46 protein-coding genes and 2 tRNA genes (2 of these 48 running past the window's edge) are annotated in these 57,671 nt (G+C 33.4%); 17 read left to right on the top strand and 31 right to left on the bottom strand.

Going from position 1 to position 57,671, the window contains the following annotated elements:
* The 3 genes in view from Q0X14_RS00900 to Q0X14_RS00890 are tightly spaced (at most 3 nt apart) and all read left to right on the top strand, a layout consistent with a single transcriptional unit that may run on beyond the window.
* Positions 1-904, top strand: the 3' portion of a protein-coding gene (locus Q0X14_RS00900) for a carboxylate-amine ligase (RefSeq protein WP_297841174.1). 212 nt of this gene lie to the left of the window's left edge; the window shows 904 of its 1,116 coding nt (coding positions 213-1,116); its start codon lies off the left edge, out of view; the stop codon is at positions 902-904.
* A 3-nt stretch (positions 905-907) separates the two neighbouring features.
* Positions 908-1,738 carry a hypothetical protein gene (locus tag Q0X14_RS00895; RefSeq protein WP_297841171.1) on the top strand — a complete coding sequence of 277 codons (831 nt, stop codon included), beginning with the start codon at positions 908-910 and terminating at the stop codon, positions 1,736-1,738.
* A 1-nt stretch (position 1,739) separates the two neighbouring features.
* Positions 1,740-2,921, top strand: coding sequence for a hypothetical protein (locus Q0X14_RS00890; protein ID WP_297841167.1), 1,182 nt, complete (start codon positions 1,740-1,742; stop codon positions 2,919-2,921).
* Here the strand turns inward: Q0X14_RS00890 and Q0X14_RS00885 are convergent, their stop codons facing one another.
* Together Q0X14_RS00885 and Q0X14_RS00880 are read right to left on the bottom strand one after the other, a co-directional pair.
* The gene (locus Q0X14_RS00885) at positions 2,922-3,650 is read right to left on the bottom strand and encodes a hypothetical protein (protein WP_297841163.1); all 729 of its coding nucleotides are present in this window, start codon (positions 3,648-3,650) and stop codon (positions 2,922-2,924) included.
* A 105-nt stretch (positions 3,651-3,755) separates the two neighbouring features.
* Positions 3,756-4,103 carry a hypothetical protein gene (locus tag Q0X14_RS00880; RefSeq protein ID WP_297841161.1) on the bottom strand — a complete coding sequence of 116 codons (348 nt, stop codon included), beginning with the start codon at positions 4,101-4,103 and terminating at the stop codon, positions 3,756-3,758.
* Positions 4,104-4,314: 211 nt separating this feature from the next.
* Between Q0X14_RS00880 and Q0X14_RS00875 the strand changes: the two genes are divergently transcribed.
* Both Q0X14_RS00875 and Q0X14_RS00870 read left to right on the top strand, forming a co-directional pair.
* Positions 4,315-7,941 carry an alpha-amylase family glycosyl hydrolase gene (locus Q0X14_RS00875; protein ID WP_297841158.1) on the top strand — a complete coding sequence of 1,209 codons (3,627 nt, stop codon included), beginning with the start codon at positions 4,315-4,317 and terminating at the stop codon, positions 7,939-7,941.
* A 141-nt stretch (positions 7,942-8,082) separates the two neighbouring features.
* Positions 8,083-9,777, top strand: a complete 1,695-nt coding sequence (locus tag Q0X14_RS00870; RefSeq protein WP_297841155.1) for a PQQ-dependent sugar dehydrogenase — start codon at positions 8,083-8,085, stop codon at positions 9,775-9,777.
* A gap of 60 nt (positions 9,778-9,837) precedes the next feature.
* On the opposite strand, the gene Q0X14_RS00865 is transcribed toward Q0X14_RS00870, so the two are convergent.
* The 5 genes from Q0X14_RS00865 to Q0X14_RS00845 form a co-directional block, all read right to left on the bottom strand.
* Positions 9,838-11,391: an FAD-dependent protein gene (locus Q0X14_RS00865; RefSeq protein WP_297841153.1), complete on the bottom strand. Its 1,554-nt coding sequence runs from the start codon at positions 11,389-11,391 to the stop codon at positions 9,838-9,840.
* Positions 11,392-11,425: 34 nt separating this feature from the next.
* A complete protein-coding gene (locus tag Q0X14_RS00860) occupies positions 11,426-12,217 on the bottom strand; it encodes an SDR family oxidoreductase (protein ID WP_297841150.1) in 792 nt (263 codons plus the stop codon).
* A gap of 38 nt (positions 12,218-12,255) precedes the next feature.
* Positions 12,256-13,452, bottom strand: a complete 1,197-nt coding sequence (locus Q0X14_RS00855) for an acetate kinase (protein ID WP_297841147.1) — start codon at positions 13,450-13,452, stop codon at positions 12,256-12,258.
* 30 nt (positions 13,453-13,482) lie between these two features.
* Positions 13,483-14,421, bottom strand: a complete 939-nt coding sequence (locus Q0X14_RS00850) for a 3-hydroxyacyl-CoA dehydrogenase NAD-binding domain-containing protein (RefSeq protein WP_297841144.1) — start codon at positions 14,419-14,421, stop codon at positions 13,483-13,485.
* Positions 14,422-14,718: 297 nt separating this feature from the next.
* A complete protein-coding gene (locus tag Q0X14_RS00845) occupies positions 14,719-17,508 on the bottom strand; it encodes a T9SS type A sorting domain-containing protein (RefSeq protein WP_297841142.1) in 2,790 nt (929 codons plus the stop codon).
* Between the two features lie 141 nt (positions 17,509-17,649).
* On the opposite strand from Q0X14_RS00845, the gene Q0X14_RS00840 reads away from it, so the two are divergent.
* Entirely contained in the window at positions 17,650-19,998 is a 2,349-nt protein-coding gene (locus Q0X14_RS00840; protein WP_297841140.1) for a RecQ family ATP-dependent DNA helicase, read from the top strand.
* Here Q0X14_RS00840 and Q0X14_RS00835 read toward each other — a convergent pair.
* From Q0X14_RS00835 to gap, 4 genes are all read right to left on the bottom strand, one after another.
* On the bottom strand, positions 19,988-20,284 hold the full coding sequence (locus Q0X14_RS00835; RefSeq protein WP_297841139.1) for a DUF4296 domain-containing protein: 297 nt from the start codon (positions 20,282-20,284) through the stop codon (positions 19,988-19,990). The genes Q0X14_RS00840 and Q0X14_RS00835 overlap by 11 nt on opposite strands.
* Position 20,285: 1 nt before the next feature.
* Entirely contained in the window at positions 20,286-21,209 is a 924-nt protein-coding gene (locus Q0X14_RS00830) for a rhomboid family intramembrane serine protease (RefSeq protein WP_297841137.1), read from the bottom strand.
* Between the two features lie 12 nt (positions 21,210-21,221).
* Positions 21,222-22,421 carry a phosphoglycerate kinase gene (locus Q0X14_RS00825; protein ID WP_297841134.1) on the bottom strand — a complete coding sequence of 400 codons (1,200 nt, stop codon included), beginning with the start codon at positions 22,419-22,421 and terminating at the stop codon, positions 21,222-21,224.
* Positions 22,422-22,516: 95 nt separating this feature from the next.
* Positions 22,517-23,575 carry a type I glyceraldehyde-3-phosphate dehydrogenase gene (gap, locus tag Q0X14_RS00820; RefSeq protein WP_297841131.1) on the bottom strand — a complete coding sequence of 353 codons (1,059 nt, stop codon included), beginning with the start codon at positions 23,573-23,575 and terminating at the stop codon, positions 22,517-22,519.
* A gap of 219 nt (positions 23,576-23,794) precedes the next feature.
* On the opposite strand from gap, the gene Q0X14_RS00815 reads away from it, so the two are divergent.
* Positions 23,795-24,295 carry a ferritin gene (locus Q0X14_RS00815; protein WP_297841128.1) on the top strand — a complete coding sequence of 167 codons (501 nt, stop codon included), beginning with the start codon at positions 23,795-23,797 and terminating at the stop codon, positions 24,293-24,295.
* Positions 24,296-24,337: 42 nt separating this feature from the next.
* Here Q0X14_RS00815 and Q0X14_RS00810 read toward each other — a convergent pair whose 3' ends face one another.
* Genes Q0X14_RS00810 through Q0X14_RS00800 form a run of 3 tightly spaced genes read right to left on the bottom strand, consistent with a single transcriptional unit; the run spans position 24,338 to position 27,299 of the window.
* Entirely contained in the window at positions 24,338-25,543 is a 1,206-nt protein-coding gene (locus Q0X14_RS00810; RefSeq protein ID WP_297841125.1) for a glycerate kinase, read from the bottom strand.
* Positions 25,543-26,583, bottom strand: a complete 1,041-nt coding sequence (locus tag Q0X14_RS00805; RefSeq protein WP_297841123.1) for a glycosyltransferase family 9 protein — start codon at positions 26,581-26,583, stop codon at positions 25,543-25,545. The genes Q0X14_RS00810 and Q0X14_RS00805 overlap by 1 nt, the downstream gene beginning before the upstream one ends.
* On the bottom strand, positions 26,541-27,299 hold the full coding sequence (locus Q0X14_RS00800; protein WP_297841118.1) for a glycosyltransferase family 2 protein: 759 nt from the start codon (positions 27,297-27,299) through the stop codon (positions 26,541-26,543). The genes Q0X14_RS00805 and Q0X14_RS00800 overlap by 43 nt, the downstream gene beginning before the upstream one ends.
* A gap of 102 nt (positions 27,300-27,401) precedes the next feature.
* On the opposite strand from Q0X14_RS00800, the gene Q0X14_RS00795 reads away from it, so the two are divergent.
* Together Q0X14_RS00795 and Q0X14_RS00790 are read left to right on the top strand one after the other, a co-directional pair.
* On the top strand, positions 27,402-28,364 hold the full coding sequence (locus Q0X14_RS00795; RefSeq protein WP_297841115.1) for a GNAT family N-acetyltransferase: 963 nt from the start codon (positions 27,402-27,404) through the stop codon (positions 28,362-28,364).
* A gap of 8 nt (positions 28,365-28,372) precedes the next feature.
* Positions 28,373-29,527 carry a glycosyltransferase gene (locus Q0X14_RS00790; protein WP_297841112.1) on the top strand — a complete coding sequence of 385 codons (1,155 nt, stop codon included), beginning with the start codon at positions 28,373-28,375 and terminating at the stop codon, positions 29,525-29,527.
* Here the strand turns inward: Q0X14_RS00790 and Q0X14_RS00785 are convergent.
* From Q0X14_RS00785 to Q0X14_RS00725, 13 genes are all read right to left on the bottom strand, one after another.
* On the bottom strand, positions 29,489-30,223 hold the full coding sequence (locus tag Q0X14_RS00785; protein ID WP_297841111.1) for a class I SAM-dependent methyltransferase: 735 nt from the start codon (positions 30,221-30,223) through the stop codon (positions 29,489-29,491). The two genes, Q0X14_RS00790 and Q0X14_RS00785, sit on opposite strands and share 39 nt — an antisense overlap.
* A gap of 8 nt (positions 30,224-30,231) precedes the next feature.
* A complete protein-coding gene (locus Q0X14_RS00780) occupies positions 30,232-31,128 on the bottom strand; it encodes a PorV/PorQ family protein (RefSeq protein WP_297841107.1) in 897 nt (298 codons plus the stop codon).
* Between the two features lie 17 nt (positions 31,129-31,145).
* Positions 31,146-32,369 (bottom strand): hypothetical protein, encoded by a 1,224-nt coding sequence (locus Q0X14_RS00775; protein WP_297841105.1) that lies wholly within the window; start codon positions 32,367-32,369, stop codon positions 31,146-31,148.
* 8 nt (positions 32,370-32,377) lie between these two features.
* A complete protein-coding gene (locus Q0X14_RS00770; protein WP_297841102.1) occupies positions 32,378-33,946 on the bottom strand; it encodes a hypothetical protein in 1,569 nt (522 codons plus the stop codon).
* Positions 33,943-34,761: a hypothetical protein gene (locus tag Q0X14_RS00765; RefSeq protein WP_297841100.1), complete on the bottom strand. Its 819-nt coding sequence runs from the start codon at positions 34,759-34,761 to the stop codon at positions 33,943-33,945. Before Q0X14_RS00765 ends, Q0X14_RS00770 begins: the two co-directional genes overlap by 4 nt.
* Positions 34,762-34,849: 88 nt before the next feature.
* A complete protein-coding gene (locus tag Q0X14_RS00760) occupies positions 34,850-35,887 on the bottom strand; it encodes a site-2 protease family protein (protein WP_297841097.1) in 1,038 nt (345 codons plus the stop codon).
* Entirely contained in the window at positions 35,887-37,119 is a 1,233-nt protein-coding gene (locus Q0X14_RS00755; RefSeq protein ID WP_297841094.1) for a DUF1207 domain-containing protein, read from the bottom strand. The genes Q0X14_RS00760 and Q0X14_RS00755 overlap by 1 nt, the downstream gene beginning before the upstream one ends.
* Before the next feature lie 11 nt (positions 37,120-37,130).
* On the bottom strand, positions 37,131-38,105 hold the full coding sequence (locus Q0X14_RS00750) for a radical SAM protein (RefSeq protein WP_297841090.1): 975 nt from the start codon (positions 38,103-38,105) through the stop codon (positions 37,131-37,133).
* Positions 38,106-38,110: 5 nt separating this feature from the next.
* On the bottom strand, positions 38,111-39,202 hold the full coding sequence (locus Q0X14_RS00745; RefSeq protein ID WP_297841086.1) for a glycosyltransferase: 1,092 nt from the start codon (positions 39,200-39,202) through the stop codon (positions 38,111-38,113).
* Positions 39,190-39,825 (bottom strand): polysaccharide deacetylase family protein, encoded by a 636-nt coding sequence (locus tag Q0X14_RS00740; RefSeq protein ID WP_297841082.1) that lies wholly within the window; start codon positions 39,823-39,825, stop codon positions 39,190-39,192. The genes Q0X14_RS00745 and Q0X14_RS00740 overlap by 13 nt, the downstream gene beginning before the upstream one ends.
* A gap of 160 nt (positions 39,826-39,985) precedes the next feature.
* Positions 39,986-41,440 (bottom strand): RtcB family protein, encoded by a 1,455-nt coding sequence (locus Q0X14_RS00735; protein ID WP_297841079.1) that lies wholly within the window; start codon positions 41,438-41,440, stop codon positions 39,986-39,988.
* A 529-nt stretch (positions 41,441-41,969) separates the two neighbouring features.
* Positions 41,970-42,431 (bottom strand): IS200/IS605 family transposase, encoded by a 462-nt coding sequence (gene tnpA / locus Q0X14_RS00730; RefSeq protein ID WP_297841077.1) that lies wholly within the window; start codon positions 42,429-42,431, stop codon positions 41,970-41,972.
* Between the two features lie 424 nt (positions 42,432-42,855).
* Positions 42,856-43,278: an archease gene (locus tag Q0X14_RS00725; protein ID WP_297841075.1), complete on the bottom strand. Its 423-nt coding sequence runs from the start codon at positions 43,276-43,278 to the stop codon at positions 42,856-42,858.
* A gap of 81 nt (positions 43,279-43,359) precedes the next feature.
* Between Q0X14_RS00725 and Q0X14_RS00720 the strand changes: the two genes are divergently transcribed.
* Positions 43,360-44,220 (top strand): EamA family transporter, encoded by an 861-nt coding sequence (locus tag Q0X14_RS00720; protein WP_297841074.1) that lies wholly within the window; start codon positions 43,360-43,362, stop codon positions 44,218-44,220.
* Between the two features lie 97 nt (positions 44,221-44,317).
* Here Q0X14_RS00720 and Q0X14_RS00715 read toward each other — a convergent pair whose 3' ends face one another.
* Positions 44,318-46,468 (bottom strand): T9SS type A sorting domain-containing protein, encoded by a 2,151-nt coding sequence (locus Q0X14_RS00715; protein WP_297841070.1) that lies wholly within the window; start codon positions 46,466-46,468, stop codon positions 44,318-44,320.
* A gap of 65 nt (positions 46,469-46,533) precedes the next feature.
* Positions 46,534-47,172 (bottom strand): pyridoxamine 5'-phosphate oxidase, encoded by a 639-nt coding sequence (gene pdxH, locus Q0X14_RS00710; RefSeq protein WP_297841066.1) that lies wholly within the window; start codon positions 47,170-47,172, stop codon positions 46,534-46,536.
* A 102-nt stretch (positions 47,173-47,274) separates the two neighbouring features.
* Between pdxH and Q0X14_RS00705 the strand changes: the two genes are divergently transcribed.
* The 7 genes from Q0X14_RS00705 to Q0X14_RS15570 all read left to right on the top strand — a co-directional run bounded on the left by Q0X14_RS00705 (position 47,275) and on the right by Q0X14_RS15570 (position 53,060).
* Positions 47,275-50,892, top strand: coding sequence for a multifunctional oxoglutarate decarboxylase/oxoglutarate dehydrogenase thiamine pyrophosphate-binding subunit/dihydrolipoyllysine-residue succinyltransferase subunit (locus Q0X14_RS00705; RefSeq protein WP_297841064.1), 3,618 nt, complete (start codon positions 47,275-47,277; stop codon positions 50,890-50,892).
* Between the two features lie 174 nt (positions 50,893-51,066).
* Positions 51,067-51,441 carry an STAS domain-containing protein gene (locus Q0X14_RS00700; protein ID WP_297841062.1) on the top strand — a complete coding sequence of 125 codons (375 nt, stop codon included), beginning with the start codon at positions 51,067-51,069 and terminating at the stop codon, positions 51,439-51,441.
* A gap of 283 nt (positions 51,442-51,724) precedes the next feature.
* Positions 51,725-51,796, top strand: a tRNA-Gly gene (locus Q0X14_RS00695).
* A 173-nt stretch (positions 51,797-51,969) separates the two neighbouring features.
* Positions 51,970-52,044, top strand: a tRNA-Val gene (locus tag Q0X14_RS00690).
* Positions 52,045-52,400: 356 nt separating this feature from the next.
* Complete coding sequence (locus Q0X14_RS00685) at positions 52,401-52,556, top strand: hypothetical protein (protein ID WP_297841060.1); 156 nt, start codon at positions 52,401-52,403, stop codon at positions 52,554-52,556.
* A gap of 31 nt (positions 52,557-52,587) precedes the next feature.
* A complete protein-coding gene (locus Q0X14_RS00680; protein WP_297841058.1) occupies positions 52,588-52,740 on the top strand; it encodes a hypothetical protein in 153 nt (50 codons plus the stop codon).
* A gap of 29 nt (positions 52,741-52,769) precedes the next feature.
* Positions 52,770-53,060 (top strand): HNH endonuclease, encoded by a 291-nt coding sequence (locus Q0X14_RS15570; RefSeq protein ID WP_366522786.1) that lies wholly within the window; start codon positions 52,770-52,772, stop codon positions 53,058-53,060.
* Positions 53,061-53,334: 274 nt separating this feature from the next.
* Here Q0X14_RS15570 and Q0X14_RS00675 read toward each other — a convergent pair whose 3' ends face one another.
* Both Q0X14_RS00675 and Q0X14_RS00670 read right to left on the bottom strand, forming a co-directional pair.
* The gene (locus tag Q0X14_RS00675) at positions 53,335-54,132 is read right to left on the bottom strand and encodes a hypothetical protein (RefSeq protein WP_297841055.1); all 798 of its coding nucleotides are present in this window, start codon (positions 54,130-54,132) and stop codon (positions 53,335-53,337) included.
* 11 nt (positions 54,133-54,143) lie between these two features.
* Positions 54,144-57,671: the 3' portion of an AAA domain-containing protein gene (locus Q0X14_RS00670; RefSeq protein ID WP_297841054.1), read on the bottom strand. 1,236 nt of this gene lie beyond the right edge of the window; 3,528 of the gene's 4,764 nt are visible here — the last part of the coding sequence; its start codon lies off the right edge, out of view; the stop codon is at positions 54,144-54,146.

The following is a 57,671-nucleotide window of genomic DNA, read 5'->3' as shown; positions in this document are numbered from 1 at the left end:
AAAACTTCGTACAGATTTAGCAAAGCTTGCAATCAAAACAAACTTAAGAATTGCCGCAGCTGGAACGCATCCGTTTTCACATTGGAAAGATCAGAAAATTACTTCGCATCCAAGATATAAGAATATAATTGATGACTTCCAGCAGGTTGCCAGAGCAAATCTTATTTTTGGTTTGCATGTTCATGTTGGTGTTGATAGTCGTGAAACAGCCATTCACATTATGAATGCAGCAAGATATTTTCTGCCACACATTTTTGCTCTTTCAACTAATTCTCCATTCTGGATTGGAAGAAATACCGGATTCAAATCATACAGAAGCAAAGTATTCGACCGTTTTCCAAGAACCGGAATCCCTGATTTTTTTATGAGTCTTTCCGAATATGATAACTATGTTAAACTACTGATTAAAACTAACTGTATTGATGATGCGAAGAAAATTTGGTGGGACATCAGAGTTCACCCACATTTTCAAACTCTTGAATATCGTGTCTGCGATATTCCGATGCGTGTTGATGAAACTATTTGTCTGGCTGCACTTATTCAGGCAATAACTGCAAAGTTGTATAAACTTATTAAACAAAATCTTGGTTTCAGACTTTACAGACGAGCTTTAATTGCTGAAAATAAATGGCGTGCAGCCCGATATGGGATTCACGGTAAACTTATTGATTTTGGTAAACAGGAAGAAGTAGAATTCAAAAAGCTAGCTGATGAACTTCTAGAATTTATTGATGATGTGGTGGATGATTTGAAATGCAGAGAAGAAGCACATTATCTTAAAAAGATTCTGGAAATGGGAACAGGCGCCGACCGCCAGCTTGATGTTTTTAATCAGGCATCGGATTTGAAAAATGTTGTTGATTACATTATTGAAGAAACTCATATTGGATTGGATGTTAATTAAACTATGAAACAAAAAATAAAAATTGCAACAATTGATCTTTACAATAACGAACCGAACGAAGGGTTACGATGCATTCGGGATATCGTGTCAGAAATTTCTAATTCGAATGCACATATAGATGTTCAGTACAATGTTTTTGAAACACGTTACAAAGGCGTTACTCCGGATTTGAATTATAATATTTTCATTTCATCTGGTGGTCCCGGAAGTCCATTCGAAGGAGAAGGCACACAGTGGGAAAAAGATTATTTTAATCTTCTCGAAAAAATCTGGAATCACAATCAAAACAATGATGAGAAGAAATATATTTTCTTCATCTGCCACTCATTCCAGATGATGACAAGATTTTTCCAAATAGGTGAAGTGAATAAAAGATTTCTGAACTCATTCGGCGTAAAACAATTTTCAAAAACCGAAGATGGTAATAAAGATTTAATTCTTTCTGAACTTACTAATCCTCTTTATGCAGCAGATATCAGACAATGGCAGGTAGTAAATCCTGATTATAAACATCTGGAAGAACTTGGAGCAAAAATATTATCGTGGGAAGTTCCCGAAGAAGAAAACAGAAATAATCCTGCGCTTGGCGCCGTAAGAATCTCAAATGAAATTGTTGGAACGCAATTTCATCCTGAAGCTGATCCTGCAAGTATGCTATATCATTTCAGACAAAAGGAACGAAAAGAATACATCATCAACAGATACGGAGAAGCAATTTATCATCAGATGATCGAATGGTTGGAAGATGATGATAAAATTAAACTTACACGAAAAACAGTGCTTCCATCATTTTTAAATAATGCAATAAATGAACTTATAACATTAAAAGTTTAGCATGATTCCAAAATTAAGAGAACAATTTAACGCTCAGTTTTCTGAAGTAAGATATAACGCATTTCTTGATGAATTAAATTCGATACTCAAATATCCAACTGATTTCAGAGTTTGTGAGACTCCTCTTTTTCTATCTGATGAATTTAATCAGGAATTATTAAAAGCTTGTGATGAAATTACAGCTCAGTTAATCACAAAGGAATTCAAAGAAAAATCGGTTAACGCAATTCCAAAACATTTGATTGTTCCGAACGATACAAATCATCCAATCTTTCTTTCACTCGATTTTGCAATTACTAAAAATGAAAGTGGCTTCGTTCCAAAACTTATTGAGCTTCAGGGTTTTCCAACATTATATGGATATCAGTATTTTCTTAACAGAGTTGTAAGAAAGTATTTTGATATTCCGGATGATTTCACCTGCTATTATAGCGGCTATGATGAAGATGAATATGTTGATTTTCTTGAAAAAATAATTCTTGCAAATGAAGATCCCGAACAGGTGATTTTATTGGAAATTGAGCCACACAAACAAAAAACAAGAATTGATTTTGCTGCAATGGAAAAACTTATTGGTATTCCGGAAGTATGCATTACTGATTTGATTAAAAAAGGCAAAAAACTTTTTTACAAAAAAGATGGAAGAGAAATTGAGATTAAAAGGATTTATAACCGGGTAATATTTGATGAACTTGAGCGCAAACAAGTTGAATCATCTTTTAATTTTTTTGATGAAGTAGATGTTTATTGGGTTGGTCATCCAAATTGGTTTTTTAGAATCAGTAAGTTTTCTCTGCCACAATTAAAAGGCAAATATGTTCCTGAATGTTATTATCTAGATGAGTTAGAAAAATACCCTGATGATTTATCGCAATTCGTATTAAAGCCACTCTTCTCGTTTGCCGGACTTGGCGTTGATGTAGATGTAACTAAAGAAAAGCTCGATAAAATTACTGACAGAAAAAATTATATTCTTCAGCAGAAAGTTGAGTACACTCCTGTTATTAAAACTCCGGATGATTACTCCAAAGTTGAAATAAGAATGATGTATCTATGGGAAGAAGACTCCCCAAAACCAGAGTTAGTTCTTAATCTCATAAGAACAAGCAAAGGAAAAATGATGGGAGTAGATTTTAATAAAAATAAAACCTGGGTTGGTTCAAGTCTGGCGTATCACCAATAATTATCTACTGACAGTAATTGTATCTGTTTGTCTGTGCAAATTTGAATATGTCAGAACATCAACTGTATCCATAATATCCGCAGTAATAATCGTTGTTCGAACTGCTTTATCCCAAATTCGTGAAGGATCAACTCCGCACTCACCCATTAAATAAAATGATATCTTTCTTGGGTAATTAATTGATTCTAAAGTAATTCCCGTTCCTACTCTTCCCCAACCTACTGCCTCAATTTCAAATAAGTAAGGATGGATTTTCCTTCCTCTGAAGGAAATATACGATGAATCCGAATCAGAACCTTTCTCAATAAAGAAATTTGGGAAAGTGATATCATAACTTCCAGCGAATGCAATTGTAGTATCTTTATAAAGAGAATCACTTTGCCAGAATTTTAATCTTTTAAATCCCGGAGTATTCAAATAAATAGTGTCTTCGTGTGTAATTGAGCTTATGATTTCATAACAATTATCTCTGTTGTCCCTTCCGTAAATTTTCAAAGTTATGATGGTATCATTGCTTACAATTTCACTTTTATAAAAATCATAGCATGTATTTGGTGTGGTATATGTTGCAGTGATGACAATATAATTTTCTGTTGCGTTTATACTTAGAATACTTTCCAAAGGAAGCGGTCTGATTTCCGAGTACCTGACCGGCACCTCAGAATCGCATCTATAGAAGGTTAATAATACAACGATACTTGAAATTGCTAATAAGAATTTGCTTCTCATTTTGCTCCTCAATTTTTGATCGACTTTCGTCAATGACAAAAAGCATATCAAGTTATAACAACGAGCTGCATCAAATGAGGATTAAAAAGTATGTCTTGAATTTACTTATTTCTTGTGAGTGCGAACTTTAATTTTCAAATCTGCTAACATCTCTTTGAATCTGAAATACTTTTCTTTTCCATAAACAGGAAGAACAAATTGATTAAACTTATCAAAAGGTTTTCCCGCTTCTAAACCTGCTTCCTTAAGAAGTGATTTCATTTCACTTAATTCTTTTCTGTCTTTTGCTACAAATCTTATTTCGTAACCTTTCTTGGCAACTACTTTTTTCTTCTTAGCTGGTTTTTCATCAGGTATGCGGAAATAACCATTTCTAACGAAGTACTCAGCTATTTTTTTCGCAACTGCTTTTTTAACCTTTGAATGTTCTGCATTTTTTTTTGATTGTGCCATAATTCTCCTCAGATATTTGTTGATGATATAAAAAGCTCCTACATGCTAATAAGATTAGAATTTCCTGAGCAACATTAATTTTTAATTTTGAAATTGTCAAATGTTTTTAGCTTTTTATTAGTATTTCGTCGGGGGTTTTTTGCAAAAAATATTCAACTCAACCAATGTTTTATTATATTAGCTCACAAAATCAATATCATATCAGAAAATTATGATTACTTACTACTTTCATGTTTCCGCTCATTCCAGAAAAAAATATCAGTTTGAAGATCATCTTTTTTCACTTCAGGGCGACTTAATTGTTGCTGATTTCAAAACTGCCAGATTGCTTTCAGATAAAATAAATAAAGTTCGGAAAGAAGAAGGAAGACATTATGAACTTGTTACTGCAGGACAGATTAATGCACTCGGATTGCTTCACGAAATTTTTCATTTATTAATCAGACGATATGAAGAAAATGAAAATCCTGGTGTAATACAACGAAGCATTGATTATCTGAAAGAGTCTTTAAGTGAAGCAGAGCTTGAAAATACAATGTTAAAATTTGTTGAAGAGTTCCCTCCTCTTCCGGTTTATCAGAATAAAATTTCTGCAAAAGAATTTCTGAACGGTAAAACTGAAAATAAATTAAATCGTGAAATCGTTCTTGAGGAAATTATCCTATTAAATATCGAAAACATTAATCCTGCTACAAGACAACTGAATGAATTATACTCGGATGAAAAACTTGCAGAAGAAACTTCTTATAAAACTTTAATTGAATACACCGAAAAATTTTTTGAAAGTGAAAAACCAGTTGGTGGTGGCGGACTTAATCTGATTTCTTTTCTCAAAAAACCTGTCGTTTCAAATCCATTTGATATAGCTTTACAACTTGAGTTTATTAAAGAGAATTGGAAAAGTTATATCGGTGATTACTTTATCAAAAAAATTCTTACAGGAAAAGACTTAATTAGTGAAGATTACAAACTATTCGTTAAACACGGCGGAGGAGAAAAAGGAACTCCACCTGTACCAAAGTATGATTATAATTTTGATTATCTGAAATCGCTTCGTGAGAAAGTTGCTGCCGGTAAAAAACTATCGCCGGAAGAATATGAATATTATCAGCTCGAAATAAAAAAGTTTACACAGGATGTTGATTGGATGCCAAAGGTGGTAATGATTGCTAAAAACACTTTTGTATGGCTTGATCAATTATCAAAAAAATATCAGAGAGAAATAAAACATCTTGATCAGATTCCTGATGAAGAGCTTGATCAGCTTGCAAGATGGAATTTTAATGCGCTTTGGTTAATTGGAATTTGGGAAAGAAGCAGTGCATCGCAAAAAATTAAACAGATGATGGGAAATCCCGATGCTGCAGCTTCAGCTTACTCATTATTCGATTATGTCATTGCAAAAGAACTTGGTGGTGAACAAGCATTCGAAAATCTGAAACAACGCTGCTGGCAAAGAGGAATAAGACTTTCAAGTGATATGGTACCTAATCACACAGGTATCTATTCAAAGTGGGTAATAGAAAAACCCGACTACTTTATTCAATCATCGACTCCACCGTTTCCTGCTTATAAATTTTCAGGACCAAATTTATCCGAAGATGAAAGAGTCGAAATCAGAATTGAAGATCAATATTACACAAGGACTGATGCAGCTGTAGTATTTGAAAGATTAGATCGATTCACCGGCCAGAAAAGATATATTTATCACGGTAATGACGGTACAAATATGCCTTGGAATGACACTGCTCAGTTGAATTTATTGTTGCCAGAAGTTCGTGAATCATTGATTCAAACCATTATGCATGTTGCCCGCAAAACCCCAATCATTCGTTTTGATGCTGCAATGACTTTAACGAAAAAACATTATCAGCGATTATGGTTTCCTATTCCCGGAACCGGGGGGGCAATTCCTTCTCGCGCAGATTATGCTATGACCAGGTCTGAGTTTGACGAAGCAATGCCTAACGAATTCTGGCGCGAAGTTGTTGACAGAATAAATTCTGAAATGCCTGATACTTTATTGCTTGCGGAAGCTTTCTGGCTGATGGAAGGATATTTTGTTCGTTCACTTGGAATGCATCGGGTTTATAACTCTGCTTTTATGCACATGTTTATGAAAGAAGAGAATAGCAAATACCGCGAACTTATGAAAAACACTCTTTCGTATGATCCCGAAATTCTTAAACGTTATGTAAATTTTATGAGTAATCCTGATGAAGAAACAGCTATCAATCAGTTTGGTAAAGGAGATAAGTATTTTGGAGTTGCTACAATGCTTGTAACTTTGCCGGGATTGCCGATGTTTGCTCACGGACAGGTTGAAGGTTTTTCAGAAAAATATGGAATGGAATACAAGCGAGCTTATTATAATGAATTTGTTGACCAACATCTTGTTTGGCAGCATGAAAAAGAAATTTTTCCTTTGATGAAAAAAAGATATTTGTTCAGTCAGGTTGAAAATTTTGAATTGTATGATTTTATTTCTCCATCGGGCGAGATAAATGAAAATGTTTTTGCATTCACAAATCAAAGCGGAACAGAAAAAGCACTTGTACTTTATAACAATTCTTACTTCGAAGCATTCGGTTTAATCAATTATTCCTGCCAGAAGTCAAAACACAGCGATGGGATTACAACAAACAGAAAAATCGCTGAGGTGCTTGGGTTTAATAATTCGCCTTCTTTTTTTTATATCTACAAAGATTTTGTTAAGAACGAAGAGTTCATTCTTAAAGGAAGTGATGTTTGGAATTTTGGAATGAATTTTCATTTGTGGGGCTACGAAAGAAAAGTTTTTCTCGAATTCAAAGAAGTATTTGACTCTGATGGAAGATACAATCGCGTTTACAATTATTTGCAAGGCAGAGGGGTTCATTCAATTGAAGAAACAATTAAAGAACTGGAACTACTTCCCTTCCACGAATCTTTTGTAAATCTTTTCATTACTGATTTCATCAATCAGCTAATTGAAGAAGAAAAAGAATTCATACTTCCTGAACCGCAGTTTAATGATTTTGTAGCATTGTTTAACACTAAGATAAACAAAGGTAAATCTGAAGAAGATATTAAAACTGATTTTATTGATTCAGCAAATAATATCAAGACTTTAACCGAACTCATCGAAAAAATTAAATCGGAAAAGACCTGTCCTGTTGAGATTCGAACTTTTCTTGACAAAGTTCCTTTGTTTTCAAATAATAAAGATGAATTAAACAACTCACACAATGAATCAGCAAGAAAGAACATAATCTACACATACCTCTATCAACTATTGAATAAATTATTTTCTGTTGCGGATAACAATTCAGCATTTGATAAATATCTGCTTTGGAAACCATTACTTGAAATTTTTGGTTATCTCGGATATGCTGATTCAACCGGAATAAGATATGATTTACTTAAAATATCTTATCTATCAGGAAAATTTGAATTGATTTTAGCTGATGAAGAAAAAGACAAAAGTGTTAAAAAGTCAAAATCAAAAAAGAAAAGTGTAAGTGAGTTAAAAGTTGCAGTTGAAGAAAACAAATCAGATTCTCTTAAAAAATTATTTAATGATTTGTTCGATGATAATGCTTTCAGGGAATTTGTAAAACTAAATTCTTATGAAGGGAATGAATATTTTAACAAAGAAAGATTTGATGAAGCAATTGTATGGCTTCCTCTTTTCGCAACAATAAATTGGTTTGAATCTGAAAGAGAAAAGCTAAAACCATTGAGCTTAAAGAAGTCACTGAAAGAAAGGTTGAAAAAGTTAATATTAAATCATAACTTGCTTTTAGAAGCTTCGGAAAAAAGCGGATTTGTTAAAGATAATTTTATAGAATCGTTATAACGAAAAATTATTGTTCTTGTTAATCTCTGAAAACTTAATTTTGTTTTCTCCCAACTGTTTTGAGCATATATCTTAGATTTTATTCCACTTAAGACAAATAAGTTTTTTAATAAATTTCCATAAACAAACATTGGAGGCAATGTGAACAAATATCTTATTATAACTTTACTACTGCTTTTAACAATTCGGATAGATGCACAATATAATTTTCAGATTGCATTTCCGAATTTAACTTTTACCAGTCCTGTTGATCTGCAAAATTCTGGCGACGGAACAAACAGATTATTCGTAGTTGAGCAGGCAGGAAGAATTAAAGTATTCCCAAATAATTCATCAGCAACCACATCCAAAACTTTTCTTGATATTACTGACCGAGTAACATCCGGAGGCGAAACCGGTTTGCTTGGATTGGCTTTTCATCCGAATTATGAGGCGAATGGTTACTTCTATGTAAACTACACTGCACCAAGTCCACTCAGAACAGTAATTTCAAGATTTCAGGTTACTTCGAATCCGGATTCCGCTGATAAAAATTCTGAACTTATACTTTTAACATTTAATCAACCTTACTCAAATCACAATGGTGGCTGTGTTGCATTCGGACCTGATGGTTACTTATATATTGCTACAGGTGATGGTGGTTCTGGTGGCGACCCACAAAATAATGCTCAGAATATCACAAACCTGCTAGGTAAAATTTTAAGAATTGATGTCAATAATCCTCAACTTCCATTGAACTATGGAATTCCTCCGACAAATCCTTTTGCTGACAGCACAAATTCTTCTATCAGAAAAGAGATTTACGCATACGGATTGCGCAATCCGTGGAGAATGAGTTTCGATGCTGTTACCGGATGGCTTTGGGCTGCTGATGTCGGACAAAATCAGTGGGAAGAAATAGATATCATTTCAAACGGTGGCAATTATGGTTGGAGATGTTACGAAGGTAATCATCCATACAACACAAGTGGCTGTAATGGAACTTATATTTTCCCAATCTGGGAATACTCACATTCAGATGGGATTTCAGTAACAGGTGGATATGTTTATCGAGGACAAAATGTACCTGAGCTTTATGGTAAATATATTTATGGAGATTATGGTTCACGAAAAGTATGGTCTTTACTTTATGATGGAGTTAATCCGCCAACAAATACTTTAATTACTACTGCAGCAGGTCCGATTACTTCATTTGGAGTTGATGAAAATAACGAGTTACACTTAGTATCATCTAATGGAAGAATTTATAATTTCATTCCAACTGTTATTCCTGTTGAATTAGGAACTTTTAATGCAACAGTTATTGAAGGCAAAAAAGTCAGATTAGATTGGTTTACTGTTACCGAAACTAATAACGCTGGCTTTAGTATCGAGCGAAGTAAAGACGGTGTAAATTTCAAAGAAATATACTTTGTGGGTGGAAATGGAACCACAACAAACAGAAATACTTATAGTTTTGTGGATGAAGATGTTGATTATGGAACTTATTATTATCGTCTCAAGCAAGTTGACCACGACGGTTCATTTAACTATTTGAATGTTGTAACCGTTGATTTGGGTTTACCAAAAAGTTTTGAACTCAGACAAAACTTTCCAAATCCATTTAATCCATCAACAAAAATTTCTTTTACAGTTCCTGATGGAATAAATAACAAAGTAACACTCAAAGTTTTTGATTTATTGGGCAATGAAATAACCACACTGATTAATGAGACCAAATCAGCAGGTGTTTATGAAGTTGAATTCGATGCATCCAAATTGAAAAGCGGTGTGTACATCTATCAATTATCAGCAGGAAATTTTTCCAGTGCAAGAAAGATGATTTACATTAAATAGTAAAAGAAAAGATTCATATTGTCACCCTTATTTTATCGAAGGGTGACAATTTATTTCTAATTATTCAAGAAATTTTTTAACTGCATTTGCACAATTCTCACCATCAATTGCTGCAGAAACAATTCCACCTGCGTAACCTGCGCCTTCACCACAGGGAAACAAACCTTCAATCTGAAGATGCATAAATGTTTCTTTATCTCTTGGAATTCTTATCGGCGAACTAGTTCGTGATTCGGGTGCAACAATAATGGCTTCATCGGAATAATAACCATGCATTCTCTTGTCAAAAATTTTCAATGCTGTTTTCAATCTTTTTGTGATGAAAGAAGGTAATTCCTTATGCAGTTCTACTGAGGTTAATCCTGCTATGTAAGAAGATTTCGGCAGTGATGTTGAAAATTTCCCTTCAACAAAATCAGTTACTTTTTGAGCAGGAGCTTGTTGAGTTTTATTTGCAAGTTCGTAACACTTCTGTTCTACTTCCATTTGAAGTCGCAATGCACTAAAGGGAAAATCTTTTTCATATTTCTGATATTCCTCTTCAGTAACTTCAACAACAAATCCTGAATTAGCAAAAGGTGAATCTCGCCTTGACACCGACATTCCATTTACAACAATTTCATTTTGAGCAGTTGCTGCGGGAACTATAATTCCACCCGGACACATACAAAAAGAGTATACTCCTCTGTCTTTTACATTACAGGAAAGTGAGTAACTTGCAGCAGGCAGATTCGGATGTTTTTCTTTACTGTGATATTGAATTTCATTAATTAAAGCTTGCGGATGTTCAATTCTTACTCCAAGTGCAAAAGGTTTTGGTTGTATCAGAATATTTTTTTTATGAAGCAAATAAAAAATATCTCTTGCTGAATGACCTGTAGCGAGTACTACTGCATCTGCTAAAATCTCGTCTGCGTTGTTTACTACTACACCAAGAATTTTACTTTGCTGTATTACAAAATCCGTAACCTTTGAGTTGAAATGAACTTCACCACCACAATTAAGAATTGTTTGTCGAATCTGTTGTACAATTTTAGGTAATTTATTTGAGCCGATATGTGGATGAGTATCAATCAAAATTTCAGGAGCTGCTCCGTGCTGAACAAGAATTTCCAGAATCTTTTTTACATCACCTCTTTTAGTTGCGCGGGTATAAAGTTTTCCATCACTATAAGCGCCAGCTCCTCCTTCACCAAAACAATAATTTGAATCAGGATTAACAATTTGTTCCTGATGAATAGCTCTTATATCTCGTCTTCTGCTTTGAACATCTTTACCGCGCTCAATTACAATGGGTTTAATTCCAAGTTCAATTAATCTTAATGCGGCATACATTCCTGCCGGACCAAATCCAATGATTATTACTTTATTTTTATCTGAAACCGGTTTGTAATCAATTATTCTTGTATGGGTTTGTGGTATTTCATTTAAATATACATCAACCAAAAATCTGAAAACAACTTTTTTACTTCTTGCATCAATCGACCTTCGTAAAGGAATTACTGCTGATATTTTTTCTGCAGGAACTGATAAAAATTCAGAAGCTTCTTTGTGAAGAATATTTTGAAAAGAAATTTTATCTGGTGGAATAGCTAATTCAATTTGCTTTTTCATGTTGTCCTCTTTCTATGAGGAAAAATTTGTGTGCTTAGAAAATTCCTTTTGTTGAGCCGCCATCAACCTGAATAGTTGTACCGGTAATATATGATGCTTGCTTTGATGCAAGAAATGCAACTAATGCTGCAATTTCTTCAGGACCTCCAAGACGATTCATCGGAACATCTTTAGCCATTTCAACTAAAATTTCCTCGTGAGACTTGCCAGATGTTTTTGCTCTGTTTACTGCAAGCTCATATAATCTGTGAGTTAATGTGTAACCTGGTGCAACATTGTTAACAGTTATGTTCTTACTCGCTACTTCATTACTGAGTGTCTTAGCAAATCCGGTTACAGCGGCTCTGAATGAATTTGACAAAATTAGATTATGAACCGGCTGCTTAACTGCAACAGAAGTTATGTTAATTATTCTTCCCCATTCTTTCTTTATCATATCCGGAATAACAAGATGAGAAAATCGGATAACACTTAATAACACTTGCTTGAATGCATCATTCCAATCGTCTTCGGTTAAATCAGCAAAATATCCGGGAATAGGACCACCACAATTGTTTACAAGTATATCAACTGAACCGAATTGTTTTACAACTGCATTATGAAAATTTTCAATATCTTTTGGGGAATTAATATCGCATACACACCAGAATGGTTCGGTACCAAATTTATTTTTAATGTCTTTTGAAGCTTCAATTAATTTCTCTTTGGACCTGGAACAAATTGCAACATTTACACCTTCGGATACTAAAGTTTCTGCAACTGCTTTACCAATTCCTGTACTTGATGCAGTTACGATTGCAACTTTGCCTTTTATTCCTAAATCCATAAAGCCCTCAAAAAAATATTTTAATAAAGTTTAACTATTTAGTTTAAGGAACTAACAATTTCTGCAGTATCCATTGCGATTACTAATTCTTCATTAGTCGGGATTCTGAAAACTTTTACTTTGGAAGAATCTGATGAAATTAATTCTTCTTTATTCTGATTGCGCAATTGATCAAGATGGATTCCCATGAATTCCATATCCCTACATACTTCTTCACGAACTTCATAAGAATTTTCACCAATACCTCCGGTAAAAACGAGAGCATCAACCCCACCCATTGCAGAAGCATAAGCTCCGACATACTTTTTAATTCTGTAGCAGAAAATATCAAAAGCATGTTTTGCTCTTTGATGTTGATCTTTTACAGCAGCCAGAATTTCACGCATATCGCTGCTTTCACCACTTATTCCTATCAAACCACTGTGTTTATTTAACATTGTTGCTGCTTCATTCAATGATAATCCTTCTTTTCCCATAATATAAAGAATTACCTGTGGATCAAGATCACCGCTTCTTGTTCCCATCAATAAACCTTCAAGCGGAGTAAATCCCATTGTTGTATCAACTGAAACGCCTCTGTCAACAGCAGCCATACTGCAACCGTTTCCGAGGTGTGCAGTAATGATTTTTAATTCCTCATACTTTCTTCCCATCAACTCAGCGGCTCTTTTGGAAACATAAAGATGCGAAGTTCCATGAAAACCATACCTTCTGATTTTGTATTTACGATAAAGTTCATAAGGTATTCCATACAGATAAGCTTTTGGTGGCATATGTGAATGAAATGCCGTATCGAATACTCCAACCTGAGGAGTGCCAGGTAAAATTCTGGTTGCTGCCTGAATACCTTTTATGTTTGGCGGATTGTGAAGCGGTGCAAGTTCAATGTTATCCTGCAATGCTTTTATAACTTCATCTGTTATGAGAACTGAACCTGAAAATGTTTCACCACCGTGAACCACACGATGTCCGACTGCTTCAATATCTTTTTTGTCATCTATTACACCGTGGTTTTTACTTAACAACATTGCCAGCACATATTCTATTGCAATTTGATGATCAAGAATTTCTCCACTGATTTTAATTTGGTCACCATCATATCTCTGATGCGAAAGAACAGCGCCAGCCATTCCGATTCTATCAACTAATCCTTTTGCTAATGCGAGTTTTTTCTCTGTATCAATAAACTGATACTTGACTGAAGAACTACCACAATTTAAAACTAAAACTTTCATCTGATTTATCCTTTTATTTTCCCCTGATAATTATTCAATTATTTTATTTCCGTGCTGGTCATATTTATAAAAACCTTCACCGGTTTTTCTTCCGAGTTTTCTTTCACGAACAAGTTTTCTGAGAATTGGACAAGCTCTGTATCTTGGCTCTCCTAATGTCTTCCACAAAGTTTCCATCCATGCGAGTACTTCATCAAGACCCATCATATCTGCCATTTCGAGCGGACCATATTGAAAATTATATCCAAGACGCATTGCAGTATCGATATCTTTGGCTGTTGCCACACCTTCAAGCAAAATATACATCGCTTCGTTTAGTAAAGGCACGATGGCTCTGGTTGTTACAAATCCCGGATATTCATAAACCTCAACCGGAGTTTTACCAATTCTGTTCGCAAAATCTTTCACTTTTTTTACAGTTTCATTTGAGGTATGAAGGCACTTAACAATTTCAACCAAAGGAACCTTAGGAACAGGATTGAGGAAGTGCATTCCAATAACCCGGTCAGGTCTTGATGTTGTTTCTGAAATTTTTGTTAAAGAGAGAGTTGAGGTATTTGAAACAAAGATTGCATCCTTTTTTGCGTGCTTATCCATTTCCTTGAATATTTTAACTTTCAAATCGAAGTCTTCATCAACAGCTTCGATCACAAGATCACAATCTTTTATTTTTGAAATATCAATGTCCCAGATGATTCGGCTAAAGATTGCTTTCTTTTCTGAATTGGTCATAGCCCAACGTTTTATTTCTCTGTCGATGTTTTCACCAAGCTGTGCTTTTGCCCATTCAAGTTTTTCATTTGTCTTTTCAATAATAGTTACTTCCATTCCGGAGGCAGCTATAGTTTGACCGATTCCCTGCCCCATAACACCGGCTCCGATTATTGCAACAGAATTTATCCGGTCATCCTGAACATTTGCGACTCCTGTTTCGAGCAAGTCTTCTAGTCTAAGCTTATCGTTCTGCATAAATACCCCTTAAAATTTTTTCTGATTGAAAATATAGAATTGCTTTACTTCGGTTTGTATGAATAAACATTTTTATAATTAATTGCCATTGCAAATTTAAGGATATTCAGACTTCTTTTAGCAGATAAATTTTGTTGGATTGATGGAAAGCAAATGTAAATGGCTGACTTAATAGAGATTACGATAAATTCTTTTTGATTGATGATAAATTAGTTCTAATTAAAAACTCACTATAAATCAATCACTAACTTACATTAGCGTAAAGAAAATATTTTAACTCTTCAGTCAGCCCTGAAATTATTTAAGCAAAGTCATTTTCCTGACTTCACTGTGTATCTTCATTCCGTTTGAATCAAATGCTTCATACAAATAGAAATAAATTCCGGAAGTTAGTCCATCAGCATTGAACGCTATCTGATAATTTCCGGGAGTTTTAAATTCGTTTACAAGTGTTGAAACTTCTTTTCCCAATAAATCATATACTTTAATAGTCACTTGATTTCCCTCTCCTTTCGGAATCGAATAAGAAATTGTTGTATTCGGATTGAAAGGATTAGGATAATTCTGTGAGATTGCAAATTTCTCTGGAATGAAATTCACTTCAACAGAAATTACTTTTGAGTATTCAAAAGAACCATCAAAATCAACTTGCTTTAATCTGTATAGAATTTTTCCTTCGTAAGACTTAAATGAAAAATCATCTTTGAATGAATATGATTGCGGAATTGCTGTGGTTCCGGCACCATTAACTTCACCGATTTTTTCCCAATCCTGATTTTTTAATTTTCTTTCGACTTCAAAATGTGAGTTGTTTGTTTCCGTTGCAGTTGACCAAATTATATTAACAATCTTGTTATCTATAGAAGCATCGAAAGCAGTTAACTCAACTGGAATCGTGAAATCAATATATGCTTCATAAACTCCACGACCGTGAGTTGCTGCTCTTAACATTTTTGTGGAATCAGAATAATCAAGATGCATTATAACAGTATTTGGAATTCCAGAAGGTATTTCAGTCCAGCTAACTCCATTATCATCTGTTACAAAAACACCAATATCGGTTGCAACGAAATAAGTATTCGGTTTACCCGGGTTAATTGTGTAGATAAACAAATCATTCACAGGTGCATCAGGCAATGGACCATCAATTGAGACCCAGCTTGAACCACCATTTGTAGATTTATAAACTTTATCAGTACCAAAACCGGAAAATGTTAACAACACAATATTTTCATCTGAGGGATGAACATTAACTGAAGTTATAGTCCTGTTAGGTAAACCAGTTGTAACATTTGTCCAATTAACTCCTCCGTTCGTTGATTTGAAAATTAACGCATTAGAAGTTGCATACATTATGTTTGGATTGGTTTTACTGATTGCCATTTCTCTGATTGGGTAAGTCCCGTTAACAGGAGATGAAATTGCTGTCCAACTTCCGCCATTGTTAGTAGTTTTATAAACACTCGTTCTTGCAGTAAAGAATGTTCCTGAAACAGTTGGATGTGCAATTATCGGTGCAACCCAGGCAACACTTTCACTCATATTTAATCCACTCTGTGCTTGATTCCACGAAGCTCCACCATTTGTAGTTCGGAAAATTCCGCCATTCTGTGTTTCACCCAAAATAAAATTCTGGTCAAAAGGATTGAAACAAACTTCACCACCATCTCCACCATAAGCTGCTGACCAATTGAGAGTTGAAAAAGTTTGCTGAGTTCCGTTATCCTGAGTTCCACCCAGAATTCTTCCCGGATTAAAAGGACTTGCAGCAATTCTGTAAAATTGAGTTAGAGTTAAATTCTGATTCAGATTGGTAAATGTGTTACCGTTGTCTGTTGTTCTCCAGATTCCACCATCGTTACAAACAATAAATGTATTCTCATTTGTCGGATGGAAGAACAAATAATGTTGATCAACATGAACATATCCTCCGTTATAACCATTGGTTATATTCGTAAAAGTAGAACCATCAGTTGAACGAAAGATGTCAATTGTTCCAACATAAACTTTGTTTGGATTTTTTGGATTTACAAAACAATATAAATCATACCACGCCTGACCTGCCAAGTTCTGAAAATTACTTGTTGGAGTTATCGAAGTCCAATTAACACCGTAGTTTGTTGATTTATAAATATTAACATTACTTGAAGAATAAACTGCCGCATACATTATTGCAGGATTTGTCTGACTTAAATCGAAATGAGTTCTTGTTCCTGATGGAAGATCACTACCAAAAGTTGCAAAAGTTTGTCCGCCGTTAGTTGATCTTCTGATTCCAATGCCGGAACCAACCGCAAAAGCTGTATCACCCGAAGGAGAAAAAACAACATCATCAACTCTGCCGCTTAGAATTTGAGTCCAGTTTTGTCCGCCATTCGTGCTTCTGTATAATCCATTGTTCCCGAGAGCAGCCAAAAGTTGATTTGAGTTGTTTGGTCTAATCTTCAATCTTGAAAAATATGTTGATGAAGGAAGTCCTGATGTATAATTAATCCAGGTTGAACCACCATTAGTAGATTTAAGTAATCCTCTTCCATAATAAGAAGCACCACTGTAAGTTGCTTCACCTGTTCCCGCATAAACGATATTTGAATTTGTCGGATCAACAACAATTGCACCCATAGCCATCGAAACTTCATTATCTGTCAAAGGATTCCAGGTCAGTCCATTATCTGTTGATTTCCAGACTCCGCCATTTGCCGGACCAATGTAAATGATGTTCGGATTGTTAGGATCGTAAGTTCCGGTTACAATTCTGCTCGAGATATTTCCATATCCAAAATATGCTCCAGGAGTTGGGCCCAAACTAACCCAGGTAAAATTCGGAATTGTAGTTTCTTCATAAGTCATTCTTAACTGATTTTTTTCCATCAAAGCATTTTCATAAGCATTCTCCGGAATAAAATCATTGGGATAAGAGCGCTGCTCATAAAACCACCATTGACGCATAAATGGTTTGGTATTCTTTATATCATCGGGTGCCTCTGTGAACATGCTGTTGGGTTTTAATTGGTCGGTATATCTAAGCTGTGGAAATAAAGAACAAGTGGTCAAAATAATTAGTAAAGCTGCTGTAATTTTATTCATTAATTCTCTCCCTTGTTTACATTATATAATCGAAAATTTATCTCATTTTTTAAGCCATCTATGAGTATTTTATTAAATCAAAATTTCAATCTCATTGATATTTTTTTTGTAGATTTTACCAGCCAATAAGTAATTTTTTTTATGAAAAAAGCTCAGGATACTTTAAAGAAATTTTTCGGTTATGATTCGTTCAGGCCTGCACAGGAAGAAATTATTTCAGAAATTTTGAAAGGTGAAAATGTAATCGCAGTTTTACCAACAGGTGCAGGAAAATCAGTTTGTTATCAAATCCCGGCTTTAATTTCAGACAACTATTCTATTGTTATCTCACCACTAATAGCATTAATGAAAGATCAGGTAGATTCACTGAATAAAAATAAAGAAATTTCTGCTTTTATAAACAGCACTTTGGAATGGATTGAAATCGAAAAAATTCTGAACAACATAGCTTTTGGAAAAATCAAACTTCTTTACATTGCACCTGAAAGACTTGAATCGAAAGAATTTTCTGAACGGCTGAAAGCTATGAAGCCATCTTACCTTTTCATTGATGAAGCTCATTGCATAAGCGAATGGGGACATAATTTCAGACCGAGTTACACCAAAATTAAAGACTTTATTCAGTTTACTGATATTAAAAAAGTTTCGGCATTTACTGCCACTGCAACTCCGGAAGTTGTAAATGACATTACCAAACAACTGAATATCAAAAATCCAAAAGTAATTGTAAAAGGATTTGAAAGAGAAAACATTTCGATAAGTGTTTATCAGACCAATAAGAAAAAAGAAAAATTACTTGAAATACTGAAAACTCATCAACGACCTGCGATTATTTATGTTTCATCACGAAGAAAAGCTGAAAATCTGAATGAGTTTTTGAATCTAAACAAAACGAAATCTGAATTTTATCACGCCGGATTGAATAATCTCTTAAGAAGGAATATTCAGGAAGAATTTATTGCCGGTAAAATTCCAATTATTATCGCAACAAACGCATTTGGAATGGGCATCGATAAAAAAGATATAAGAACGGTAATTCATTACGATATTCCCGGTTCAATAGAAAATTATTATCAGGAGATTGGAAGAGCCGGCAGAGATGGCAAACCTTCCTCAGCAATTCTTTTATTTGATGAAAAGGATTTATCAATTCATAAATATTTCATTGACTCGGCTTATCCCAAGAAGGAATTAATTCAGCAGATTTATAATGGAATTTGTGATTATGCTCAGGTTGCCGTAGGTTCACTTCCTGATAAGAATATTCCAATCAATTCAGATTTTCTTAATCTCTACACCAAACAAAATATTTCTTCCGGTTTACTTCATTCTGCACTTACTTATCTCGAGTCAGCAGGATATATCAAAATTAATTCAAGTCTTACTTCTCACGACTCGATAAAATTTTTAGTTGATCCCAATAAACTGAAACATTTTCTAAAGACAACTGAAAATGATGAATTAAAAGATCTGGTTTTATTTCTTGTAAGAAATTTTGGAAGTAAAATATTCAACGAAAGAACTTCTATTGATTATTCATTCATTGAAAGCAATACAGGGCTTTCTCAGGAAGCACAAAAAGAACTGTACAATTTTCTTAATGATATAGGTTTTGCAGAATTCATCTCACTTGATGGAAAAGAAACTGTAACTCTTATTCAACCGAGAGTTCAAAAAGAAGATCTTAAATTGAACTACAAGCTCATAAATGAACTGTATTTATTTGCTCACGAAAAACTTGAAAAGATGAGAGCTTTCGTTTATATAAATGAATGCAGATTCAAATATATACTTAATTATTTTGGTCAGAATACTACTGATTATTCCTGTGGTAAATGCGATAAATGTACCTCATTGGACAATCGCTCCGATAGCTTGAACTTTGTTTCAGAAATTACTGAAGAAGTCGAATTACCATTTGATGATTACGACAAAAATCTGGAACTATTTCATCGCTTGAATGAAGCGAGAAAAGCAGCAGCTAAAAAGTTTATGCAAACACCAAATCTTATTTGTCCGGATAGTGTTCTCGCAAAAATATCTCAGCTTAAACCAGACAATAAATATAAGTTGATGATGATTGAAGGATTTACAACAAGAATGTTTAACAAGATTGGAAATGATTTTATAGAGATAATTCAATCATATCTTAAAGAAAATAAATCTGATTCAGAAAAATTACTTCCTCAAAATGTTCAGGAGACTTTGCAACTACTGAAGAAAAATTTTTCGTTGAAAGAAATTTCCAACATAAGGAAACTTGATGAAGCAGTTATCTCTATGCAGATTGAAACAATACTTAGTTACTATCCCGAAATTGAAATTAACTCAATTCTTGGTGAAGAAGATTTGAAAATTATTGAAACTGCTATGAGAGAAGGTTATGAAAATCTGAGAGAATTAAAAGATAAACTGAATGGAAAATATTCTGTGCCTTTACTTCGAATTGCAATCGCTAAAATTAAATTTCGCTCTTCGATTAGTCATTAGCTGATTCAATATACTTAATTACTTTTTTGAACAATTCTTCCCATTTCTCCGGAGTTTGATTATAGAACTTCACAGTTTGCTCATAATCTTTTTCCGAAAATCCATAGTTCGAAAAAACTTTTTGCTTGTAGTCAGCAAACATTAAACTATCAACAGAAACGGAATCCGGAACAGAAACGAGCTCTGCATAAATACGGATAAATTTATCTTCTGATATGGGTGGTTTTTCCTCGCAAGCTGAAAACAGAATTAAAGCTAAAAGCAGAATGTGATAAAAATTTTTCAAATTATTTCATCTTCTTACTTGCTTCAAAAAGAATTCTTTTCTCTCTTTCAGTGAGTCTCTGATAGCCATACTTACTTATTTTATCAAGAATAGCATCAATCTCTTCCTGAGTAATTGCTTCTTCATCATCTTTTTTATTCAAATCATAAAACTTTGCTTCCTGAACATCATCATCGTTTCTGCTTCCATAAGGATAACCACCAAAATCCGAAGGTGTTTTCTTTTTATAGTAAAAAGATTTTCTGAAAAGATTTCTGAATTCAACCGGATTGCTCTTATCAAATAGTATGAACAAAAATCCGAATAAAGCTCCACCAAGATGTGCAAGATGAGCAACATTGCTTGCAGCACTGTCAATCGCAAGGAATTCAAATACTATCAGGAATCCGATAAGATATTTTGCCTTAACCGGAATAAGGAAGTAAAGAAAAATGTATCTGTCAGGAAAAAGCATGGCAAATGCAGTCATAACACCAAATACAGCACCTGAAGCACCGATAGTTACTGCCAATGGACTACCTAACAAAGGCGATATAAAAAGATGAAGTAAGCCGGCAGTTATTCCTGAAAAAAGATAAAAGATTAGAAATTTCTTTGAACCTAAAAGATATTCAACTTCAGCACCGAACATCCAAAGTGCAAACATATTAAAGAATATATGACCAAAGCCGCCGTGCATAAATTGATAAGTAATCAATTGCCATATCTGAAAGTTGAATGGATTACCAACAAAATCATAACCACCGATTGGATTTAATGCAAACCAACGATTTAAAATGTAAGCTGCCGGATAACCATTGAACATAATATTATCCATCAAAACCTGAACAAAAAACACGGCGGCATTAATAATCAAAAGATTTTTTATTACAGGTGGAAATAAACTAAACCTGCCAAATCCTCTTGGTTGATAATAATTACTCAAAATATTCCTTTTTTAGTTAGCGTCGTTTAATGCTGCAACACCAGGCAGAATTTTTCCTTCGAGAAATTCGAGCGAAGCACCTCCGCCTGTTGATACATGCGATACTTTATCTTTTAATCCGGCCTTTGCAATCGCAGCTGCGGAATCACCACCACCAATTACTGTTACTACTCCATTGGCGGTAGCTTCGGCAAGTGCCTGAGCAATTGCAAAAGTTCCTTTAGCAAAATTATCAAATTCAAAAACACCCATCGGTCCGTTCCAAACAACTGTCTTAGCTTTCAATATTTCTTCTTTGAATAACTTAATAGTTTCAGGACCTATATCCAATCCCATTTTGTCGGAAGGAATTGAATCAACAGATACAACTTCTGCAGGTGAATCATTGTTAAATTCAGAAGCAACTACAACATCAACAGGCAATAAAAATTTTACGCCGGTGTTCTTAACTTTTTGCAGAACTTCTTTTGCTAATTCTATTTTCTCTTCCTCAAGTAATGATTTACCAATCTCTTTACCCTGAGCTTTGAAAAATGTAAATGCCATTCCGCCACCAATAATAAGAGTATCAACTTTGTCTAAAAGATTATTGATGACATCTATTTTGCCAGAAATTTTTGCTCCGCCTAAGATTGCAACATAAGGTCTGTTGGGATTTGAAACTGCAGCGCCAAGATATTCCAACTCTTTTTGCATAAGATAACCAGTAGCACAAACTTTAATGAATTTCGTAACTCCTTCGGTCGAAGCATGAGCTCTGTGTGCGCTACCGAAAGCATCATTGATATAAACATCTCCAAGCTCAGCTAATTTTTTAGCAAATTCAGGATCGTTTTTTTCTTCTTCTGGATGGAATCGTACATTTTCAAGAATTAATACATCTCCATCTTTCATCTGGCTAACCATTGCTTTGACTTCATCACCGATACAATCAGGTGCAAGTTTAACTTCTTTACCTAAAAGCTCGCTAAGTCGTTTAGCAGTTGGTTTCAAGCTGTACTTGGGATTTGGTCCACCTTTCGGACGACCTAAATGACTCATCAGAATTGCTTTTCCACCTTCGGAAATAATTTTCTTAATGGTTGGTAATGATTCAACAATTCTTGTGTCATCGGTGATATTCAGGTTCTCGTCCAGAGGCACATTAAAATCAACTCTTACGAGAACTCTTTTTCCTTTTAATTCAACTTTATCAATTGTCAGTTTATTCATATTTAACCCCTGAAATAAGTTTTAGATATTATAAGAAAAGTCATTGCTCTCAAAATTTTCCGGGCAATGACTTTTCAAAAAGGAAATTTTTCAAATTACATTTTAACTAACTTCATCAGCAAGTCAACACATCTGTTTGAATAACCCCACTCGTTATCATACCATGAAACAATTTTAAAGAATCTTTTTTCATCTTTAAAGTTATTCTGAAGTGTTGCCAAAGAATCATAGATTGATGATCTTTCATCGTGGTTAAAATCGGTTGAGACTAATTCCTCATCAGTGTAACCAAGTATTCCTTTCATATAAGTCTGTGAAGCTTTTTTCAGCAACTCATCAATTTCTTTGATTGAAGTTTCTTTAACAGAGCGGAAAGTTAAATCAACAACTGAAACATTTGCAGTCGGAACTCTGAATGACATTCCAGTAAGTTTTCCTTTAACCTGAGGAAGAACTTCACCGACAGCTTTAGCAGCACCGGTTGTTGAAGGAATAATATTAATTGCAGCAGCTCTTCCGCCTCTCCAATCTTTTTTAGAAGGTCCATCAACAGTTTTTTGAGTTGCTGTGTAAGCGTGAATTGTAGTCATTATTCCAACTTCGACTCCAATTCCCTCTTTCAATAAAACATGAACAACTGGAGCAAGGCAGTTTGTTGTGCATGAAGCATTTGAAATGATAGTATGTTCTGGTTTCAATTCATTATCATTAACTCCCATCACAACTGTTTTTACATCACCTTTGCCCGGAGCTGTGATGATAACTTTTTTTGCACCTGCAGTTAAATGACCTTTTGCTTTTTCAGAATCAGTAAATAAACCGGTTGCTTCAAAAACATAATCAACGCCCAAATCTTTCCAGGGAAGCTGTGATGGTTCTTTTGTTGCAAGTATGCATTGAGTTTCTTCGCCATTGATTACAAGGATATCATCGTGATCTAAGTCAGGTTTACTTTTCTTTGAAGAAATTTCTCCTTTGAAAGTTCCGTGCACTGAATCGTATTTGAGTTGGTATGCAAAATATTTTGCATCATTGCTTATATCAACGAGGGCAACGATGTCAACTTCCTTACCGAGCAGATTTCTATCAGCCATTGCTCTTAAAATTAATCTGCCGATTCTTCCGAATCCGTTTATAGCTACTTTAACAGCCATAATTAACTCCTTTTCTTAATGTGATTGTCATGATAAAATTGCGCTCCAAAATTAGCCAATGCTCTACTGATTATCAATTCATTTGCTTCATTTGATGATAAAGATCATAGATGATTTTAATACCGTTTTACAGCTTTGATTATTGAAACTCCAATTCGATTTATTAGTCAATTTTGAATTATATTTGTGCATAAATTTCAAACAAATCACGAGGTCGTTATGTTATCCGATAAAATGCTAAAGGCACTTAACAAGCATCTTAACGAAGAATTATATTCTTCATATCTCTATCTTTCAATGGCAGCATATTTTGAAGATAAGAATCTGAAAGGATTTGCTGGTTGGATGAGAACACAATCTCAGGAAGAATATATGCACGCAATGAAGTTTTATGATTTTATAAATTCTGTTAATGGAAAAGTAACTCTTACTCAAATTGACGGACCGAAAACAAATTGGAAGTCAATAATGGAAGTGTGGAAAGATACTCTTGAACACGAAAAGAAAATCACTTCCCTTATTCATAAACTTGTTGAACAAGCATTGCAGGAAAAAGATTACGCAACAAATAATTTTCTCCAATGGTTCGTAACTGAACAAGTTGAAGAAGTAACAACTGTTGAAGATATTATTGCAAAGCTTGAATTGATTGGTGATAATAAAAGTGGACTTTATATGCTCGACAGAGAACTTGGTGCAAGAGCTGCAAGCGGAAATTAATCTTTTCTATTCAGTAATGGCTGTCCTTAAGGCAGCCATTTTTTACTTTAAAATTCTGTCTCTGATTTTCTCTGAAATTATTTTTAATCCGATTGCTACTTTTTGTTTTGATTCTTCTTCATCCTGATATAAATCCAGCAACTCAAAGCAATCAACATTTCCCGGAATTAATTTTTTAACATCTTGTTCAATTCTTCCGCAAACCAAAAATATTCTCTTAACTTTATCTGAGAACTTTCTGATAATTTCTCCTGTAGCTTTCCCTTCAAATGATTGAATATCAAATTTTCCCTCACCGGTAATCAGAAAATCAAATTCATCAAAGCTCGTATCGCGAAAAAGATTGCTAAAAATAAAATCATTAGCTGATATAATTTCTGCATCAAAAAATATTTTTAATCCTGATGCAAGTCCGCCGCCTGCACCATTTATGTATTCTGATTCTGAAATTAAATTTTTCTTAATAATTAACTCAACAATGTGTTCAATTCCTTTTTTTATCAGAGCAAGTTCATTTTTGCTTGCACCTTTCTGCAGGCCATATAAATCAACAGCAGAGTTGTCACCCAATAAAGGAGTTTGGACATCGACAACACATAGCAACGATGAATAGATGGATGGCTGAATGTTGGAATGTATGATTGGCGGAATGATTGAATGATTGGATGATTGAATGGTTGGATGACTGAATGAAGATGGGAATATTATTTCAGAGATTAAGCTAAAGTTAGCTGGAATTGGTTCGACTTCATTTCCGTTGTTATCTAAAAATTTTATTCCTAAAGCATTTACTGCTCCAAGACCAAAATCAATAGTAGAAGTGCCACCCACTCCAATTTTAATTTTTTCAAATTCCTGAATTGAGTCAGAATATTTATTATTCGTTAAATCATTAATCAATTTGCCTAAAGGAAATGTATTCAGAGCTAAAGGATTTCTTTTTCTTTGTGGTAATTTTTTTAATCCGATTACTTCTGCTGATTCGATAAAAATTTCTTTACCCGATTTATTAACTAAAACTGGAGCGTTGAATTTTTCTCCCGCAAACTCAATCGGGAAATTATGTTCAATAATTTCATTTTTATAAATAAACTTAACAACCTCTAAAAAACCATCACCGCCATCGCTTAAGGGTAAAGTCGTAAGCTGAAAGTTTTTTTCATTTGATAATTCTTTTGAGATAATCTCTGCAATCTTAACTGATGATATACTTTCTTTGAAACTATTTGGAGCGATGAGAATCTTCATCATTGATCCGTTTCTAAAAATGATTTGATCATTTCTGAAATTGAATCAGCGTTAATTCCACTATCACCTTCATATCTGCAGAGCTTTGGATCGCTGGGACATTGAGTCTGACAATAATTTTCTTTCGGTAGAACAATCTTTGATTTATTACCTAAAGGTCCCCACAATTTAGGTGAGCACGCAGTTAAAGGGCAAAACAATGAAAGTGTCGGAACTTTCAATGCAGCACAAATATGCATTGGTCCTGTACTGTTTGAAACAAGTAAATCAAGTGCACTGAAATTAATGATAGCTTCACGAAGAGTATTTTCTATAAATGGAAATTCGATTCCTTTGATGTTCAATATTTCATTCGGTGGTTGTTTGTCAGTAACGATTACTTTCAAACTACTGTCCTCTAATAGTTTCTCAATTAATTTTTTGTATTCATCTGCTGACAAATTTGGTGCTGAGTTACCACTAGTCGAATTTATTCCAATTAGTTTTTTACCCGAACTGACTAAAGTTTTTTTGAATGTTTCTGCTTTCTGTCTTTCTGTTTCAGTGAGATAAATTTCAGGTTCTAATGACGCAGGTTTAATTCCAATTTTTCTAATCATATCAAGAGCATAATCTGCTTCGTGGCGGAGTGGATTATATTTTTTTCTATCTACAAATTTTGTAAAGGTAAGCATCTGAAAAATTTTATGCCCGACGCCAACTCTGAAAGGAATTCCAGCGAAGAATAAAATGTAATTCAATCGCTCATCGGGAAGAAGCATAAATGCGTGAGTAAACTTAAAAGAGCGGATAAACTGTGCTTGCTTTATGAGTGATTCGAAGGATTTATCTTTATCATCATATACGATTATCTCATCAACGTAAGGATTATTTAAATAAATATCTTTTGTGTACTCACGGACCAGCACAGCAACAAAACAGTCAGGATAAACTTTTTTAATCTCTCTTGGTAAAGGTGTCGAAAGAACAACATCACCAATGCGATCAATCCTTGCAATTAAAAATCTTGGTTGTTTGATTTTGCTTTTTTCAATTCCCATATTTTTAACTGAACCTGAAGTTTTGTAATTGCGTGCATGATTGAAACAAATAATCCATAGATTCCATCAATGAAACCTTTGCGCAAAAAAAAGTGCTGAAGAAATGCGACTATCGGAGTTAATACAATCGTAAAACTATTTACCTTTTTCTTATTTTGTTTTTCGATAGCTTCGAGAGTTGAATAGTGATTTATTTTCGTAAAGGCATCTTTGAAATTACGATAAGAAAAATGAAGCATTGAATTATGAAGCTGACCAATTTTTCCATCAACTTCAAAACCTTCATGAACAAGTCGATTTGTAAGTTTTGTTTTTGATTTTTTGAATAGTCTTAATTGATAATCGTTTCCCCAACCACATCCGCGAATTAATTTTCCAAGAAAATAATTATCCCGTTTAATTCTATATCCATCAAAGTTTTCAAGATTTGAATTAAGAATTTCATCCCGGAGTTTTTCTGTTACAATTTCATCTGCATCCAGACTAAGCACCCAATCATTGTTTGCCAGACTAAGGGCAAAACTTTTTTGTTCAGCAAATCCTTTCCATTCATTAAAAATAACTTTATCAGTAAACTGCTTTGCGATAGATACAGTTTCATCAGTACTTCCGGAATCAACTACAATAATTTCATCAGCCCACTTTATGGAGTTCAGACATTCAAAGATATTCTCAGCTTCATTTTTAGTGATAATGGTTACGGAAATTTTATTCATTGCTTAAAATTTTTATGTTCAATTGAAAATATAATCAAATAGCCCTCTAAAAACTTAGTTAGATTTTGTAACTTTGGCAGAAAAATTTTTAAAGTTAGGTATATGGAAATAATAGAATACACTCCCGAATGGAAAGAAAAATGGGATCAATTCGTTCTCGAATCAAACAACGGAACAATGTTCCATCTTCAGAAATTTTTTGATTACCATAAACCAGGGAAATTTAATTTCAATCATTTAATCTTTGTTGAAAAAGGTAACATCGTTGCTGTTCTTCCTGGTTCTGTTATTAACGGAACTTTGTTTGAATCACCAATTGGTGCAAGTTATGGTTCAATCGTAACCAAAGATGTTAAGTTTACCAAATCATTAGAAATTGTTCAGACACTAATTGACTATGGTAAAGCAAAAGGATGGAAAGAAATACTTTTAACATCAGCACCAAGAGTTTATGAAAGATATCCAAATGAAAACCTTGACTTTGCAATGTTATGGCTCGGATTCAAATATGATTTGCATTACATATCAAGCGCAATTAAACTTTTCCCTGAGAGAGATATCATTTCAAGATTTCAACAAACGGTAAGAAGAAACATTCGCAAGACTTTAAAAGACCCCGACATCAGAGTCGAAATGAATGACCGCTATGATGAATTTTATCCTATACTCGTTGACAACAAAGCAAGACACGGAGTTAAACCAACTCACACTTATGAAGATTTATTGAAACTGAAAGAACTGCTTCCTGATAACCTTAAATTATTTATGGTTTATTATAAGGATAAACCAATAGCAGGTTCAAATCTTTTTATTTGCAATGAGATAGTTACACTTTGCTTTTACAATATGTTACTTTACGAATATGAACATCTTAAACCAATTCATCGTGTAATGTATGAAGTTGTTAAATGGTCAACAGATAACGGATATCAGTATGTTGATATTGGAGTTTCGCAGGATACAAAGGCAGCTAATCCAATGACACCAAGTATAAGTTTGATTGATTTCAAAGAGAAATTTGATGCACGAACTGTAATGAGAAATACTTTAAAGTACACTTATTAAAACTTATAATGTCTAACAATAAAAAAGTTCTCATCACTTTTTTAGGAAACATTGATTACGATACACGATGCAATAATCTGTTCAACTCATTTTCCGAAAAAGGATACGATGTAGAATTTATCGGATTTGACTGGTTAACAGAAAATTTTTCAACTACTAAAGGCAAAAAGACCGTTTACAAACTTTCCAAAAAATCTCTTTCATTATTTTTTTATTTGAAGTTCTATTCCCTGCTGAAACTAAAAGTACTTTCAAAAAAATTTGATATAATTTTTGCTGAAGATCTTTACTGTCTTCCCGTTTGCATAATTGCGGGTAAGCTTAAAGGTGCAAAAGTTATTTATGACTGCAGAGAGCTATTTGGTTTTCTTGCAGGACTAAAGAACAAAAAATTTATTCAAAAATTCTGGAGCTGGATAGAAAGATTATTTATCAGGAAAGCTGATTTGATATTGACAACTGGCGAAATGGATTCAGAGTTTATCAGAAAACAATATAATCTTCATAATGATTTGGTTATCAGGAATCTTCCTTTGTATAAAAAATCAGATTTTCCCATGGATTATTATTCTTTGCTTGGAATAGATAAGTTAAAAAAAGTTTTGTTATATCAGGGAGTTGTTCTTCACGGACGAGGATTGAAAATGATTTTTGAATTTCTTCAAACATCGGATGATTTTGTTCTGGTTGTTCTTGGAAGTGGTGAAATGATAGGTTACTATAAAAATCTTTCCTCGCAAATGAAGCTTCATGATAAAGTATTTTTTGTTGGGAAAATCCCTCAGGATAAACTAATGAATTACACAGCAGGTGCATTCGTTGGATTATCTTTGATAGAGAATATTAGTAAGAGTTATTATTATGCTCTTCCGAATAAACTATTTGAATACATTATGGCTGAAATTCCTGTTATCGCGACAGACCTTCCTCAAATGAAAAAAATAATTGATGAGTACAAAGTTGGTTTATCAGTTAATGAAAATGATATTGGAGAGCTTAGGAATGCTTTGCAGAGATTGAAAGAGGATGTTGAATTCTATAATCGGATAAAATCTAATTGCAAAATTGCATCTGAAAAATTGAATTGGGCAAATGAAATAAATCAACTTTTCAACAAACTTCAATCACTGCTTCTCATAAACACAAACAATGTGCAGCGGTGAGTTATAAATTTTATTTGCCAACCAGTCCACAGCAAGCCACAATGATAAAGGAAGATACTTAAGCACTATATGTGTTCTCAAATAAATCAAAGCTTTATTCCCGAAAATAACACTTGAGAATTTTTTTAAATCATCTCTGTTGTACAAATCTCTGAGAATATTTTCGTCAAATGAATGAAGGTGAGCATTAACCGGAGTTTTTTTATTGCAATGAATACATAAAACATATCTTATTTTCTCTTTGTACGGAGTTGAAATAATTAACCTTCCATCTCTGCTAACAACTCTGAATAATTCTTCCAGAAAAAACTTTGGCTCAACAACATGCTCAATTATTTCGGAAGCAATAACACAATCAATCGAGTTTGAATCAAACGGCAGCTTGAATGAATCGGCAACAATCTGATAATGATTTTGAGATGGATAAAGTTCTTTTACTTTTTGCGGATTTGACTTGGAAATATCAAGCGAAATTACATCAACATTTTTTTTCAGAAACTCTTTCGCAACCCAACCCGAACCACAACCAACATCTAAAATTGTTTTTACATTTTTCGGAACTTGTGAAATTAGAACTTCCCGGACTCTTCTTTCTTCGTGTTCAGCAGGACCAATTCTCTTTTCAAAATAGTCAAACTCTTCAGCATCAGTTTTATAATGAGTGAGATAATCAAAGTTTTTTAATTCATCCTGCATAAATAAAATCAGAATTTGAAACCGAGCGAGAATAAATTCGCACTACCAATGCCCAATGAAAATGGAATATAAGAATAATCAAATTTCAGATTGCCCCACATAAGTCCAATCCCAGCAGTAAAATTACGACTTTCATAATTTGTCTGATAACCACCACGAAGTGCAATAAGTTTGTCATAAAAAATTTCAAATCCGAAATTCAGATGATCATCAGCATCAAAATATTTTTGATATTCTCCTGCTATTATAAAATCAAGTTTATAATTATCAACTTTGAAGTTGTAAGCAGGTCCTACTCTAATTTCAGAAGGTAATTTTGTTGATTCATTTCGCAGCTCATTCATCGAACCAAGATTTCTTACTGAAGCTGATAGTGATAATCCATCAACTGGCAAGAAGTAATTCGCTCCGAAGTCAATTCCAAAACCAGTTGATTCGTCATTCAGCAAACCTTCATACAAATATTTTAATGAAACACCAACTGAGAAATCATTATCAATCTTGTAGGCAGTGGATAAACTTCCATAAAAATAATTTGCATCGAATTTTGAAATTGGTTCTCCGGGAATCTGTCGTACTTCAATATCTGAAATATTCGTTACATTAAATCCAATGGCAACTGGCAAACCGAAAAGAAAAGTTTTGATACCGAACATTTCGCTGTTAACATCCTGAATCCAGGAATTATGGGTAAACATAACTTCGTTGTTTTCTGAAAGTGAAAGTCGGGCAGGATTATAATGCAAAGCTGTCAGATCGTTCGAAACAGAATTACCAACATCACCCATTGCTGAGTTGCGAGCACCAAAACCAAATTTAAGAAATGACAATCCGGTATTACCGGCAGTTTGCGAAAAAGTCTGTACTGAAGTTAAAAGAATAAGGATAACTATAAAATTTTTCATAATGAATTCTTTGGAAGTTAAAAATTAAAATTTACTCCAATTATGTGTCTGTCTGATGAAGAATACGGCTCAAGCATAAAAGCGTAATCAATTCCAATTAAGTATCCATCCAGATTATATAAATAGCTGAATCCTGCTGCAGGTTTCACTGCCCAATCACCATTGCTCAAATTAAATTGATCAACTCCGGCTCTTAAAAATAATCCATCGTAAATGTTATACTCACCACCAAATTTCAAAATGTTTGTTCCGACATTACTATTTTCAAATTCCGCAACAAGTAAAAATTTATTCTGAGGATTATTATATCTTATTCCGATTTTTTTAAGAAGAGGAAATTCATTTTCACTACTTAAACCTTGCTGACCATATATCGGACTTGTATCCCATTTATATTTTGAATTCAGATCGACCAGCATAAAAGATACATTAAAGTTCTCATTGAATTTATAAATTGCACCTATATCAAAACCAACACCTGTTGATGTTATGTCTTCATAGAGTTTGTAATAATAAAATTTTACGGTTAAACCCAGTGCAAATTTTTCTGAAAATTTATTTGCTACCGCAAGGAAGAAAAGATTTTCCGATGTGGAAAGTTCTTTTGTTTTCAATCCGTTATTATCTCTGCCATCAATTTTACTAACACCTGAATTGATAATGCCTGCACTAATTCCTGCAACACTTGCTGGTCTTCCAAGATTTTCAGCTTTGCTTGAGCGAAACTCAAATTTTCTTGTGAAGTTTAGGAAATTAAGAGCTCTGTCTAATGAAAGGAATGAATAACCTGTTTGAAATGAATTTCCTTCCTGAAAGACTGATGATGCAGGATTGTAGTATGCAACAAGGTTTCCTTCTGTTAATGCCGAAAGACCATTGCCCATTCCAATTCCTCTTGGACCAAATCCCATTCTGCTGAATGCTCCTGGTTTAACGGACATCTCACTGAATTTTGGTTGAGCCGAAAGAATTGAAGTGAAAAATAAAAGGAATAGTATAACAGATAAATTAAATACCTTTGTCACACTGAGTCTATCGAAGTGAGACTTTTCTATTCTGTCATCCTTCGATAAACTAAGGATGACATTGTCACACTGAGCTTGTCCGCCTTGATCAAAGTAAGTCGAGGCAGGTCGAAGGTTGTCACACTGAGCCTGTCGAAGTGTGACTTCACTTTTTCTGTCATCCTTCGATAAACTCAGGATGACATTTGGATAATTTTTAAAGATTTTATTTCTCAAATTTTCCTCTACTGCAAAACTAAAATTTTACCAAAGAGTGGATCTTTATCGCCGATTTCAATTCTATAGAAATAAACCCCATTCGGAACATAATTACCGTTATCATCTTTTCCATTCCAGAAATCAGGTGCGCCTTCATTATCAGTAATTCTTGATGCATTCTGAATTACAGTCGCAACATAGTTAAAGGCAAAATCATAAATTCTTATTGTTACTTTTTCTTCCTGTCCATTCGTGCTATATCTGAATTTTAATAATTCCTGTCTTGGTGAGAAAGGATTCGGGTAACAGTAAACTTCTTCATCAGAATTCAGTGGTTGAGAAGAGAGATAAACTTTCCACTCACCTTCCCAAACGCTTCCGATATTTTCTTTCAACCGTGCAAGTCCATCATCACTTCCAAGAAAAATATAATTACCTGTAACTGCAGCGCTATAAAAAACATTTGAACGAAGTTGTGCTCCAGTTTGATTGTCTACAATTGAGTTCGGAAGAATCCAGGTCTGACCAAAATCTGTTGAGCGGAATGCACCATTATCAGTAAGAACAATCGGTTGAGCAAATTTAAAGGCAAAATTATGAGGTCTTTCATCATACAATGTAGTTTGCCAGTTTAATCCTCCATCAGATGAAAAACTTACACCATAAAATTCATTAGGATCTTCTGCTTTCCAGGTTGAAGCCCAAATTGTGTTTGAAGTATTATTATATGCAAGTGCAGTTATAAAATTTCCTGAAATTGGATTATCCTGATTCTGATGATTGAACTTTACCCACGAAGGATTAGCATAATTGGCGTTCGTTGTTTTATTAATTCCGTTTGCAGTTCCAACTAAAACAGTTGAGTCATTCAAGGCAATTACAGAAAAAACTCTGTGATTAAGATTTCCAACTGAACAAAAACTTCCTCCAACAGGAGCTAAACAAAAATCCAATGTATCTGTTGGAGCTATGGAATTTTTGTTATCAGGTGGAAGCACTACTCTTTGCCAGGTTTGACCATTGTCTGTACTTCTTCGCAAACCACCAGCAAATGTTGCAATCCATATTGTGTTTGGAGTAAAAGCAATATCATAACAAAGATTTTGAACGGTTACGGTTACAGGTAATGCAGACAAATTATTTATACCATATTGAATTTGATTATCGTTCTGTCCATCAACAGGTTGAGGAATTGAATTCCATGTATTACCGAAATCATTTGTATACTTTAAGCCTGAACCTGCAGGCAATGTTTGCCCGCCTGTAACTTCCTGGGATTTTGCAGTTGCACACCAAAAAGTTCTGGTGTAAGTATCATATCCGATAGCGGAAATATTATCTGTTCCGAAATCAGAACGACCATAAAAATTTGTCCAGGTTTCTCCTTTATCGAATGAAACACTAACTCCTCTGCTTGTTCCAAGCCAGATTGTATCGCCAATGGCAATTATATCAATGATTGTATTGCTTGTTGGATTGAGTGAGGATGATTTATTCAAACGGTCATCTAATTCACCAACTTTATAATTAGTAACCTGTGAAAAGTTGATGTTAGATAAAATTATAATAAAGAGAAATAAAAAAATCTTTTTCATTGAATCAGTACTGAATAGTTAATAGTATTACTTTGAAGTCCGCCTCTGTCGATTGCTCTGAACTCAAAACGATAAGTTCCCTTTGCATTGGTTTGATTAACTGAAATTATTCTGGAATATAATCCATCACCAGCAGTTTGATCACCATTCTGCAAAAGATTTCCATCGTCAAACAGAAAAACTTTATTACCACTTGTCGAACCATCAGGACGATATACTATGAAATAAACTTCCTTAATATCATTTAATCCATTGTCATCAGAAACTCTGAGTGATGTTAAGATTGCAATCGTATCAGTGACAACAACTGTATCGGGTTCAACCAAAGCATCTGAAATTACAGGGGCAAAATTAGATTGACCATTTCTGTATTTGAAAGTTGACCATGCAGCTAATTTATTCTGTCCTGAATTTTCATTCACATAAAACTTTACATCATAATTTCCACTAAGGTCATTACTTTTCATAAAGATTTTGTTTGAAAATAATTTATCGTTTGCTGTCTGATCACCATTTTCCGGTTTGCCGTTATCGAAAAGGTTTAATGCAGTACTCAAAAAATTTTTTCCAGCCGGATTAATTATTTCTGCCGATACCGAATTAACAACACTTGCCTGAGTAAATTGAATTTTAATTACTAGTGAAGAATCTTCAACATTAAAAATAATTGAATCTTTTGGTGCTACTGAAACAACCTGGTATGATGGTTTCTGAACATCAATAACAGTATCAAATTCTTTTTCACAGGAAACTAAAAACAAAATTGAAAAACTGATAAATGATGCAAGAACTATTTTTTTAATTCCTAAATTCATAATGCAATGTTTTTTATTAAATCAATTTGAGCAAGGTAAAAATATATGTATGATATATTGTAACAAAAGAAATTTTCTTTCATCTTAATTACATAACCGGATTTGTAATCATTATCGGTGCTAACGAAAATGATAAAATCAAAATAACAAAACTTATCCAACCGATTATTTTTCTTTTCACATCAAGTTCAGATTCATCATTTACCGGAGGATGTTTTAATCTGATGATAAAATAAAGTACCAAAGCCCAGAAAAGCCAGCCCGACCAACCAATTCCAAAATTAAAACCTAATGTTGAATCAAGAATTCCTGCTACACCAACTACAAAAAGAAATATGAAAGCAATTGATGAAACTGCATAATGCTTTTTATCACCAAACATTGTGTAAGAAATATGTCCGCCATCAAGCTGACCAACGGGAATCATATTCATACTTGTAACAAAAAGTCCAAACCAACCTGCACACAGATATGGATAATGATAAATTTCACTCATCGGAGGGAAGAAAGTATTTGGTTGAACAAATATCTCACGAAGCAACATAAATAAAATTGAGTCGCCAAAAACAAGTTGCAATCCTTCTTTACCATAATCAGGAGAAAAATAATCAGGATGAATTTGAAGTAAGTAATCAACAGCAGGAACATTCAAAAATCCATAAATCAGAATTACGATGGTTGCAATAAATCCTGAAATCGGACCAGCTACACCAATATCAAACATTGCCTTCTTTGAATAAATCGGTGATTTAGTTTTAATGACTGCACCCATCGTTCCGAAGTTTATGAAATACATAATCGGTGGAAATGGGATATAATATGGTAATGTTGAACGCACACGATGGAATTTTGCTGCAAAGTAATGACCAAATTCGTGGAATGTTATTATTGTTAAAATGCTGATTGAATAAGGCAGACCTTTTACAAGCATACTAAATTCATAAGGTGGGAATAATCCAGTTGTCCATTCAACTCCGGCAATTGTTGTAGTGATGAATGTAAGAATGAACAAACCTATATGCACTAAGTAACTTCTGATTTTTTTTGTTTTCTCCTTGGTCGCAGTAGTAGAGTAAGTGTACTGCGGCGGTAAATTACTGAATGTTGGTTCTGAAAATTTTGACATTATAAATCCAGGTTGAATCCAATACTTGAATAATTTTCACTCAAATCAAAATATTCTCCGTGAACACTCTTACCTGAGATATATGAATAATAAATGCTAAATCCTTTTTTATTGAACTCGCCAAACTTTATTCCAAAGTTAATAAAATTATTGCCAACAAATTTTTCTTTTCCGCTGAGCTTAAAGTCATAAGCTACAAATGGTGTGAATACCTGATTGCTGAGTTTGGTAATAAAGTAATCTCCGCCAATCTGAAAAATACCCTTCTTTACTTCTTTGGGTGAAGAGTGAAATATATAAGTAATTCCGATATAAAATCTCAAATCATTAAAACGAATAAATGGAAATAATTCAATAAACTCTCTGCTATAAACCTGTGGCAGTCTTCCATCACGCCACTGACTTGTAGATTTATCAAATTGTCCATCAACAAGATGAGCGCTGATATGAGAAAACCTAAATCTTAAACCGTACTCGTTATCGTCCAAAACTCTTTTATACGAAGCATTTAATCCGAAAAGATAATCAATTGTTTCAACAGGGAAATGAAAATCGTCTTCACTTCTTAATCTTGTAAAAGTGAAAAGATCAGCGCCAATGGAAAAAATATCGTCCTGATTTTTTATATGAAGAATATCCTGTGAAGTTCCTATATCCAAACGAATTTTATTATCGCTTGTGTTAAATAAAAATCCGGCTTTTGGTTCAAGAAAATTTGCAGTAAAAGGTTGAACATTTAATTCTTTTGGGAACCAATTTTGCTGACCAAAGAGAAAGGAATTGAGAGATAATAAGAATATAATGATAAAATTAAATGGTAATTTAAATCTTAGAACTGATAATAAAATGTCACGCTGAACTTGTCGAAGTGTGTCACACTGAGCCTGTCGAAGTGTGACCGTCCCTTTCAAGTCATCCTTCGATAAACTCAGGATGACATTCTTACACTGAGCTTGTTTGCCATAATCGACGCAAGTCGAGTCAAGTCCAAATGTGTCACACTGAGCTTGTCGAAGTGTGACCGTACCTTTCAAGTCATCCTTCGATAAACTCAGGATGACATTCTTACACTGAGCTTGTTTGCCATAATCGATGCAAGTAGAGGCAAGTCCAAATGTGTCACACTGAGCTTGTCGAAGTGTGACTTCACTCTTTCTGTCATCCTTCGATAAACTCAGGATGACACTTGGATTTAAATTATTAATTTCTTTTCCACTAAAATAATATCTCATTATCACTCAGTTTACTTTATTGTTATTTTTTTTATTTTCTGTTTAACCAATTTATGATAACTGTATTTGAACTTTGAAGTTAAACTTGTAATCGCGTAATAATTTGTCGGGAATGCAAAAGACGGTTCAAAATAACAGTTAACAGTGCAACCTTCACAAAAATCAAATCTTCCTTCCATCTTTTTGTAATATTTAATTTTTTCTGATTCACGAATTTCTTTTATTGGTCTGTCAATAGGAATTGTTTCTTTTCCGAAATGGTAGCATGGAAGAATAATTTCATTACGAGGTGAAATAACAATAACTCTTGAGACTGCTTTGCACTTTGGATTATCAATATGATTTCCACCATCTCTTCTGAGTTTCATAAATCCTTTGTTAAGATAAATATCTAACTTTCCGTCACAATACTCTTCAACGAAATCAATTGCTTGCTCATTCAATCCGGGATTACCGAAGTAAGAAAAAACAGGATTAACTAAAAGAACTAAATCATACTTCTGAGCAATCTCGTGCATTCGTGGAAGTTTATGATAAGTTTCATTCGTAACAGTAAACAAAATATCAGGAAATTCTCCAAGTGATTTTGCAATTTCAATACTTCTGAGAACACTCTTATAACAATCTACTTTTCTAATCCTGTTGTGCTCGTCTTCATCAGGTGAATCAAGTGAGAAGTGAAGAAGATTAACATTACCGGCAAGCTTCTCAGCAAACTTGGGATAAAGCAAACCATTTGTTGTTATGCTTGTCTGCATTTTGAATGAACGGGCAAACTTTGCCATTTCAGCAATGTCCTTATGAAGCAGAGGTTCACCACCAGTTAAATCAATAAATTTTACTCCGAGTTTTGCAAGCTGTTCAACATTTGACTTGAAGTCATTCAAATCAGCATAGGGAGTGTTTTTAAAGTTCTCATGAAATCCGAAATGGCAAAATTCACAGTAAGCATTACAGCGATATGTTACATAATAATTACAGAGCAAAAGCATCAGTAAGTTCTCCCCTTCCAAACAACTTTTTTATTCGGCAGAACAATAAAAGGTAGAACAACCACATAGATTAAATAATAAATCTGATGATGAAAAAAGTATTTCAGATTTTTTTCAATACCAAGTTTTTTATGAACAGGATAAAGAAGAAATAAGTCCATTGCAACTTTAAATGTTACCAGATATAACCAATTCATAGAAAAGAAAACCGGTGTAAGTAAAACAAGAAGATTTGCCAGAAATCCCCAGAACATAATTACGAAACCGCGAAACGGAACTCCAAGTCCGCCAACACCCCAACGCTTCTTTTGTCTGATTAGACTTTTAATACTTTTACACGGCAAAGAAGTAACAAGTGCATCTTTATCAAGTGGAAAAATTACTTTATACTTTTTAAGATTATAAATCGCATTCATCAAAGTAAAATCTTCAGTGACGCTGAACGGCAAAGCTTCATATCCACCAACTTCATCATAAGCGGCTTTACGATATGACATATTATTTCCGATACAAGAAATTGGCATTCCAATGTTGACTGTTCCCGCACCAGCTGTAAGCAAGTAGATAAAATCAAGTGCTTGCATTCCGCCAAACCAATTATCTGCAACCTGAGTAGTAAATCCTGTAACTAGTGCAACATCATCCTGATAATAACTGCAAATTGTTTTCACCCAGGTTGGTTTTACTTCGCAATCTGCATCAGTAGTTAAAATTATTTCACCTTTGGCTTCTTTAACACCATAAGCAAGAGCACGCATTTTTCCTATAAGTTTCAGATCATCTTTATGTGTGGTAATCTTTTTGAAATGTGGTTTATCTTTTATGAAATCATCCATTATTCTTCCTGTTGCATCAATAGATTGATCATCAACAAGAATAATTTCGAGTTTTCCTTCAGGATATTGCAGTGATGCTAATGATTTTAATGTGCGAAGAATATTCTCTTCTTCATTTCTTGCTGCTACAATAACAGTTGCGGTTGGTAATTTTTCGTAGGGAATCTTTTCAAACTTTTTATTAGTGCCGACAATGAAAATAACCGTCTGAACAAAATATCCTACAAGAATTATTGTAAAAATTATTTCAAGCATTCAGTCGGTTCTCCGAAACTAAAATTTTTATTCGCAGCTTCATCAATGATGAATGAAATTGAATCTCTGATAATATTTTTTGATTTGATACTATCGTGTAACACAATTATTGAATCCTTATTAAGAAAATTTGTAACGGCAAACTTAACCAACTCGAAGTTATTTTTATAATCATAAGTGAGTAAAGACCACATCACATTTTTCATATTTAGCATTTTCATTAAAGCATTTGTTGTAAGTTGAAATCTCCCGTGTGGTGGACGAAAATATTTTACTTCATAACCAAATTCATTTTTCAAAAGATGATTGAATGATTGAATCTGATTTATTTTTTCTTTGTGAGACAGAGTCCTTAAAATTTTATGATTGAAAGTATGGTTACCTATCGTATGCCCTTCTCTTAGAATTTCTTTTGTCAGCTCAGGATATTTTTGAATGTTATCACCAACACAAAAAAATAATGCTTTGATTCTATGTTTTAATAATTCGGATAAAATACTTTCGGTTGATTCAGGAATCGGACCATCATCAAATGTTAAAAGAATTTTATTGTTTGTAGTGTTCCAATAAAATTCATTGAATAGATTTTTAAATATTGTTGGTGGATTGTATTTATACTTCAATCTTTTCCTTTTGAACTTTATGGTAATTAAATAAACCACAGAGTAAAAGAGAAACAGAGATTTTCTCTGTTGACTTTTAACGGAATAACTCTGCATGAAAAATTTTCTAGTGAACCTGCTTGTCAGCAAACAAATACGCGAAGATACTCAAGACTAAATTTCAACCTTTAATAACTCCCACGGGTTTTAGTTTTGCAACTTTTCTAGTGATTCCCTCTTTATGCATTACATCAACAACATCTGCCACATCTTTATAAGCTGCAGGCATTTCTTCAGCGATAGTTTTATAACCTTTCGCCTGAATAATTATTCCTTTTTTCTTTAATTCATCTACAAGGTCTCGTCCTTTTGTCACTTTCAATGCTTTATGCCTGCTAAGATTTCTGCCTGCACCATGACACGAACTTCCGAAAGTCTCTTCCATTGCTTTTTCAGTTCCAACTGCAACATAAGAATATCTTCCCATATCACCCGGAATTAATACTGGTTGTCCCACAGATTTATATTTTTCAGGAATCATTTCACTTCCCGGCGGAAATGCTCTGGTAGCTCCTTTACGATGAACACAAACTTCTTTCAGTTCATTTCCAATCCTGTGCTTTTCAATCTTTGCAATGTTATGACAAACATCATACACAAGCCGGAATCCCAGTTCTGATTCTTTCATATTAAAAGTATCAAGAAAACTTTTTTTGGCAAGATGCATAATCACTTGCCGGTTATTCCAGGCAAAGTTTGCAGCTGCCTGCATTGCCGCAAGGTAATCCTGTCCTTCCCGAGATTTAATAGGTGCACAAGCTAATTGTTTATCAGGAAGTTTGAATCCGTATTTCTCGGATGCTTTTAGCAGCACTTTAAGATAGTCATCGCAAACCTGGTAACCTAAACCCCTTGAACCAGTATGAATTTGAATTACGACTTGTCCATTGAACAGACCAAATACTTCAGCAATATTTGCATCATAAATTTCTTCAACAATATCAACTTCCAGGAAATGATTTCCGGAACCAAGAGTTCCTGCCTGATCTGCACCTCTTTCAAGAGCTCGTTCACTTACAACACTAAAATCAGCGTTTTTAAGTGTACCGCTTTCTTCAGTAAACTGAATATCACTTTGATTTCCAAGATCATTTTCAACAGCCCATACTGAACCTTTTTCAAGAATTTTTTTGAGGTCAGACTTTGATAATTTTTTTATCGCTCCACTTGCACCAACGCCTGTTGGTATGTTTTGAAAAAGTTTTGAAATTAAAGTTTCAAGCTTGGGTTGGATTTCTTCAAAAGTTAATGATGTAGTTGCCAGACGAACGCCGCAATTTATATCATAGCCAACACCACCGGGTGAAATTACTCCTTCATCAAGATTTGTTGCAGCTACTCCACCGATAGGAAATCCATAACCCCAATGGATATCAGGCATAGCAAGACTGTATTTTTCAATTCCAGGTAAATGAGCAACATTCATTACCTGCTTGAGTGCTTCATCTTCGGAGAGAGTTGATTCAAGCATTTCGCGGGAAATATAAATTCTTCCCGGCACACGCATTCCGTTAGTTTGCGGAATTTCCCACAAATTGTCACGAATTTTTTTTAGTTCAATGCCGTTTATAACCATAGCTAACCTCCGGATGTCATACCTTCGGGAATTTTGTTTTTTAATGTTTCATACGATTTATAATAATTTCATCCCTTCGGGATTTTATTGAATCAATTAATTATTTCATCTACAATAATGTTATCCCTTCGGGATTTATATTTTTCTGTTTCATATTTTCTAATGTCAAGCTGTCGGGATTTTATTTTTATTTGTTTCGTCATTTCAGCTATAATAATTTTATCCCTTCGGATTTTATTTTTATCTGTTTTGTCATTTCAGCTTCAATAATTTCATCCCTTCGGGATTTAGATGGATTCGTATTTCTTTTGCTATAATAATTTCATCCCTTCGGGATTTTAATGAATCGGTTAATTATTTCATCTACAATAATGTCATCCCTTCAGGATTGCGGTTTTATTTGTTTTCATCTTTCTATAATCATTTCATCTTTCCAAGTTTCTCTTAATCCTTTTATAGAAACCTCGAAGTGGTGATATTATTGTAACACATAATCAAATAATCAGGCTAAAACCCCAAAGGGGTGACATTATTCAACCCATTCGAATAAAAATTCTGGCTTATAATCTATTTCAAATTTATTTAATAATTCCAAGTACTCTTCTTTGAACGATTTTTTTCTATGATGTTCTTCCTGCCTTAAAATATAATCATATACTTTTTTAATCTGTGAATGAGAATAAGAAAAAACTCCATATCCTTCCTGCCAGTGGAATTTTCCTCTAAAGTATTTTTTCTCATTTATGAATTTCGAGGAATTATTTTTTATATAACATACCAAATCTGAAATTGCAACTGATGGTTTTAATCCGACAAAACAATGAACATGATCAGAATAACCATTTACAATTATGGGTTTATGACCTTTTTCTTTTATTATGCCTGAAATATATCTGAATATTTCTTCTCTTAAATTTTTATTTAATAAATTTTCTCGGCCTTTTACAGCAAAGACTATGTGGATGTAGATTTGTGAATATGTACCTGGCATTCATTTACCTATAATAATTTCATCCCGTTGGGATTTTATTTTTATTTATTTTGTCATTTCAGCTACAATAATTTCATCCCTTCAGGATTTAGATGGATTCGTATTTTTTTTGCTATAATAATTTCATCCCGTTGGGATTTCATTTTTATTCGTTTCATTATTTCAGCTAAAATAATCTCATCCCTTCGGGATTTAGATGGATTCGTATTTCTTTGGCTATAATAATTTCATCCCTTCGGGATTTTGATTTTTTTTATGTTTCATACAATCTATAATAATTTCATCCCTCTGGGATTTATATGGATTCGTATTTCTTTTGCAATAATAATTTCATTCTTCCGGGATTTTATAAAGATTATTTCGTTTCAAAAATAAATCAGTGAAAATCAGTTTAATCAGTGTCATCTGCGTGCTATTCTGATTTCTAAATATCGAATACAACTCTTACAAAATATTTACCATTTTCTTGTCTAATTTCCATCTGATGATAAGTAACTGATTTTATTTCCTCTTTAAGAATAAAGTTATCATTTAATTCAACGGTACCTAATAAAACTCTCATTAAAAATTCACTCGCATTCACCTCAATCTTTTTAACTTCTAGACATAAAATTTTCTTAACTGTTAAAAGGAAATTTATTTCATTCAAAAAATCAACGAGTAATTGCTCAAGAGATTCAGATTTTAGTTTAATATCTATCTCATCAGAAGGTTCAACATTAGAAATTTCGAGAACCGATTCCAGCCATCCTTTAAATGCTTCTGTGAATAATTCTTCAAGAGAATCAGCTTCTACATCAAATGCAATATCAGCAGTATGGCTCAAGTATGTATGTTTGGAAGACATTTAATTTATTATTTTTTGCAACAGTAATTTAATCAGGTTAAAAATTAAAAGAAGTAACTTTTTACAGTAAAGAAAAATCAAATGAGAAATTCTTCGGATCATACAAAGGGTATCCTTGCAGTATTCCTAACAGCTCTGTTGTGGAGTTCAGGTGGACTTTTCATAAAATTGATTACACTTACTCCGATGCAAATATCTTTCTTCAGATGTTTGATTGCAGCTATTGTCTTTGCAATTCTATTCCGACAAAAAATCCTAAAGCTTAATCCATTGGCTTTGCTTAACTCAATCTCTTATGCAGCAGTTTTAATCTTCTTTGTTATTGCCACAAAAACTACTACTGCGGCTAATGCGATATTTCTTCAATCAACTGCACCGATTTATGTTCTGATCTTTGAACCTCTATTAACTAAAACAAAGTGGGAAAAGATTAATGTTGTAACAATTGCCGTTTGCTTTGTTGGAATGATTTTATTTTTTATGGGAGATTTGACTCCTGGTGATATCAAAGGAAATCTTGCGGCACTTTTTGCAGGGGTAGCTTTTGCAGCATTTTTTCTTGGGATGAAAAAAAATGACAAGCAGTATGGCGAAGCATCAATCTTCTACGGAAATGTTATTGTTGCGATAGTTTGTATCCCATTCCTGTTTGAAATGAATTCTCTAACTTTTTCAGATTTGTGGAAGCTCACTTTTCTTGGCGTATTTCAGATTGCAATTGCTTATGCTTTATTCAGTTACGGAATAAAAAGAATTCTGGCAGTTGAAGCTTCAATCATTTCTATGCTTGAACCTGTGCTGAATCCAATATGGGTATTTATTGGTTATGGGGAAGTTCCTTCTCTTTACGCAATCATCGGCGGTGTGATAATTATTTCTGCAATCACTATCCGAACCTTGATAGCAGGAGCGCCTGCACTGAAAAGAAAATTTACGACCTGAAGAGTGAATTTTATTTTGCCACTAAGACAGTAAGGCACAAAGTCTAAAACAATAATCGCAGCATATTACAGAACTGAATTCGGTTTTATTGAAAAAATTATCTCAGCAAAATCATCTTCTTTGTTGCAATAAAATCTCCTGCCTGAAGTTGATAGAAATATATTCCGCTTGCTAAGTCAGGACTGGAGTTCTGACCTACGGAAAACTCAACTTCATACACACCGGGTTGTTTTTCTTCATTAACTAATGTTGCTACTTCATTGCCAAGCAAATCGAATATTTTTAAGGTTACAAATTGCGTAGTGTTTACTATATACTGAATTCTGGTATGCGGATTAAATGGATTGGGATAGTTTTGCATTAGCACAAAATTATCTGGTGAATTCAAATCATTTTTATCTTCAACATCATTTATTATCAGCCAGAGGAAATATACCGAATGATTTGCCGTTGCAGTATGTAATACCCAACTTGTAAAGTTCAAAGCATCATTAATTACTTTACCATCTCCAAGACCACCAGAAAATGGCAGCCAATCACCCTGACTATGATACTTAGCAAAGAACCCATTATTTCTTGTTGCAGCAAGCAATGAATAGCTTTCATAAATTAATCTTACAACTTCATACTCATTCAAACCAAAATCTTGCCAGGTCAAACCAAAATCAGTACTAACTTTTATTCCGTGCCCGCATGCATAAATATTTTTAGTCGTTCCATGATCAACAGCATATATGCTGTTTAATTTTCCGCCAGGTACAAAAGAGACATAAGTTAAAGTTCTTCCACCGTTATTACTTTTATATATCAAAGAGTCATTTACTAAAAAATAAATTTCGTTTAATTGATCCAGGAATGAAGTTGCAAATTGAAAATTCATTCCTTCAGTATTTGGAATTCCTTCCCATTGCGTTGGAGAGTTCATTATATCCGATATATAAAGTCCGAATGAATTTATTCCTTCACATAAAGCAAGATACAACTGAGTGCTGTCTTTCCTTTGAAAGAAATAATTAAATTTTCCGGATGTTATTGGCAGACTAAAAACTGTTTCCCAATTAAATCCGGAATTTGTTGACCTCTGAATGAATCCATTCCCTTCAGGGTAAATACCGGCAGCCAATGCATAACTTCCACCGGAAGCTAATATCAAAGCATTTATAGGGAAACCATCTTGTCCATAATTATCAGCAACAAACCAATCGTAAGAATTTACTTTAACTCCTTTTGGTGTTCCAAGTATCAGGTGATCCATCATCGCAGGAGTTTTTCCAAGTGAAAGACATTGCTGATTATTAGGACCAATCTGATTCCAATATGCTGATTGATTTGTTTTCTCAAATAACCCTTCATCGGTACCTGCATAAACTCTGTTACCTGAGCAATAAACAGTATTGACTTTCAAGACTTTCATAACACCGAAATCCGGATATTCAAGTCCATCTGAAAAAGGTCCCCAATTAGTTCCGAAGTTAGTTGTTCTGTAAATGCCGATCTTTGCACCGACAAAAATTTGTCCGTAAATATTCATATCGATATCAGTTAACTCAAAAGCGCCTTGTGGTAAACCGTTATTAGTTACAATCCAATTATCTCCATTGTTGCTTGATAGATAAACAAGATTTGAATCATCAGCAATTGTCGCAAGTTTGAAAGGTGCGATATTATCTCCGGCAAGTGCAAAATAATTTTTTGATGGAAGAGATAATTGAGTCCAGTTTATTCCATCATCAGTTGATTTGAATACTCCCACATCAGTAGCCATTATAATTGAGTTATCTGCATTCAAAAAAATGTCATTGATATAACCGTTACCGGGATAAATCGTCTGATAATTTTGTCCATTCCACTCAAGCGTAAAGAATGTAGTATCTGACCATAAGAAAAATTTTATTTGCGGTGATTTTCTGATTTTGATTCCATTGACAGGTTTTAATAAAGGTGCAATTGAGTGCCAATGATAACTTACATCGGCAGTCCAATAGAGTGAATCGGCATCACAAGCAATTAAAGTATCAGATGTTCCAAGAAAAGTTGCATGCTGAAAATCTTTTGTTTTATACATATGAATCCAATCATAATAAAAATAACTCAACCCACCATTTGTTATCGTTGCAATATTTCCTCGGGAGTTTGTGGAAATTTCGTAAACACTTCCGCCATATGGTCCAAAGCCATACCAAATATTGTGATGTACCTGCGAGAAAATTGAAACGGTAAACAGGAAGGATATAATTAATTTTTTCATGGCAGACTCCATGCTTTGCCTATCGAAAAATACTTTATTTCTTTACAATGTCAAAAATAATTTTTTCAGGGTGAGAGCCGGAAAATTTTCCAGCTATTTTCGGATTTCTGATAAACAATTCTGTCGTGTAAACGATTTGGTCTTCCCTGCCAGAATTCAAATAATTCAGGAATCAGTTTGTAACCTCCCCAATTTTCAGGCATTGGAGGATTATCTCCATACTTTTTCTTAAGCTCAGAAAATTTCCTTTCAAGATATTCTCTGTTTGGGATTAAGTCACTTTGATTTGATGCAAGCGCACCATAGCGACTTTCAATGGGTCTCGAATTAAAATACTCAAGCGACTCTTCTCTACTTAGTTTTTCAACTCTTCCTTCAATCCTTACCTGTCTTTCTAATTCCATCCAGTAAAAAAGCAGTGCTGCATTTGGATTTAGAGAAAGTTCCTTTCCTTTTCTACTGTTATAATTTGTATAGAATTTAAAACCAGAACTATCAAATCCTTTTAACAGAACTACACGAGCTGAAGGTTTATTTTCTAATGAAGTTGCTAAAATCATTGTATTTGGCTCATAAATATTTGAATTAAGAACATCGTCAAACCAGATTTCAAATTGGCGGTAAGGATCAGGATTGATTTGACTTTCTAACAATTCGCCTTTTTCGTAGTTCTTTCTGAGGTTGTTCAGAGTATTTTCGTCCATAGAATTTTTGCCTATAATTGTTATATTTTCAATTAAAATCCGATTATATTTTAATTAACAGACTCTAAAGAAAAATATTAATCAAAGAGCAGAATAAAAAGTATGAAAAAAGAAAAATTATCTAAAAAAGAAATTGAAGAACTTGAGAAATTTGGTGCGAACACCTGGTTCGTCGAGTATCTGTACAAACAATATGAACAAAAACCTGATGAAGTGCCTGAACAATGGAGAAAATTTTTTGGAAATGTTGAAGGTAAAAATAAATCAAATGGTTCCGGACATCAGGAAAGTTTATCATATCTTACATTGCCAAAGAATGTTGAATTTCCAAAACCATCTGAAGATGATGAACTAAAAGTAATTGCAGGAAGTGCTCAGAGAATTCTTGACAATATGACATCAAGCTTAACAATTCCCGTGGCAACTTCACAAAGGACTATTCCGGTTAAACTTTTAGAAGAAAACCGAATTCTTATAAATCAACATCTTCAGAAAAGAAATTTAGGTAAAGTATCTTTTACTCATATCATTAGCTGGGCAATACTCAAAGCGATTAAGAAAATTCCAGCTATGAACAATGCTTTTACAATAATTGACGGTAAGCCCAACCTCATAGTGAGAAAAAATGTTAATCTCGGCTTAGCAATAGACATAGAAAGAAAAGATGGAAGCAGATCATTGCTTGTTCCAAACATTAAAAATGCGAACAAACTTTCATTCAAAGAATTTTTACAAGCTTATGAAGATATAGTTGAGCGTTCGAGAAAAGGCACTATAGATCCATCAGAATTTTTAGGAACTACAATTACACTAACAAACCCTGGTACTATAGGAACGGTGTCATCAATTCCAAGATTGATGATTGGTCAGGGAGCAATAATTGCAATCGGAGCAATACAGTACAATGCAGAGTATCAGGCGATGTCGCCAACGACTATTTCCGCTCTCGGAATAAGTAAGGTAATGAACATCACCAGTACATATGACCATAGAATTATTCAGGGTGCTGAATCAGGGCTTTTTCTTAAAGAGATAAATGAATTATTACTAGGTAAAGATAGATTTTATGAGGAGATATTCGATGAGTTAAAAGTAACAATGAGACCCTTGCAATGGGAAACTGATTACCAACCCGGTGGTTTTGACAAGTCATCAAGCGCTGATGAAATTGTAAAGCAAGCTAAAGTTCTACAACTAATTAATTTGTATCGTGTTCGTGGACATTTAATCGCTGACCTTGATCCACTTGGGTCAAAAGTAAATTATCATCCGGAGCTTGATCCATCTTCCTTCAATCTGACAGTTTGGGACCTTGACAGAGAATTTATTACGGGAGGATTCGGAGGATTAAAGACAGCAACTTTAAGACAGATACTCACAATTTTACACAAGACCTATTGTGAGAAGATTGGCGTAGAATATATGCACATCCAAAGTCCCGCAGAAAAAGTCTGGCTTCAGAGTAAAATGGAGCCGTCTAAAAATACTCCTGACTTTGATAGCAATATCAAGAAGCACATTTTGAAAAAATTAATACAGGCAGAATCATTTGAACATTTTCTTCACAACAGATTTATAGGACATAAAAGATTTTCATTAGAAGGTTCTGAAACACTTATACCTGTACTCGATTTCCTACTGAATGAAGCGGCAGAACATAATGTATCTGAAGCTGTTATTGGAATGGCTCATCGTGGAAGGATGAATGTGCTAGTTAATATTATGGGTAAATCTTATGAATCTATTTTCAGTGAATTTGAAGATATACAGGATCCAAATTCAATTCAGGGCTCGGGAGATGTGAAATATCATCTTGGAGCAACCGGTAAGTATAAGACACTTAACGGGAAAATGATTGGGGTTTCCCTTTCATCAAATCCAAGTCATCTTGAATGGGTTAACCCAGTTGTCGAAGGTATTGTTCGCGCAAAACAAACCAGGTTGGGTGATGCCAAAGCACATCAGAAAGTAATGCCAATACTGATTCACGGTGACGCTGCATTTGCGGGTCAAGGTGTTGTAGCAGAAACACTTAACCTGTCTCAGCTGAGTGGTTATAGAACCGGTGGTACAGTTCATATTATTGTTAATAATCAAATTGGTTTCACCACTACTCCCGAAGATGCAAGATCGTCAACTTATGCAACTGATGTTGCAAAAATGATTCAAGCCCCAATATTCCACGTAAATGGTGATGATCCTGAAGCTGCTTTATGGGTTACAAAAATTGCTTTTGAATATAAACATGTTTTTAAGAAAGATGTTGTAATAGATTTATTTGGATACAGAAGGCACGGTCATAATGAAGGTGATGAGCCAGGATTTACTCAGCCAATTCTTTATGACAAAATAAAAGCTCATCCATCGGTAAGAAAAATTTATCTCGATAAATTATTGAAAGAAGGAGTTATCACTTCAGAAGAAGCAGAAAAAATTCAATCATCATACGAAAAAGAACTATCAAAAGCTTTGGACTCAGTTAAGAAAAAGAGCACGACTTTCTCAAGCGAAGTTCCACTAGCTGTTCCCGCAAAATCAATTAAGTCAGTAAAGACACAGCCAACTTTTATTTCAGAGGAAATTCTAAATAAGGTAATAATCGGATTAACCACTTTACCAGAAAATTTCAATGGACATCCAAAGTTACAAAAATTTCTTGAGGCAAGAAGAAAGTTATTGGATAATTCAGCAAAAGCAGATTGGGCACTTGCAGAATCCATTGCATTCGGAAGCTTACTTCTTGAAGGAACACCAGTTAGATTAAGTGGTCAGGATAGTGTTAGGGGAACTTTCAGCCAGAGGCATTTGGCTTTAACTGATGTTAAAACGGGAACTGAATACTTTCCATTAAATCATCTGGATGCTAATCAGGCAAATCTTGAAGCGCTTGATAGTTCATTATCTGAAGCAGCAGTTCTGGGATTTGAATATGGTTACAGCACCGCAGATCCATTAGCATTAGTAATTTGGGAAGCTCAGTTTGGGGATTTTGCAAATAGTGCGCAAGTAATTATTGATAATTTTATTGTAGCTTCTTTTGAAAAGTGGAATGTTCCGAATAGTCTTGTTATGTTACTTCCTCACGGCTATGAGGGACAAGGTCCTGAACATTCAAGTGCAAGAATCGAGAGGTTTCTGATTTTGTGTGCAGAAGAGAATATGCATGTTTGCAATGTAACCACTCCAGTCCAATATTTCCACCTGTTAAGAAGGCAAATAAAATATAATCTTCAGAAACCATTAGTTATTTTTACCCCCAAAAGTTTATTGAGACATCCTGAAGCAAAATCTTCCAAAGAAGAATTTTTATCTGGTGAATTCAAAGAAGTTCTGGATGATCTGACAGTAACAGATAAATCTAAAATTACAAGAATTATCCTCACGAGCGGTAAAGTTTATTATGATCTAAAAAAGTTTCTTGATGTTAATAAGATAAAAGATACGGCAATAATTAGATTAGAGCAGTATTATCCATTCAAATCAGAAATGCTTAAAAGGATATTAAGTTCTTATCATAATTCTCAAAAGCTTGTATGGGTACAGGAAGAGCCACGAAATATGGGTGCCTGGAATTTTCTATGGCACAGATTGGAAGAAATTAAAAACAACAATCAAAAATTATATTGTGTCAGTCGTCCCGAAGGTGCTAGCCCAGCAGTCGGCTCAGCAAGAATTACACTTCAGCAACAGGAACAACTTATTAAAGAAGCATTTCAATAATTAAGAGAGAGTCTGGAAGTCGCTCCAGACTCTTTTCCGTCTCATTAAGATATTTTTAGACCATTGTAATAATTTGGTACAATAATAAATTGATAATCCTGCAATAATTCCCCAAAATCAAAGTGGCATATTCCTTGGCAAGTCTCCTCAGTGTTAAATTAAAGGAGGTCTCAAATGCTTGATTTCGAAAGAAGAATGGCTTACGGATTTGTTATTGAAAAGGTAAATCTTTCGAGGGCAACTATAAAAGAAGCACAAGAATTTAAAGTTCTGCTTGAGGAAGATATTCTAAGAGGGCATACAATTATTATAGTTGATTTGAGTGAATGTGAGTTTATGGATTCGACTTTTATTGGTGTACTTGTTGTAACATTTAAAAAGCTTGTAAAGCTCGGAGGATCACTTAAGATTGTTAAACCGGGCTTATTTGCAAACTCAATACTTAATTACACCGGTTCAATAGAAGTTTTTGAGATCTTTGATACATTAGACGAAGCATTAGCAAGTATCAAAGACAAGAAACACTTAAGAGAAGAAATATTGAATTAGAATTTTCATACTATCCCCTATTTGTTTATTGATGTTGGTTAGCATCATTCTCCCGTTAATCACTGGTGAAGAAATTCACCGGTGATTTTTTGTTTTAAAATTACAGCATTACATGAATTCATTTGAAAGCACTATCATTACCGATTCTTGTAGAAACAAATAATTATCTTAAAATTGAATTATTGAAATGTACACTATAGTATTTTTTTGAATAAGTTAATTCTGAGTTGAAAAAATATTTTCTTGAAGATAGTTTTGAAACTGAAAAATGAAATTATTAAACGCGGCAGTAATTCAGTGGTAGAATGCCAGCTTCCCAAGCTGGACGTCGCGGGTTCAAGTCCCGTCTGCCGCTCAAAAAGATTTTGGTTTTATTCAGGAAATATCGCATATTTGACACGCAAATTTTGAACAGTTCTTTATCAATTTTAGACAGGTATTTAGATGCTTAGCTCATCCGTTAGCCAACGGAGGTTTAGAGTATCTGTCTATTTTGTTCATAAAAATTTTTGACTAAATATTTTTCTAGGGCGCTTAGCTCAGTTGGTTTAGAGCATCTGCCTTACAAGCAGAGGGTCGGAGGTTCGACTCCTTCAGCGCCCACACCTGTAAAGCCTTGTAATTAAATAAGTTACAATGCTTTTCGATTTTTAAGAATTTTGTACTGAAGTAGAAACTGAAGTAGAATTTTTTAAGTTTGTTAATACTCATAATCCTCAATATCTCCCAAATCATCTGGGTATTCTTAGTTTTTTTTATTCCGTTACTTGCTTAGATAATGACAATTTATTGTAATAGAGTTCTGTAGTTGTTATTTGCTTATGATCAGCTAATTTTGATACGGCTTTATGCTTTTTAGCTGTTTACTAAGGGGGTACGGGGGCTCGAAACGTTTTTGGAAACGTCCCTTCCACATTACCCACTATAGCACCCGGTTGCACACAGCGAGAGGAGGTTATATGGGCATTTCTCTTATCAGAATTATTGATTTTACAAACTTTATGACTGATTATACAATTGGAAACACTTCATTCCGAATAACTTTTTTTGATTTTACAATAGTTCAGATTGATAGCACACTATGGCAATTGCTTATTGCTCACCACAATAAATAAAATTATTCAACAAATAAAAGGATAAAGGTTTATGAAAAAAACTTTATCTATTCAATCCCGCCTGGATGCCGAAAACTTTCAAAAGCTCAAAAAAGAAGCTGAAAGTAAAGGTATCAGCATTAGCCTTCTTATCAGATTAATCATTCTTCAACATATAGGAGTAATTAGAAAGAAATTAAGTTAAAAAATTTATTGAACCTTCGAAATTAAGGAATGGATCAAAGCCAATTTATTATTCTGTTGATGAAAATGGAGGTCACAATTGTTTTTCACATTAAGCAGAGTCAGTTATATTTTCGGATTAAACGGAATGGAATACGGGTGAGAATGCACCGATATATTTACTTAATTATAAAGAGGCAAATACCAGAGGACAAATTAGTCCGGCACAAATGTAATAATCCCAATTGTATAAATCCTGAACATCTTGAAATTGGTATTCAGAAGGATAATATGGAGGATATGAAACGAAGTAATAAGCCAAAAAAAAAAGAAAAGTACTGACTAAGGAGGAGATAGTTCAAATAATCACTGATTGTGAACTTACAAATGAGCAATTAGCAAAAAAGTTTGATGTAACCGTCAGAACTATTTATAAAATTAAAAGCAAGTATAGAGATAGTTTTAGAACAGCTGCATAAATTAAATCTATTTTGGCTAATTTTTTTTGTTTATGTGTTTAGCTGCAAGTGAATAAACTTTATTTTTTTGTCCCGCATTGTTCAAGAGAAACTTATACTTGAACAATTGTAGTAATAAAAATAAACGGCTAGTCGTTTTATTCTAATATCTTACTATCTAGAAATTTCAAAGTATTTTCTAATAATAAAAGAAAAAGTTTAGCGTGTGCATCATATTTACCAACGCCGTGAATATCTATAATAAACTTATATGCATTATTCTTTTTTGCATAGCCAAAACAAATGAAGTCTTTCGGTTCCCTAGTGATGGGAATTTTATGAACTAATGTAGTAATATTTTTGAACTGACTAAATCTATACGTAAACTCATCGGATTTAAACTGATTCCTGTTATTTTCAATAAATTCTCTTACTCCATTTAAGGTAGGATGTTCGCCTGAAACTTGATAAATCACTTTATTCTGAAAATAATTATCTAAATTATTTTTATCATTTTCAGGTAAAAATTCCGGTTTAATTTTACTTAATTCTGTTATAATATATGAAGATTGATGAGTTTCATATTCCTTACCATTAATTTCACTTAACGTAAAGAAGTAACCTGGATTCCAGAAATGATGCAAAAATATAAAGTCATTGCCGTAATCGAATAGTGTAATCGTCTTTGATCTAATTTTATCAAACATTTCATCATCATAAAATCTGTTTAGCAACCATTGGGTTGCAATAAAAACGGAATTTTTTTCAAAATTTCGTTCTGAATAATCATAAAAGTCAATTAATTCAACATCGTAATTGTTCTCCAAGAGTTTTATTAGGGTATATTTTGCATTCATCGAATCAAATTCAGATGGCGGCTTATAATCAGAAGAGATGAATTTTGTAAGACCCATCATTTTATATTTTTGATGAATTATAACATATGCTTTTTTCATAAATCTACTTTTTACTTTAAGTTAAATTGTTTAGGATTAATCTGAATATCAATCGCATTTGAATCAAATCTAATCTCGTATTTTTTTTCAAGATTACAATATAAATTAATGTTTTTGTGTAAAGTTGGAAAGGTAATTTCTTCAAGATAATTAGGTTTACCAAAAATAATCTTTTCAATTTGAAAGTCATAAAATGTGCTTAAATAATCTTTGATATTTAAATCATTTTCAGAAATATTTTTAATTTTATTAAGATGTTTAAGTACATCAAAAGAAATACTGTTATCATTAGAGTAAGGTAAAAATAATATCAAATAATCTTTTGCCCGACTAATTCCTACATTTATAATGTTTAATTTGTTTAGAAATATTTCTTCAGAATTTGAAATATTACTTGGCGGATTAAACATAGCAATTATTAAATCGCTCTCATCACCTTGAAAACCGTGTATAGTACTACAATTTATTTTCAGATTTTTTGGGAATTTCATTATTGTTATAATCTTATCTATAAAATCACATTGAGCACGATAGGGGCAGACCAACCCGATGGAAAAATCAAGTTCTGATTTTATCGGAATGTTTTTGGATAAAAATCCTAAAAATTCAATTGCAAGTAATCCAGAATAAATGTGAAAAGGACTTCCCCTCAGTGTATGCGGTTTATAGAAGCTATGATATTTGTCAACTTTGAAATAAACAAAATTGATGTAATTTAACTTTATTTCGTTTGTATTTATTTGTAATTTACTTATCATTTCCCTATTGTGCTCAAGCAAGCCATTATAAGTTAACTTACTAAATATTTCACCTATCGCTGGTAAGCTTCTATACTGCTTAGTTAAATTAATGATTTTAATATTTTCATTGGAAGTGGTTGGATTTTTAAAACTATCATTTTTATCTAAACCTATTAAAGAGAAAATATTACTGTCACTCCAATCCTTCTCTTTAATATAAATTATGGGGTTAATTTGAAACGGGTCACCTGAGAAAATAAACCTCGTGCTTTTATTTTTATAATAACGATAAAATAAGATAAAAACTGCAGAGGCTAAACTAATCATTGAACTTTCATCAAGGATAACTATGTCCCATTCAAAATCTTTTAGTGGTATGCTTTTAAGTTCTGTTCCAAAACCTAAATTAAGTTTATCATAGATAAATCTTGCTGTTGTAGTAACAAATACCACTCTCTCCAGAAATTTCGATTTAAGATTCTTTGATTTTTGAAATACGACGTTTTCTAAGTTTATATCGTTACAACTGCCAAATCTAATCAGCCAATCAGTGTAAGATAAATCATGGTTTTGTTGGCAGATTTCAATTACCTTATTTACAAGAACATCCGCAGCTTTATTTGTTGGTGTGAGTACTAATATCTTTAACTGACTTTTCGTTATCTCTGGATAAATTATTTTTTTTGCCAAATAATATGTCTTCCCTGTACCCGGTGGGCCAAATATTACCTCTATACCTGGAGGTAAATTAGATTTGAAATTAAAATCATCACTAAAATAAAAGGGCTCATTATGGAATATTTTAAAGTTTTCCTTTAAGTTTTCAAAAATGAAGTTAGCATTGTGTATAATTAATTCTACTCTTTCAACAGTATTAATGTCTAGATCTCGAATCACCCTTTCATCATTTACTCTAACTTTTATAGATTTACTCAAATTGCTAATGGCTTCAACTTTTAGGTTAAAACTTTTTTCTATTGTTGTTATTGTAATTGATAAATCCTGATTATCCTCAATTGAACTAGGGATATATTCTGCACCAGAAAGAATCAGAATATTAGGACTTATCTTATCTCTTTCTATTTTCTCGAAAATCAAATGTAAGCTACTTTTTGATAATTCACTTTCTTTCCTGGCAAGATATTCCAATTCTAAAAGTGCTTTAAACCAAGATAATGAAAATGATTGAGTATTTTTTACCGTTTCCTTTAGAGATTCGGTTAGCTCAATTAGTTCGGCTTCAATCTCAGTTTTTTTCTTTAATTCACCTAATTTATTTAGCATGTTAGTATCAGGAATTTGGTTTAATTCATCAAAATTGTTATCAAAATCTTCATTTTTTAACAACTCCTTTTTTTTGCTAATTATATCATTGGCTTTCAGATTTCTTCTATATGTAATATTCGATATATTTCTATTAAAAGGGGTCTCATTTTCTTCAGCAACATTACTATTTAAGTCTTTAGTTAAATAATTTAAGAGAAGATCTTTAATCTTGTTCTTATTTTTGAAAATTTCTTCTGGATTTAAGCCCAAATTCTTGAGTTCGTTGAAAAAATCAATAGATTTTTTTTCTTCATCTGAAAGGATTAATTCTTTATCATCTATTTCCTTTATTTCTAAAAATTTTCTTAGGTTTTTCGAGTTTTCCAAGTCATAGGCTTGATTCATCTGGTGAATGAAAATATCTCGAGGTTTACAGGGCTCTTTCTTTCTGTTGTAGATCCAAGAATTCTCAGTTAATGATTTGTAAAAAGTAGTTTGAAAAATTTTTGATTTTTGTCCGTGATAAAAATATTTAGCTATACGTTCTTTATAGGAGGATAAATCTACTTGTAGCGATAACTCTCGCAAAAAATTCCATAAAACTATTGACCTTTCGAATGTGGGATTTTTTATAAAGGTATCGAATCCATCGAGCTTTAAATCTGGGATATGGAATTTATAGTTCTTTGAATATTGAGTAACCTTAATATCTATTAATTTAATATCTTCATTATCAATTATCCTTGGCTTATCTTCAACACCTAATTTTTTAAGAAAATTGATTACTTTATCTCTGCCATACTCTTCTGTAATGTCAGCATAATACTCTTCATCCCAGTATACATATGCTGGATCATCTCCGAAATAAATATCAAGTTCCGGGCTCTTAATATAAATTTCTCGAGGTTCATATAAATAACTTTCACTCTTATCTTCAGATGAGTATGCAACAATAAAACTAATATTTTTAAATAATTCTATAAGTTCAATTTTTTCTTTTTCTGTGCATTCATAGAAATAGTCCAAAATAAGTTTAAAGTCTTTAATGACTATTTCATCATCCACGTTTATGTCCTCACCTCCATATCTTGATATTATAGACCTCTTAATGATGGTCTTTTTATCAGGATCATTTATTCCTATAGATTTTAAAAATTTAAGGGATAATTCATCTTTAAGAAAAATTTCTTTTACACCAGGAAATTCTTTATCAATCTCTTTAAGGAATACTTGAGGAACACCTTTTTCAAAGGGTTTAACAAAATCCCCGCTTTCTTGTTTAATTATTTCAATGTCTTTTAATTGTTCCCATGCAAATGGAATGGTTAAACAATATGCATAAAAATCCATAAGCCAATTATCATCTCTTTTAATTAAAAAATCCTTGTGAAGATAATTGATGAAGTCCTTGGAGTCTATTATTGAAATTTTAGCTACCTCTTTAAGGAAATTCCAAAGTGGTAAGCCTTTACCACTCTCTGTTAAATCCGGAAATATTTTTTTACCATTTTGATTCTGAACCAACTCAGCAAG

Source organism: Ignavibacterium sp. (genome assembly GCF_025998815.1).
In the GTDB taxonomy this organism is placed as follows: domain Bacteria; phylum Bacteroidota; class Ignavibacteria; order Ignavibacteriales; family Ignavibacteriaceae; genus Ignavibacterium.
This window is presented reverse-complemented; position numbering and strand designations above follow the sequence as displayed.

Bases quoted from the DNA above. Each gene is read 5' to 3' on its own strand.
- Q0X14_RS00895 (WP_297841171.1), top strand. From the start codon at position 908: ATGAAACAAAAAATAAAAATTGCAACAATTGATCTTTACAATAACGAA.
- Q0X14_RS00890 (WP_297841167.1), top strand. From the start codon at position 1,740: ATGATTCCAAAATTAAGAGAACAATTTAACGCTCAGTTTTCTGAAGTA.
- Q0X14_RS00885 (WP_297841163.1), bottom strand. From the start codon at position 3,650: ATGAGAAGCAAATTCTTATTAGCAATTTCAAGTATCGTTGTATTATTA.
- Q0X14_RS00880 (WP_297841161.1), bottom strand. From the start codon at position 4,103: ATGGCACAATCAAAAAAAAATGCAGAACATTCAAAGGTTAAAAAAGCA.
- Q0X14_RS00875 (WP_297841158.1), top strand. From the start codon at position 4,315: ATGATTACTTACTACTTTCATGTTTCCGCTCATTCCAGAAAAAAATAT.
- Q0X14_RS00865 (WP_297841153.1), bottom strand. From the start codon at position 11,391: ATGAAAAAGCAAATTGAATTAGCTATTCCACCAGATAAAATTTCTTTT.
- Q0X14_RS00860 (WP_297841150.1), bottom strand. From the start codon at position 12,217: ATGGATTTAGGAATAAAAGGCAAAGTTGCAATCGTAACTGCATCAAGT.
- Q0X14_RS00855 (WP_297841147.1), bottom strand. From the start codon at position 13,452: ATGAAAGTTTTAGTTTTAAATTGTGGTAGTTCTTCAGTCAAGTATCAG.
- Q0X14_RS00850 (WP_297841144.1), bottom strand. From the start codon at position 14,421: ATGCAGAACGATAAGCTTAGACTAGAAGACTTGCTCGAAACAGGAGTC.
- Q0X14_RS00845 (WP_297841142.1), bottom strand. From the start codon at position 17,508: ATGAATAAAATTACAGCAGCTTTACTAATTATTTTGACCACTTGTTCT.
- Q0X14_RS00840 (WP_297841140.1), top strand. From the start codon at position 17,650: ATGAAAAAAGCTCAGGATACTTTAAAGAAATTTTTCGGTTATGATTCG.
- Q0X14_RS00825 (WP_297841134.1), bottom strand. From the start codon at position 22,421: ATGAATAAACTGACAATTGATAAAGTTGAATTAAAAGGAAAAAGAGTT.
- gap (WP_297841131.1), bottom strand. From the start codon at position 23,575: ATGGCTGTTAAAGTAGCTATAAACGGATTCGGAAGAATCGGCAGATTA.
- Q0X14_RS00815 (WP_297841128.1), top strand. From the start codon at position 23,795: ATGTTATCCGATAAAATGCTAAAGGCACTTAACAAGCATCTTAACGAA.
- Q0X14_RS00810 (WP_297841125.1), bottom strand. From the start codon at position 25,543: ATGAAGATTCTCATCGCTCCAAATAGTTTCAAAGAAAGTATATCATCA.
- Q0X14_RS00805 (WP_297841123.1), bottom strand. From the start codon at position 26,583: ATGGGAATTGAAAAAAGCAAAATCAAACAACCAAGATTTTTAATTGCA.
- Q0X14_RS00800 (WP_297841118.1), bottom strand. From the start codon at position 27,299: ATGAATAAAATTTCCGTAACCATTATCACTAAAAATGAAGCTGAGAAT.
- Q0X14_RS00795 (WP_297841115.1), top strand. From the start codon at position 27,402: ATGGAAATAATAGAATACACTCCCGAATGGAAAGAAAAATGGGATCAA.
- Q0X14_RS00790 (WP_297841112.1), top strand. From the start codon at position 28,373: ATGTCTAACAATAAAAAAGTTCTCATCACTTTTTTAGGAAACATTGAT.
- Q0X14_RS00785 (WP_297841111.1), bottom strand. From the start codon at position 30,223: ATGCAGGATGAATTAAAAAACTTTGATTATCTCACTCATTATAAAACT.
- Q0X14_RS00780 (WP_297841107.1), bottom strand. From the start codon at position 31,128: ATGAAAAATTTTATAGTTATCCTTATTCTTTTAACTTCAGTACAGACT.
- Q0X14_RS00770 (WP_297841102.1), bottom strand. From the start codon at position 33,946: ATGAAAAAGATTTTTTTATTTCTCTTTATTATAATTTTATCTAACATC.
- Q0X14_RS00765 (WP_297841100.1), bottom strand. From the start codon at position 34,761: ATGAATTTAGGAATTAAAAAAATAGTTCTTGCATCATTTATCAGTTTT.
- Q0X14_RS00760 (WP_297841097.1), bottom strand. From the start codon at position 35,887: ATGTCAAAATTTTCAGAACCAACATTCAGTAATTTACCGCCGCAGTAC.
- Q0X14_RS00755 (WP_297841094.1), bottom strand. From the start codon at position 37,119: ATGAGATATTATTTTAGTGGAAAAGAAATTAATAATTTAAATCCAAGT.
- Q0X14_RS00745 (WP_297841086.1), bottom strand. From the start codon at position 39,202: ATGCTTGAAATAATTTTTACAATAATTCTTGTAGGATATTTTGTTCAG.
- Q0X14_RS00735 (WP_297841079.1), bottom strand. From the start codon at position 41,440: ATGGTTATAAACGGCATTGAACTAAAAAAAATTCGTGACAATTTGTGG.
- tnpA (WP_297841077.1), bottom strand. From the start codon at position 42,431: ATGCCAGGTACATATTCACAAATCTACATCCACATAGTCTTTGCTGTA.
- Q0X14_RS00725 (WP_297841075.1), bottom strand. From the start codon at position 43,278: ATGTCTTCCAAACATACATACTTGAGCCATACTGCTGATATTGCATTT.
- Q0X14_RS00720 (WP_297841074.1), top strand. From the start codon at position 43,360: ATGAGAAATTCTTCGGATCATACAAAGGGTATCCTTGCAGTATTCCTA.
- Q0X14_RS00715 (WP_297841070.1), bottom strand. From the start codon at position 46,468: ATGAAAAAATTAATTATATCCTTCCTGTTTACCGTTTCAATTTTCTCG.
- pdxH (WP_297841066.1), bottom strand. From the start codon at position 47,172: ATGGACGAAAATACTCTGAACAACCTCAGAAAGAACTACGAAAAAGGC.
- Q0X14_RS00705 (WP_297841064.1), top strand. From the start codon at position 47,275: ATGAAAAAAGAAAAATTATCTAAAAAAGAAATTGAAGAACTTGAGAAA.
- Q0X14_RS00700 (WP_297841062.1), top strand. From the start codon at position 51,067: ATGCTTGATTTCGAAAGAAGAATGGCTTACGGATTTGTTATTGAAAAG.
- Q0X14_RS00685 (WP_297841060.1), top strand. From the start codon at position 52,401: ATGGGCATTTCTCTTATCAGAATTATTGATTTTACAAACTTTATGACT.
- Q0X14_RS00680 (WP_297841058.1), top strand. From the start codon at position 52,588: ATGAAAAAAACTTTATCTATTCAATCCCGCCTGGATGCCGAAAACTTT.
- Q0X14_RS15570 (WP_366522786.1), top strand. From the start codon at position 52,770: ATGGATCAAAGCCAATTTATTATTCTGTTGATGAAAATGGAGGTCACA.
- Q0X14_RS00675 (WP_297841055.1), bottom strand. From the start codon at position 54,132: ATGAAAAAAGCATATGTTATAATTCATCAAAAATATAAAATGATGGGT.